Below are 57,671 nucleotides of genomic sequence, written 5' to 3'. Positions count from 1 at the left end.
TCGAGGTGGGCGGGTGCGGGGGCGGGAATGCCGTGCAGACGGGCCGTGTTCACGGCCGTTGCCTGGGCGTCGGTGAAGCGCGGGACGAGCCAGTCGCCGGCGATTTCGGCGGTGACGATGACCACGTGCTGTTGGAAGGCGAAGCCGTGTTCGCCGGCCATCGTCAGTACGCGGGAGGCGTATGAGGCGGGGCGGCCCGGCTCGGGTGCGGATAGCGCGATCGCGAGGATCGCGCCGGGGGCGAGGTGGCAGGCGGCCGCGCGCAGGGCGGGGCTGACGAAGTCGTGGAGCAGTTCGGGCAGGTCGGGATCGGCCGGGGCGGTGGGGCTGGTGTGGATCTCGAGGACGGCCAGGTCGACGTGGCCGCGGCGGGGTCGGGGGCGGGTCGCGGCGTGCGGGTCGTGGCAGGCGGGCAGGGGCTGGTAGGCGAAGATGCGGTTTTCGTTGCCGAAGCCGCGGGAGTCGACGGCCACGACGCTGTGGTGCGGTGCCGCGTACTCGGTGACCACGCGGCGCAGCGCCCAGGGTGGCAGGACCTCGGTCGCGGCGCGGGGGTCGTGGGGTGCTGTGCCGGCGGGGGGAAGCCAGAGGGTGGTCGGGACGCCGATGCCGCGTCCGGAGCGGTCCGGTCGGCGGCGGGCGGCGGGCGGGCGGGAGTCGGTGGGGTGTTGGTGGGCGGTGTTGTGCATGGGGGTGGCGGCATCGTGCGGGCCGCCGGTGGTGCTGACCTATCCCAGAAATGGCGCGGAGGGCCGTTTTTCCTCGCGGCACTTTCGGGATCTTTTTTCTCGCCCGTGCCGTGATTTCTCGATATCCATGAGCCCGTCTATGAGGCCTCTCAGGGCCGATTGAACGCGTTCTGGCTGGTCAGCGCGAAAAGTCGCAGTTTGGTCGCGCGCGCCGGCCGTGGAAACGCCCCCGACATGCGAGGAGCCGGCATTCGCGGCGGCCGAAAGGGGCCCGAGTGCCGAGCGTGGATGCCATTCGTGCAGGTCAAGGCAAAAAGTCGCAGTTTGGTCGCACGCCGGTGGACCCCCGACCGGCTCACCTCGCACGCGAAGGCGCCCTCGGTCCGAGGCGCTGCGGTGTTCGGCACGCAAGGGCTTGGCGGAAGGAACTTCGGAAATCTTCGCCGCCCCGTGCGCTCGGCCCCGCCCGCGGCTAAAGCCCGTGGTCAGCGGGAGAAGTCGCAGTTTGGTCGCGCGCTGAGCGGCCCGGTTGCGGACCGGAGTGCGACTTTTGCGCGACTTGACTGAGCCGGAACTGCGACCGGTCGGCTTTTCGATGGCGCTCCCCGTCCATCACGGAAATCTTCAAGGGAGCACCACCATGTTCGACACCTCGCTCGAGGCCACCCCGTTCGACACCCTGCGCGTGTCCTTCGATGCGCTGATCGCCCAGCCGTGCCCGATGGCGGTGCCGGCCGAGGAACTGTCCGGGTTCATCTCCCCCGCGCGGGCGCTGGCCCTGCCGGAGATCAGGCGGCTGCTGATGGCGCCCGGCACGCGCCCGGCGGTCAAGCGCGCCCTGTGGTGCGCGGTGGTGCGTCGCGCCCAGGCCGGGGACGCCTCGTGGACACTGGCGGCGGCCGGCTTGGCCTACCCGGGGCTGGCCGGGAACGTGCTGCGGATGTGCCGGCGCAGCCAGGTCGACGTCCACGAGATCCAGGCCGAGGTGCTCGTGGAGTTCCTTGCGGCGCTGCGCGAGCTGGACGTGGATGACCCGCGGGTCACCGACGTCGCCGGGCACCTGACCTGGCGCGCGTTCTACGGCACTCGGGCGTTCCGGCGACGCGAGGTGGCCGCGGCCCGCCGCCGCCCGGACCCGGCCGAGTCCGGGGCCGCGATGCCGCTGTTCACCGAGGGCCACCCGGATCTGGTTCTCGCCCGTGCCGTGGCCGCCGGGGTGATCGATCGGGACGAGGCGGACTGGATCAGCCGCACGTGCCTGGATGCCGAGAGCGCGAGCGTCGTGGCGCGCGAGTACGGCATGGGGCTTTCGACCTTCTACCGGCGTCGGCTCGCGGCCGGGCACAAGCTCGCCGCGGCCATCGCCGACGGCGACCTCGACGCGATGTGACCGGCGGCGGACTGCCGCCCTGAGGCAGCGTCAGAAAGTCGTCCGAGAAACAATGGCCCTCCCGGCCATTTCTGTAGTGCCGCGCACCGCGCCCGCCCGAATCGGGGCGGCCCCGGGACCGGCCCCGGCCGGGTCAGCTCGCCGCGTGGCGCTGACCCCTCCACCACCTCCGACACCGCCCCCTTTTCGAAAGGAGCAGGTGTCGTGCGCGCCCGGCCGAGCTTCCTCGCCGCGCATCGCGGCAACACCCCCATCCGCACCACCGAAACGAGCATCCGTCTTGAGCACCACCAACCCTCGGATATCCCGGCACGCCCTGGCCCGGGCGGCGGTCGGCGCAAGCGTCACCGCGCTGCTTGCGACCCTCGGTACCGCGAGCCCGGCGCTGGCGGCCGACGACATCCCCACCGTGATCTCGAACCTGCAGACCTGGCTGGTCGGGATCCTCGCCGGGCTTGCCACCCTGTTCCTGGTCATCGGCGGCGTCCGCTACGTGATCTCGGGCGGCAACCCCGGCGAGGTCGAGAAGGCCAAGTCCGCGTTCAAGTCCGCGGCCATGGGCTACTGCCTCGCCATCCTCGCCCCCGTCGTGATCACCATCCTCAAGTCCATCGTCGGCGGCTGACCATGGCCGCCCTCACGGACACGGCCGTGCGCCCGCCCCGCGGCGGGCGCACGGCCCGGAGCCCGGTCCGGATCGCTACGGCCATCGCGCTAGCCGTGCTCGCGGCCGTGCTGGCCGCGCCAGCGGCCAACGCGGCCGGCGCGCAGCAGCCGGCCTCCGCCGACGGCCGGGTTGTGCTCGCCGACCCCGCCCCCAGCCCGTCGCCACAATCCTCGGACCCGGGGATCGGGCTGGGGCCCGGAGCGCCCACTAACGCACCGACCGCACCGACCCCGGTCACCACCTCCGACCCGACCACCGGGGGTGGGAGCGACCCGTCCTGGTACGACATCCCGGGGCAGATCAACAAGGCGATCAACGACTGGTTCGCCTCCATGGTCACCAGCGCCCTGACCCCGATGCTGAACCTACTCGGCGCGACCCTGCTCGGCACCCCGGACGTCACCGTGATGTCGGGGGTCACCCGGATCTGGACGCAGATGGCGCTGTTGGCCAACGCGCTCTACATCCTGCTCGTGCTGGCCGGCGCGGTCATCGTGACCACGCACGGCACGGTGCAGTCCCGCTTCTCCGCGAAGGAGGTCATCCCGCGCCTGGCCGTCGGGATGATCGCGGGTAACGCCTCGCTGGGGCTTATCGCGTTGATGATCCGCCTGGCGAACGCGGTCGCGGGCGCGATCCTGGGGAGCACGGTCAGTCCGGCGAGCGCCGGGGCGGCGCTCGGGCATCAGCTGTCGACCGAGGCGGTCGGGGGCGGCGGGATCTTCCTGGTGCTGCTGTTGCTCGGCGGGGTGGTGATGCTGGCCGCGATCCTGCTGACCTACATCGTGCGGGTCGCGCTCACCGTGGTCCTCGCCGTCTCAGCTCCCCTCGCCCTCTCGATGCACGCCGTACCGGGCGCGGACGGGTTCGCGCGGATGTGGTGGCGGGCGATGACCGGGTGCCTGCTGATCCAGCTCGGGCAGACGTTGGCGTTCATCGTCGCGCTTCAGGTGATGCTCGACCCGAACGCGAACGTGAGCCTGCTCGGGCTGCCGAACAACAACGCCTGGGTCGACCCGCTCGTGTTCATCGCGGTGTGCTGGATCCTGATCAAGATCCCGTTCTGGGTCTCGCGCACGATGATGGGCGGCGGCGGGTCGCGGATCTGGTCGATGGCCAAGGCCGTGATCGCGTACAAGACCCTCGGCGTGCTCGGCATGCAGAAAGGCCCCGGCGGCCTGCCGATCCGCCGCAGGCCCGGCGGCGGCCCGAACCGTCCGCGAGCCTCCGCACCCCGTGGGCCGGGACCGGGCGGCACGGGCCCGAAGCCCGCGCCGAGCAGCACGGGCTGGGGCACCGCCGCCGCGAGCCCGACCTCGACGCCCGCAGCGCGCCGACGCCGCACGGGTGCGGGCGTGCGCAGCGCTGCCGTCGGGCAGGGCCCGCGCCTAGCCGTCGAGGCCGTCCCCTCGCCGAGTCCGTCACGCGAGTGCGCGCCTGAACGGCCGCCGTCCGGCCCGACCCGCCATCAGATGCCGATTCCGATTCCCGACGGCGGGCGCAAGCAGCTCGAGGCGCGGGCCACCGCGCGCGACGCCCGTCTCGCCCGCAACGCCATGAGCCGCCCGGAGCAACCCGGCACCTGGCTCGAGGAACGCGAGGCTCAACGCCGCGTGGCCCGCAACGCCGCCGCCGTCCGCGAGTCCCCGGCCGCCGGGGCAGGTCCGCGCTTCCGGCAGGAGGGACTGTTCCCGCGCAGCCCCACACGCATGAACCCGCCCCCACCCCCGACCACACCGTCCAGGTCGGCAGCAGCAGGACCGCCGGGTCCGGCGGTGACCGCGGCGGGCACGCCCGCTCCACCCCCGGCCCGTCGGCCCACTCCAGCCGTTGGCGGCGTCACCGGCACGATGCCCGGGCCGGCAACCGCGGCGTCGCCCGCCCCTGGCCGGATCGGTACTCCGCGCGCCGTACCGGCACGGCAGGCGCCGACTCCGACGCCCGCCGTATCGCCCGCCGCCAGGACCACGCCGTCCGCGGCACCGCGCCCTGCCCCGCTCTCCTCGTCCCGCACCGTCCCGAGACCCGCAAGGAACAGCACAACGTGAGCAAGAAGAAGTCGTTCTTCCGTCCCACCGGTCGCCACCGCCGAAGCGGTTGGCGCGCCCCCGCGTTCGCGGTGAAGATCGCGCGGCGCCTCAAGGCCCGGCGCATCGCCGCACGGGAGTCGGCCAGCCGCCCGGCCCGGCAGATCGCGCTCGAGGCACGCCGCCGCGAGGGCGAGCACCTGGGCGGGGGCTGGCGTGTCTGAGGAGTACTACTCCGCGCGCATCCCCGCGGACATCGACCGGCCCGACGCCGTGGTCGCCCGGCTCACCTTCCGCCAGGTCGCGATCATCGCCGGGACCGGCGGCGGATGCTGGCTGATCTTCACCGCCGTCCACCGCGCTGCCCCGCACCTGCCCGCGACCATCCTGCTCGCCCCGCTGGTGCTGGCACTGACAGTGGCCGCCGGGATCGCGCTCGGCACCCGCGACGGGATCAGCGCCGACCGGTTCCTGCTCGCCGCGCTGCGCCACGCCCGCCGCCCCCGGCTGATGGTCCACGCCCCCGAAGGGATCCCGCCCATGCCCTCGATCCTTCCGAAAGCCTGGCGCAACGCCGCCGGACCCCGGCCTTCGCCGCTGGTACTCCCGGCCGCCGGCGTCGACGGCGCCGGCGTGCTCGACGTGCGCGAGCACGGCTACGCCCAGATCGCCGCCTGCACAACCGTGAACTTCGCCCTGCGCACCGGGGGCGAGCAGAACGCCCTGGTACAGGGGTTCGGCCGGTTCCTCAACTCCCTGTCCGGTCCGACCCAGATCCTGGTGCGCACCCGCCGCATGGACCTGTCCGCACTCGTGTCCGAGCTCGAGGGCGTCGCCGGGGCACTGCCGCACCCTCAGCTCGAGGACGCCTGCCGCGACCACGCCGCGTTCCTCGCCGACCTCTCGCGCCACCAGCAACTCCTGGGCCGACAGGTCCTGCTCGTCGCCCGCGAACCGCAGGCGGCAGCGGCCTCCGACGCGGGCCTGCGCCTTGCGCGCCGGCACGCCGAAGCCGGCGCGGTGCTCGCCGGCGCGCAGGTGGCCGTCGTGCCCTTCACCCCCGCCGGCGCGTACGGGCTGCTGGCCGATGCGATCGCGAACGAGAACCACGGAGGCGCGCAATGAAGCCGACCAAGCGCGAGCGGCGCGCGGCACACGAGGCCGCGTCAGACCTCTCCCCGGTCCCGGGCCCCGCGGCGGTGCGGGTGGCCCCGCGGCATCTGGAGGTCGGCGGCTCGTTCTGCGCGTCGCTGACGGTGACCGGCTACCCGGCGGAGGTGCACGCCGGATGGCTCGAGCCGCTGCTGACCTACCCGGGCCGGTTGGACGTCTCGCTGCACATCACCCCGATCGACCCGAGCACCGCGGCGACGAAGCTGCGGCGTCAGCGGGCGCGGATGGAGTCAAACCGCCGCTCGGACTACGAGCACGGCCGGCTCATCGACCCCGAAGCCGAAGCCGCCGCCCAGGACGCGGCCGACCTCGCCTACCGGCTCGCCCGCGGCGAGGGCAAGCTGTTCCGGGTCGGGCTCTACCTGACCGTCTACGCCGAGACCGAGCCCGCGCTCGAGCGGGAGGTCGCCGCGGTGAGGTCTCTGGCCTCCTCCCTTCTGGTGACCACGGCTCCGACGACCTACCGGTCGCTCGAGGGCTGGAGCACGTGTCTGCCGCTCGGGATCGACGCGATCGGTGCCACGCGCACCTTCGACACCGCCGCGCTCGCCGCCGCGTTCCCTTTCACCAGTCCGGATCTCGCACCGGCCGACCCGGCCGAGACCACCCCGAGCTCAGGGATCTTGTACGGGGCGAACGCGGCGTCGGCCGGGCTGGTGCTGTGGGACCGGTGGACGCAGGACAACCACAACTCCGTCGTGCTCGCCCGCTCCGGCTCCGGCAAGTCCTACTTCACCAAATGCGAGGTGCTCAGGAACCTCTACCAGGGCGTGCAGGTGTTCGTGATCGACCCCGAGCACGAATACACGAGGCTCGCGCACGCGGTCGGCGGCAGCGTGCTCAGCCTTGGAGCCGACGGCGTTCGGCTCAACCCCTTCGACTTGCCCCAGCACACCGGGAGCGAGGACACCCCGGGCTCGAACGCCCTGTTTCGCAGGGCCCTGTTCATCCACACCTTCATCCAGGTGCTCCTCGCGCGCACTCTCACCGCGGCCGAGCGCGCGGGGTTGGACAAGGCGATCCTCGCCGCCTACAAGGCGCGCGGGATCACCTCCGACCCGCGCAGCTGGGCGCGTCCCGCACCGGTGCTCGCCGACCTGGTCGACGCCCTGACCGAGGGCAACGAGACGGCGCTGGAGCTGGCCGGGCAGCTCGAGCCGTTCACCCGCGGCTCGTGGGCCGGGCTGTTCGACGGGCCCACCACCACCCATCCGGCCGGACACCTGGTGGTCTTCTCCCTGCGGGAACTGCCGGACGAACTGCGCACCGTCGGCACGCTGCTCGTGCTCGACGCGATCTGGCGGCAGGTCACCTCCGCTCACACGCGGCGCCGGCTCGTGGTGGTCGACGAGGCGTGGCTGTTGATGCGCGATCCGGAGGGAGCGAAGTTCCTGCTGCGCATGGCGAAAGCCGCACGCAAGCGCTGGGCCGGGCTCGCGGTGACCACCCAGGACATCGCCGACCTGCTCGCCTCCGAACTCGGGGCCGCGATCGTGGCGAACGCGGCGACCCAGGTCCTGTTCTGCCAGGCACCCCAGGCCCTGGACGCGGTGGTGCGCGCGTTCCGCCTGTCCGAAGGCGAGGCAGCCCTGATCTCCTCCGCCGGCCCCGGCCTAGGTCTCCTAGCCGCCGGCAACGCCCGCGTCGCCTTCCAGGTCATCGCCTCCGACTTCGAACACCACCTCGCCTCCACCAGCCCCGGCGAGGTCAGCGAACAGGACGAGGGCTACTTCACCGAACCCGACGACAACGGCTACACCCCACCGCGCCCAGATGCTCATTCGTACCTCAAGCCCGACAGGCAGCTCACCGACTTCGCCCACCTCGACGATCCCGAAGGCGACCTCCTCTGAACACCACCCCCAGCCCCACACCCACCGGCCCGCTCTCGCACGCGCTGGTGAACCCCGGCGAGATCCTGCACCGCATCGGACACACCCTCGCTCACGACGGCCCGATCGCAGCACCCGTCCTGGCCGGTGTTCTCGCCCTGGGCGCCGCCGGATATCTGATCGTGCGCAACCGGGTCCGGGCGCGGCGCCACACCGCCTACACCGAGAACGCGCGGATCATCACCGTGCTCGCCCCGCCCCGCGTGGACCTCCACGGCGCCGAAGCCCTGTGGTCGCACCTGCTCGGACTGCTGCGCCCGCCCCGAGCCCGGCTGCTGACCGGACAGCCGCACCTCGCCTTCGAATACGCCTTCACCCGCGCCGGCGCCTCGATCCGGCTGTGGGTGCCCGGAACCGTACCGCCGCAGATGATCGAGAGAGCGATCAGCTCCGCGTGGCCCGGCGCGCACACCACCACCGTCCCGGCCGCCGTGGAAAACGCCCCGCTGCCGGTCACCGCCGCAGCGACCGGCGGGCGGCTCGTGCTCGCCCGCAGCGAAGTTCTGCCGATCCAGACCAAGCACGACGTGGACCCGCTACGCCCGCTGCTCGGCGCGTGCGCGAGCCTCGGCGCCGGCGAGTACGCGGCGGTGCAGATCGTCGCGCGCCCGGTCACCGGCCGCCGCGCCCGAACCGCCCGGCGCAAGCTCAGGGTCCTGCGCAGCGGCGGCGCGGAAACCCGCGCCCAGCGGCTCCTCGACACGCTCGCGCCCGGCCCGCGCCGCACCCCGGCGAAAAGCCAGGGCGGCGGGACCGGCGGGATGGATCCCGCGCAGGCCGCCCAGTACCGGGCAGCGTCGACGAAGGCGGCCGGCGGCCTGTGGGACGTGCGCATCGCCTACGCCGCAGCCAGCAGCGAACCGGGCGAACGCGAGAGCTCACCGCGACTACGCGGCCGGGCCCACCAAATCGCCTCGGCGTTCAGCGTGTACTCCGGCGCGAACTTCCTCGCCCGCAAACGCCTGCCGGACCCCGCCGCCGCGCTCGCCTCCCGTGCCTTCCACGGCCCCGGCCACCTGCTCTCGGCCGCGGAACTCGCCGTCCTGGCCCACCTCCCGCTCGACGCGGGCGCGGCCGGCATCGAGCGCGCCGGCGCCGCCTCAGTGGCACCGCCCCCCGGCATCCTCGCCCCGGACCCGCACGGCGGGATCAAGCCGATCGGGACCACCGACACCGGTATCGCCCGGCCGGTCGGGCTCGCCGTCCAGGACGCGCGCCACCACCTGCACGTGATGGGCGCGACCGGATCCGGCAAGTCCACGCTCATGACGCACATGGTGCTCGACGACGTGGCCGCCGGGCGCGGCGCGATCGTGGTCGACCCCAAGGGCGACATGATCATCGATATCCTCGCGCGGCTGCCCGAGCACATCGCCAAACAGACCGTGCTGTTCGACGCCGACGACGCGACCTGCCCGCCGCGTCTGAACGTGCTGCAGTGCGACCAGGTCGATGACCGGGACATGGTCGTGGACAACGTCACCGGGATCTTCTCCCGGATCTTCCGGGCCTACTGGGGCCCGCGCACCGACGACGTCTTCCGGGCTGCGTGCCTGACCCTGCTGGCGAACGACCCCTCGGGAAACTCGCATCTCGGGGACGTCGCGGACCTGCTGACCAACCCAGTGGTGCGGGCGCGCAAGACCGCGGGGATCACCGACCCGGTGCTCAAGGGGTTCTGGGAGTCCTACGAGCAGCTGACGGAGGCGAACCGGGCCTCGATCATCGGGCCGCTGATGAACAAACTCCGGGCGTTCCTGCTCAGGTCTTTTGTGCGCAACTCGATCGCCTCGGGCCCGTCGAGCTTCGACATGAGCAAGGTGCTCGACGGCGGACTGCTGCTCGCCCGGATCCCCAAGGGCATTCTCGGCGAGCAGACCACGCAGCTGATCGGTTCGCTGATCGTGGCCAAGGCCTGGCAGGGCGCGTCCAAGCGCGCCCGGATCCCGCAGTCGGCGCGCATCGACTGCAGCCTGTACCTCGATGAAGGGCAGAACTTCTTGAACCTGCCGTACCCGGTCGAGGACATCATCGCCGAGGCCCGCGGCTACCGGCTCTCGCTCACCTTCGCGCACCAGAACCTCGCGCAGCTGCCGAAGGACCTGCGCGAGGGCATCTCCGCGAACGCCCGCACGAAGGTGTTCTTCAACGCCTCCCCCGAGGACGCGCGCGAACTCGAACGCCACACCTCACCGCTCCTGCACGCCCACGACCTGAGCCACCTCGGGGTGTATCAGGCCGCAGCGAGACTGGTCGCCTCGGGCGAGGAGAAGCCCGCGTTCACACTGCGCACCACACCGCTGCCCCCCGCGATCCCCGGGCGCCACCAACTGATCCGCGACACGGCGCGCGCCACGTTCGGCCGCGCCCCCGCCGTGCCCGGCGGTTCCGGTGCGCCCGAGGCCGAGGCGCCCACAGCCGAGGCCGACCCGCGGTTCTGGCCCGAAGCCGACTGATCTGTCCAGCGGCCCGATCGGTATCCCCAGGCTGTGAACGGAGAGAGTTGAACACCACCCCCATCCCGCCCACCTCCGCGCCGACCACACCCGTGTATCTGCCCGCGCCCCCCGAGCCGGAGGCGGGCGCGCGGGCCCGGCGCACCCACCTCGCCATCCTCTCGGCCCACCTGACCGTGCGCGACAAGTGGATCATCGCGATGGTCCACGAACACAAAGTCCTCACCAGCCGGCAGATCGCCCGCCTCGCCTTCGGCAACGAACGCGTCGCCCGCCGGCGCCTGGCCACCCTCACGCACGAGCTGCGCGCGCTCGACCGGTTCCGGCCGCTGCTGCAGATCGGCGCCGGCACCTCCCCGGAGCACTACGTGCTCGGCCCGGGCGGGGCGACCTACCTCGTGGCCGCACTCGATGTGAACCCGCGTCAGTTCGGCTACTCCCGTTCGCGCGCCCACCAGATCGCCGTGTCCGCGCAGCTGGCACACACCGTGGGGTGCAACGACGTGTTCGTGCGCATCGCCGCCGCCCACCGCACCAACCCGGCTGGGGGCCGTCTGGCCGCCTGGTGGTCCGAACGGCGCTGCCTGCGCCTGTGGCAAGACCTCGCACGGCCCGACGGCTACGGCCACTACACCCTCGCTGCGCCCGGCACCGAACCAGCCCAGGCACGCAACCTGCGCTTCTTCCTCGAATACGACACCGGCACCGAGGCACTGACCCGGCTGCCGGCGAAACTGCCCGGATACGCGAGACTCGCCGCGGCCAGCAGCCCCACCCCGGTGCTCTTCTACCTGCCCACCGCGCAGCGCGAGGAGAACCTGCACCAGCTGCTACGCGCCGACCCGCCGCGCATCCCGGTCGCCACCACCAGCCCCGAGGCCCTCAACGCCGCCGAGACCGGCCCGACCGGCCCGGTCTGGCGGCCCTACACCGGCCGCGCGCGCATCCCCGGCCGTCCGGTCAAACGCCACCTGCTGATCGACCTCGACCAGCTCCTCCCCGAGCGCGCGCCGCGCACCACGACCGGTCCGGCGGCCGCACCGGGCTGGTGGACCGAGCCGCCCGCACCCATCGCGCCCGCGATCTCGCACTCCCGGAGGTGACCCATCGGCAAGATCGTGGCCGTCGGGCTCGGCGCCCTCGTTCTGATCGTCGTGCTGATCGGCGCGGCCGGCGCCGGCGCCGCCAGCTTCCTCGGCCTCGGCTCCGCCTCCGGGGTGACGCCGGTGTGCGCGAGCGGGACCGCCGGAGTCGGCACCGACATCGGCGACGGCGAGAAACTCACCGCCGAACAGGTCGCCAACGCCCAGATCATCTACACCACGGGTCTGTCGATGGGCATCGCCCCGTACGGCGAGGCGATCGCGATCGCCACCGCCATCCAGGAATCGCGCCTGAAGAACCTCGACTACGGAGACCGCGACAGCCTGGGCCTGTTCCAGCAGCGCCCCAGCCAGGGCTGGGGCACCCCCGCCCAGATCATGAACCCCGTCTACGCGGCCACGAAGTTCTACCAGGCACTCGAGAAGGTCTCAGGCTGGCAGTCCCTCCCGCTCACCGAAGCCGCCCAGGACGTCCAGGAGTCCGGATTCCCCGACGCGTACGCCCAGTGGCAGGAGGCTGCCGAGGAACTCGTCGCCACCTTCGCCGGCACCGTCGGAGCCTGCGACCTCGGCGCCCAGGCCGCCTACGCCGCAGGACTGCCCGCGGACTTCACCCTGCCCCCCGGCACCCCCGCCCAGGTGGTCACCGCCATCAACTACGCCCTCGCGCAACTCGGGAAACCCTACGTCTACGGCGGCACCGGCCCCGAAGGCTACGACTGCTCCGGACTGACCCAGGCCGCCTACGAAGCCGCCGGCATCACCCTGCCGCGCACCACCTACCAGCAGGTCGCCTCAGGTAAAGCAGTCGAAACAGCCGCCGACCTCAAACCCGGCGACCTGATCTTCACGATGGGCTCCGACCCCGAGGGAAACCTACCCGGTCACGTCGGAATCTTCCTCGGCCGGAACCTGGTCCTGGACAGCCCCCATACTGGTGCGAATATCGAGCTGTCCGAATTCGACGGCGGATATTGGAATACGCAGGCCGTGGCGTTTCGGAGAATCGTTCCACAAGAATTGTAGGTTCTCGTTAGATCTTTCGGATTCTCACGGATTTTTCGACACCATGTCGTCTTCGAAAGATCGCTGAGAATCGAGGTTTATTGTCCGTGCGCTGTGCACCTGTCAGTTTCTCGGTGATTCGCGCCGCCGTCTCGGCTGCGGGGGCGGTTTCCCGTCGGTTCTGTCAGGCATCTGCCTCGATCGGACGGATAGCGTGCTGGCTGACGTTAGCCATCGAGGCCGAGCAGGCAGAGGTCCTGGGAGGTCAGCGTGGTAGTCCGCAGTAACTCCATGATCAGGTTGTGATTTAGCACGTTCCCCACGGGTTCGCCGAGTTCCGAGCGGAGCAGCCCGCGCACGCCTCTCTCCTGGCTCATGACTCTGCGTATCTCGCTGACCATGTGTTCGGCCGACTTCTGCGTCCAAGCCCTCTCTACTGACGGGGCTTGGTTGAGGCTGTCGGCAACCTGTCGCCAGGAGACTGGCTGCGGGTAAGGATCCCCGATCAGATACTGCTGGGCGAGCGCGGTCAGCACCATACGTTGGCTGAGGCTGAGTTCGTAGACGTCGTCGGGCCCCTTAGTGAGTGCGTTGGTGGACCAGGCGACTTCGGGCGGGCCGCCGTCGGTCACCCTGACCTCCAGCAGGTGCGACCTTCGTTGTGAGGACCTGATGAGGAGTGGAGTAAAGCCGGGTTCCATGCGCCGCTCATGGCCGGTCAGCAGGATACTGCCGGGCAGTTCGATAGGACGCACGCCAGTGTTTCGCAACCACCACTCCTGGCCGGCGCAGATGAACAGGCCCTGTTTGCGGCTGACGTGAGGATCGTTGGTGCCTACCGCCACGTGCACCACGTCGCGGTCGCGGCCGAACAGCAGCGTGTATCTGCGCGGCGGGACAGCGTATCCTCCCTCCTCAGCCAGCACGAATATCGTGCCAGGCGGGGCCGGAGGGACCTCGCCGAACAGGCTCCGCGTGCCGGGCGGCAACATCTGCGGCGGGAAATCCAAGTGTTTCATTACTTGCCCCTCGCTTCTTACGCACGTCAGAGCCGAATTGCAGAGTACAGCGAAGTCTTCCGGGTTGGTGAGTTAGTCGATAGCGTTAGTTGCACGCCGTAGGTCAGGCGGAGGGACCGTGCGGGGGATCGCAACACCCATGGCTGGGCTTTTCAGCGTACGAGCGCAGTCCAAGTAGCGATGAACGCGGTGGCCAGGGAGAGGGCAGTAGCGAAAGCAGCACCCGCACGAGTGATGGCTTGGGGGTAGTTGGCGTGGTCGCGTCGGGCGAGGTAGGCGGCTGCCGCTGCGGCAACGAGAGCAATCAGAAGGGTGAGGGCTGCCGCCAGCAGGACGGCGACGGTGCGGTCGGTCACGGTGTACTCCTGGCCTCGGGGGATACCGGTTGGTACCGTGAAATCTGGCCGAAGCGGCGTGCACCATGGTTCGACTGGACGAAGATGAACGATGTCGAACACAACAAGTCATCGACGTCTGAGACCAAGGGGCGAGGGTGGACGAGCGTGCGGCTAAAGAACTGCGCGAGCAACTCAACGAGGGTCTCGCTCGCAGCGGGATGACCGCGGAGCAGGCAGCAGTGCGAAGCGAGCTCGGACGTACGACGGTGTCGCAGGCATTGAACAGCACCGAACGAGTCCCAACCGCGCGCACGGTAGCTGCGCTCGCAAGAGTGCTACGGCTTGACGAGCAGAGCCTGTTGCGGCTACGAAAGGCAGCTGCCGAAGGCGAGTCGTCGGCAGCGGACGGATCGGGCAGGCTGATCAGGGACTGCGATCCGCTGGATCTCGAGGTGCATCCGGCTGGCCCGGTTCGCGATGCCGCTAGAGCGCTGCCCGGGTACGTGCGCCGCGCACACGATGAGGCGCTGTCTGCGGTAATCGACGCAGCGGCCGCGGGGCACAGCACGATGGCGGTGCTGGTCGGCTCCTCGTCGACCGGCAAAACCCGCGCCTGCTGGGAGGCGATCCAACCGCTGGCCGCGGGCGGGTGGCAGGTATGGCACCCTTACGATCCCACCCGCGTAGACGCAGCACTCAGCGGACTGAACCGGGTCTCACCATGCACCGTCGTGTGGCTCAACGAGGCTCAGCACTACCTGGATGCCGGTGAGCAAATGGCTGCGGCGATCCACAGGCTGCTCACCGATCCCAAGCATGCTCCGGTACTTGTTCTCGCGACCCTCTGGCCCGACTACGACGTGATGTACACCCACCGGCCACAGCCTGGCCAGCCGGATCCGCACGCTCGCACGAGGGAGCTACTGGCCGGTCGACGTATCGAGGTAGCCGCCGAGTTCGACGACGCAAGTCTACGCAAAGCCGAAAGCCTGGCCGCAGCGGGTGACCGGCTCTGGGCCGAAGTGCTCGCGCACGACCACCACCGACGCCTCGCCCAGCATCTGGCCGGCGCGCCCGAGCTCGTGCGCCGTTACAACGAGCTTTCCGCGGCGGCAAGAGCCTTGACGCACGCAGCCATGGATGCGCGACGCCTCGGTGTGGGGCCGCATCTGGCGCTGGCGTTCCTGACTGATGCGGCTCCGGACTATCTGAGCGATGACGATCTTCACATACTCGAGAATGAGGACTGGTTGGAACGGGCGCTGTCCGATCTGGCCAAGCCGGTACACGGAGACCTGGCTCCACTGCGCCGGGTTCACTCGCGTCGCCGACGCCCTCGCCCAACAGCAGACACTACGGAAACTGGGCTCACGGTGCCGCCCGAACCGCGGTATCGGCTCGCGGATTACCTCGATCAGTTCGGCCGCCGCGAACGTCGAATGAGCTGTCCTCCCTTGTCGTTTTGGGAAGCCGCCCATACGTTCATCACCAACCCGGACGAGCTCGCGAGCCTGGGCCGGGCCGCCCGGGACCGTCACCGCCTGTTCTGGGCCGAGGCCCATTACCAGCGCGCTGCGGAGGTCGGCAACGCCAGCGTGTTGGTGCGGCTCGCGGAGATGCGCGAGCTCGACGGAGATCGCGATGGAGCCGAGGCCTTCTACCAGCGAGCCGCCGACACCGGTGATACCAGTGCAATGGTGTGGCTTGCGCAGATGCGCGAGCACGACGGAGATCGCGATGAAGCCGAGGCTCTCTATCACCGTGCCGCCGATGCCGAGAACATCAGCGCGCTGGTGCGGCTCGCAAGGATTCGTGAGCGGGATGGAGAAGATGAAAAAGCTGAGGCTCTCTATCAGCGCGCCGCGAGTGCTGGCAACACCATCGCGTTGACCCGGCTTGCGAAGATACGCGAACGGGCTGGGGACCACAGCGAAGCCGAACTCCTCGCCCAGCGCGCTGCAATGACCGGAGACGTCACCACTCTCGGTGAGCTCGCACTCATGCGCGAGCAGGTCGGGAGTCGAGATGAAGCCGAACGCCTCGCTCTACGCGCCGCCGATGCGGGAGACACTGTCGCCCTTCGTGAGCTCGCGGCGATGCGTGAGGGGGCAGGGGACCGGGAGGGAGCCGAACGCCTCGCTCTATGCGCCGCCGACACCGGTAACGCCCTCGCTCTTGCCGAGCTCGCTGTGATGCGTGAGGAGGCGGGAGAACACGCCGAGGCTGAGCGCCTCGCTCTAGCCGCCGCCGAATTCGGCTACACCGTTGCCCTCGTCCAGGTCGCCGAGATGCGCGAACAAGCCGGAAACCACAGTGGAGCGGACACCCTTTATCAGTACGCAGCTAATGCGGGCAACACGAGCGTGCTCAGCGAGCTCGCTGCTATCCGTGAGGAGGCAGGGGACCGGGAGGAAGCTGAACGCATCGCTCTACGTGCCGCTGATATTGGCAACACCATCGCCCTCGTCCAGCTCGCTGTGATGCGTGAGGAGGCGGGAGAGCACGCCGAGGCTGAGCGCCTCGCTCAAGCCGCCGCCGAATTCGGCAACACCGTTGCCCTCGTCCAGGTCGCCGAGATGCGCGAACAAGCCGGAAATCCCAATGAAGCCGAGGCCGTCTATCAGTGCGCGGCCAACTTGGGCAACGCCAGCGCGCTCGTCCGACTGGTGGGGATGCGTGAGGAGGCAGGAGACCATGATGAAGCCGAGATCCTCTGCCAGCGCGCAGGCGACACCGGGAACGCCGTCGCACTCGGCGAGCTCGCGATCATGCGTGAACGGACCGGAGACCGGAACGGAGCCGAGCGCCTCGCTCTGCGCGCAGCCCACTCCGGCAACACCATTGCCCTTGTCCGGCTCGCGGAGATGCGAGAGCGGGACGGATATCGGGAGGAAGCCGAACGCCTCGCCCTTTGTGCCGGAGATGCCAGCGTGCTTGTCCTGCTAGCAGGGAGGCGTGACGAGGCCGGAGACCATGCCAATGCCGAGGCGCTGTACCAGCGCGCCGCCGACACAGGCAACACTAGTGCGCTTCTCCTGCTTGCGGAACGGCGCGAGCGGGCCGGAGAACGCGACGAGGCCGAGCGCCTTGCCCTGCGCGCCGCCGACACCAGAGTGCTCGGCCAGCTTGCGCTGATGCGCGAGGAGGCCGGAGACCACGGCGAAGCTGAACGCCTCGCCTTGCGCGCCGCTGATGCCGGCGATACAAGCGCCATGGCACAGCTCGCTCTCGTGCGCCAAGTCGCGTCACTGTGGCCGCTCGGCCTTGAGCCGGATGGCACTCCATCGACACAGGGACCGATGTTCTAAATCGCTGAATACTCACGCATCAGCGCTCAGTAAGCATACTCCCGCGAAGCCCCTCCAGACCGAGGGTACCGGCCGGCCGGAACTCGCGCTCGTGACCAAGCGCGGATGCTGTTGGCTTCCGCCGGTGCGCCTGCCAGCACACTCGGTGGACGCTCCCGTCGAAGCGTGACACGCTGAGGAAAACGACATATCACCGAGAATCCAGGACCGACAATTTCGCGAGAAATGCTCAGTCGCCACAGGCCACGCGATCGCACGACGAAAAGCCCGCTGAGAACCTACAAGAATGATCTGTCGTATTCTTACTGCGGGAGTCGCGTTCGGAATCCTGAGTGCACACTACCATCAGCGTGGCCGAGAAGGCTTGATCTCCACGTGGGCAGCCGGGACGATGGATGCGCAGGTGGAGAGTCCCGCTGCGTGGATGATGCGAACGGCCGAGCACGGGCAGCCGCGGGCCCATGCAGTGAGGGGCCGACAGCGCGGCTCCGGAACGGTTTCGGGACCGATCACGCTCCATGTGTCAGCGGACCAGGGCGCGCACCCTGACCGGTCGGCGCCGGATTCCGCCAGCAGACTCGCTATCCCACCCGCAACATCGCAGCAGGCTGTCATGACCCGCTTGCCGATTGGGAGTCCGATCGGATGCGCGTTCGGTGGCCCGTTCCGGAGCACCATTAAGAACGGACCCCCTGACCTCGACATCTCCGCAGGTCAGCGCAAAAAGGCACACGATTTCGCAACCAGACTTGATCTGCAGAATAGGTCTCTTCCGATCAACATCGGCGCACCGGCCCCATTCTCCGCTTTGTTGACTCATGTCGGCCCGTCCTCACCCGTCGGTGCCGGCCCGTCTTCTCACCTCTTCTAATCTCTCAATCTCCAACCTCACGCCTACGTCGGCCGGCCACTCGTCCACCTTGCCCGACGCCAACCCTACGGACGCGTGACAGGGCGTCAGTCAGCAGCCGACACCCGTGGCGCCTACACCATCACGTCGCGCGGCAATGGGCGTGGCAGGGGAACAAAACTGCACGTCAGTCGCCCTTTTCGGTCACGCCGGGCGCGCGCCCGCGCCCCGCGCAGAAACTCACGGAAAGTTCTCGACCCGTCACCCGTCAACGATCCAGAGGCAACGGGCCCGGGCGACGACGCTTTCAGAGCCGCGCCCACTAAAGAGTCTTGAAAACGGTCCTAGGCCATTAGGGCAACGACGCTTTTAGAGGAATAGCAAAGACTAGACGCTATATCCGCACCGAGATATATTTTGAATGTGCCCGGGGGAAAGCCCCAAGCGGGGAAACGCGAACCGGACACAAACCCGAAAGGGAACGGCGAATATCCCGCTGGATATAAGCCGGGAATCGAGATAGGGTAATACCAACATCCCCGAGGGAAAGCCAGAAGCGGGAAACGCGAACCGGGAATGTTGACCGCAATAAACGGCGAATATCACTGCTAGATATAAGCCGAAGATCGAGATAGAATAAGAATGGCGGCGAAACGGAAAGCCCTAAAGGGGCACCGGCGCCGAACCGAAACCAAACCCCCACCGCCCCTAAGCCCTGCGTGAGCCATGTCAAAACGCGGGAACACCCGAAAGGAAACAACGTGCCCGGCTACCGCGAGCCCGCCGCCGCCAAACCCGTACCGCGTGACGCACCGTGGCGCCGCAAGCTCCTGACCCCCGCCCGCCCCGACGGCAGCCGGATCGAAATCGGCCTCTACGGACCGGTCTACCGCCAGAACTCAGGCATGTACCACTGGATCGGCCTGATTGTAGAAAACCCGGACGGCACCACCCGGCGCGCATGGTCACGCCAGTACAGCCGCCGAAACGTCTGGCGCGCACTCGATGACTACGAAGCCATGGAACACGACCTGCGCGACGGCGAGTTCACCCTGCCCAACCCCTGCCTCGAAACGGCGTGATCCGCCTCACCCGCCACACGAAAGATCCCGAACGGGACACCAGCGGCACGCCGAACCCGAACCTCCACCACCCGCAAGCCCTGCGCAAGCCACGCCCAGAACCGGCGGTGGCGGCAGAAGAAAGGAACACGTACATGGGAGACCTGTCGCGCGGCCCGGCCATGACCGGCGCGGAACTCGGGCCCGAACACCAAGGCGAGTTCGTGGAAATCACCACGGTCGTCACGAAGGAGAACGCGGCCAAAGGCCTCGGCAAACTCGGAGAACAGGTCACGGTGCGCGGGATGGTCTACCACGCCGCCCGTACGGTCCAGTTCCGCACCGGCTACCGAGTCACCAGCGTGATCATGCGCCCGATCGGACACGACACCCCGATGCGGTTCAACCTGGGCGATGCCAACCGGGTCCGCCTGTTCACCGAGGCCTGATCCCTTCCCGCCCCCCGCCCGAGAAAGGGGCCACGCCATGCCCACCGAGATCCTCACCGCCGTAGCCTTCGCCGCCGCCAGCGCCTACTCGCCCGGCAAGCCCGAGACCCGCCGCGCCCGCGCCTATGCCGCCTGGTACCTGCGCACCTTCGCCCGCACCTGTACGGACCCTGCGACCCTGCCCGACCACGCCCGCGCCATGACCCGCTACGCCCACGAAACCGACGGCATCCCCGCCTGACCACCGACCACCCTCAGGAGCAGCGCCATGACCGTACCCATCGCCCACGCACACGAGGAGGCCCTCGCCCTCCAGCCCCTGCCCGCCTGCCTCGCCCCGAGCCCCACCCAAGCCGCCACGTTTCTCCAGGAGTTCGGGCCCTACATCCCCACCGCCCGGCTCCCGCGCACCGGAGAACCCGTGGTCTTCGAAGGCGGCCACGTCACCTGGCTGGCCATCCTCGACGACACCCGCCCGGTCACCAAGGACAACAGCCTGCTCATGAGCGCCGGGCGGCTGACCACCGGCCCGTGCGGAGACGTGGAATGGAGCCGGACCTACGGAGTAGAGCCCGAGGACCCGAACCTCGAGCCCGAGGACGCCGCCACCCTGCCCACCGTGCGCGACCTCCTGATCGCCCACGCGAACGCAGACGGGCCAACGTCATGACACGCCCATCGGACACGATGACCCCACGCCACCAGCGCACCTTCACCCTGCGCGCCGCCGACGGAGCCGAACTCGTACGCACCGGTTCACGCCGCAGGGCCGCGAGATGGCGCGCGATGTGCCGTGAGGTTCCGCGCGACGGATGGCATGTGACCACCGCCCTGGCCTGGTGGTTTTCCTCCGAACGCGCCGACGCCGACGACCTCGAACGCTGGCACGCCCACCTCGATGCCCGCTACGGACTCTAAGAAAGCCCCGCACCGTGACCGCCGCCACCCCACCCGCCACCCGCGAGATCGCAACCCTCACCGACGCCCAATCCGACCGGCTCTACCTCGATTGGCACGACCGGGTCGCCGACGAGGTCGGCGACGCGATCGCCCTGACCACGGGCTACCGGGAACGCCGCGAGCACGCGTACGCCGCCCTGCAACGCGACATCACCGCGATCGACCTGTCCCGCACCGCACCGACCAAGGCCAACTACCCGCCCGAATCCCCCGGCTGGAAAGCCCTGCACGCCCGAGGGTTCCTGCGCGAGGCCGAGCGGTACTACGCCGGACGCAATCCCGCCGACGCTCTGAAACTCCTGCAGTACGCCGCCGAACAAGCCCGAGCGGTCCTGCGCGAGTACGGCTGGCATCCCGCCGCGTGACCCCTTCCCGCCACACCCGTAGCCCGCTGCGCCACCGAGAGACGAAACCGCGAACCGCCATGACCCTGCTCGACGCCCCGCCCGCGCCCCATGCCCCCGACACCGCCCCGCTTCCCCCCGAAGTCGCCCGCGCCCTCGCCATTCTCCGGGCCCACGGCTTGGCCGAAATGCCCGGCGCCGAGGCGGACAACGCGCCCGACGACGCCCCCAACTACCCGGCCGACGAGGAGACCGGCGCGCAGGAGGATCCCGCCGAGCACGACGGCCAAGAACAACCCGAACCCGACGACGACAACGAAGAAGCCGAACCCGAGGACGAAGACGAAGATACCGGCCCGGCACCGGACCCACAGCCCACGCCCGCACTGCCACCCGCACCAGCGAGTACCGCACCCGCCTCGCCCGCCGCCCCCGCGGTACAAGGCAGTAGTGCGCCCACGGGCCAGGCCGGCGCGCCCGGGCGCAGCAGGCCCGGGGAGTTGCAGGACAAGGTCGCCCACTTCCTCGCCGACGAGGAGGGCACCGAATTCACGGTCACGGAGGTCGCCAACCGGCTCGGGCACTCCGGAGGCGCGGTCGGCAACGCCCTGGAGACCCTGGCCGCCGACAGGAAGATCACAAAGACCAACGGCAGCCCGCGCACCTACAAGGCCCGCCACCCCACCCCGTACCGGCCCGCACCCACCGCACCCCGCCCGGCCGCGCCGCCGCGCCCGCCACGAGCACCCGCCCCACCCGCACCGGCTCCGGCCAACACGAGCCCCGTGAACCCGGCTCCTGCGACACCTGCCGCACCGGCACGGACAGAAAAACAGGACACCGCGATCCGCCGCCGCAACGGGCAGCTCTACTACCCGCGCAAGCTCGGCGAGGACCTCACCGATGTCCAGGCGCTGCACAAGCTGCGCGACGCCGGTATCCCGGTCCTGCTCGAAGGCCCGCCCGGCACCGGCAAGACGAGTCTGGTCGAGGCGGCGTTCCCGGACCTGATCCTGGTCGCGGGGGACGGGGATACCCAGGTCGCGGACCTGGTCGGCTCCTACACGATGCGCGCCGACGGCGGATACGAGTTCGTTTACGGTCCGCTGATCACCGCGATGACCGAGGGGCGCCCGCTGTTCCTCGACGACGCCACCCTGATCTCCCCGAAGGTGCTCGCCGCGATGTATCCGGCGATGGACGGGCGGCGCGAGATCGTGGTGAAAGAGCACCGGGGCGAGACCGTCACCGCTGACGAAGGCTTCTACGTGATCGCCGGTCACAACCCGGGTGTGCACGGCGCGATCCTGACCGAGGCCCTCGCCTCCCGGTTTGCCACCCGCATCCAGGTCGGCACCGACTGGGAGCTCGCGGTCAGCCTCGGAGTCGACGGGCGCGCGGTCCAGATCGCCCGCAACCTCGCTACCCGGCAGGCCGCAGGCGACCTCGCCTGGTCGCCGCAACTGCGCGAACTGCTCGCCTTCAAGGCCATCCACGAGGTCCTCGGCGAGGACGCCGCGTTCGGCAACCTGGTCGCCCTCGCCCCCGCTGAGGACCGCGACGAGGTCGCCACCGTGGTCCGCACGATCCTCGGCAAGGCCGCGAGCCCCCTCGCCCTCGGCAAGCAGGCCAAGAACTAACCCACCCCCCTCCCGCCTCCGGCCGGGGTGCCCCGCGCCCCGCCCAGTGAATCAAGTACTGAAAGTATCGGTAGAGACAAATGAGTGTCGGATCCCACGTGCACCGCGCCCCCGACCCCGCCTTAACGGCGATGCGAGGACAGCTGGCCTCCGCAATGGCCCAGGCGGTCGCCGCGAAGGCAGGAGCGGGCGGCGCCGCCCCGGCGAGGCCGGTCAGGAAGACGAACAAGAAGCGCGCGGCCGAGTGGCTGCGGGTCGGCGCGGCACTGTCCTACCAGGTCGGTGCGATCGCCGCCCGCGCCGACCTGATGGTCGAGGTGCGCCCGCGCGGCACCCGCGCAGGGGCGAAGGCGGTGTTCTACCCGGACCAGGCGAAGATCGAGATCGAGGCGAAGGCGTTCGGCCGGATCGACCCGGCGAGTATCGACCCTGACATCCTCGGCGACCGCGAGCGCTACGCGGCGGCGTGGGGAGCTTTGACCCACGAGGCCGCCCATGCCCGGCACTCGAGGTGGAACGCCCCGCGCGAGAAGCAGGGCAGTGCGGCGGCGGAGGCGGCCGACATGCTCGAGGAGTCGCGCGCCGAGGCCCGCCTTCTTGAATCGCGCCCCGGCGATACCCGGTGGCTCGGGGCCTGCGTGGCGGAGCTGGTGCTGCCCAGCTTCCCGACGACGCTGCCGGACACCGCCTGGTCGGCGGGTATGGCGGCGGGGCTGATCGCCGCCCGCGCTGACGCGGGGATCGTGCCGAAACACCTCGCCGTCCCGGTCGAGTACGAGGTGCGCCGCGTGATCGGCCACGAAAAGTTCAACCGGCTGCAGATGATCTGGACCGCCGCCCGCTCTGTGGCGGACGAGGACGCCGCCACGATGCTGCACCTGGGCAAGCTGTGGTGCGAGACCCTGGACGTCGAGGCCGAGCAGCCCGCTCCCGACGGCCAGAACGCGGGTCAGCAGCAGGGCCCCGGCGCGCCCGGGGCAGGCGGGGCGCCGACCAGTACCCGGATCGGGGCGGCGGTGCGCCGCGCTGCGCGGAAGATAGCGAAGCAGGCCGCGATTCCGGCCCCGAGCCCGAAGGCGCAGGCCAGGATCCGCGCGCAGCGGGCCAGCAAGGCCGGGCAGCGCGTGTTCGGCGCCCCCGCCCCGGACCCGAACGACACATCGATCCGCACGCCGATCACCGGGGTTCGCAGGCCGAGCGTGAAGGAGAAGGCCGCCGCAGCCCGCCTCGGGCGCGCCCTGCGCCAGGCCGGAACCCGCGAACGCCAAGAGATCCGCAGTACCTCGATCGCGCCGCCCGGACGCCTCGGGATGCGCGCGGCACTCGCCCGCGAGGCCCAGCGCGCGGCCGGTGCGATGCCGAGCGCCGAACCGTGGGTGCACACCGCCCGCAAGTCGCTGCCCAATCCGCCGGTGCGCGTCGGGATCCTCGCGGACGTCTCCGGATCGATGCAGGCCTTTGCGAAACCGGTCGCCTCCGCCGCCTGGATCATGGCGAACGCGACCTACCAGGCCGGCGTGGACAACGCCTCGGCCACGATCGCCTTCGCGAGCCAGATCACCGTGATCACCCGCCCGGGCAGGCCCCCGACGCAGGTCACCGAGTTCGACGCGCACCCGGGACGGCACCGGATCAGCGAATCGATCGACGCGCTCACCGGCGCCCTTGCCCTTGCCGCCCCCGGCGCGGCCCGCCTGCTCGTGATCGCCTCCGACGCCGCGTTCGAACCCGCAGAGATCGAGGGCGCGCGCGAGCGCATCGCCCACCTGATCGCGAGTGGCTGCGCGGTGCTGTGGCTGGATCCGACCGGCACCGCGAAGGTCCCGAACGGGGTGACCTGCCTGCACCTTTCCGACCCGGCCGAAGCGCCCGAGGCGATCGCCAAGGCCGCCACCCGCGCCCTGGCCGCCGCAGCCCGCTGACATCCCCGCCGCGCCCGGCGGAACGCACCGCCGGGCGCCTGACCCCGGGAGTACCCGATGACCTCGTTCGACCCCGCCGACTTCCCGCCCACCACCTCGCACCGCGCGATCGCCGCCGTGATGACGGGCCCTGCCGCCTTCACCGCCGCCCTCGAACTCCAGGAATGGATCAGAGACCTGATCGCCGCAGGGTTCGCCGACAGGCGGCGTATGGCACGGCCGGTCACCGCCGGACAGCACGCCTTCGAGGTGACCGATCAAGCCGGCCTGCTGACCGCGCGCGCCGAGTACGGCTCGCACTGGCCGACCCGCACCATGATCGCCCCCGCCTGGAAGGCGGACTGGTGGGCGAGCTGCCCCGGGCTGATCCCCGCCGCAGCGATCGTCGCCGCCGAGTCCCTCAAACACCCGGGGCCCGACGTCCCGGCGTGCCTGGAGGCCGCCGGTTGGCGCAGGGCCCCCGACCCGCCCGGCGCGGACCGGCCCGAACTGGTGGCCACCTGGTGGGGCCCGGACGCCTCGCGCGGCGTGATCCGCATGCAGGCGGGCCCCGACCAGGGCTGGCTGATCTACCGCGACGTCATGCGCTCGGGCCCGGCCATCAGCGCGGCGCTGACCACCCCGCCCGGCGTCATCGCCGCCCTCGCCCTGACCTGACCGACCCCGACCCGAACTAGAGAGCCCTGACATGCCTACGGACGACCTCGACGCACTCGTACGCGAACTGACTTCCGCCGGTTGGAGTCTGGAGAGCGACCAGACCCGCATGCCGATACCGCCTGCGTTCGGCGTGAGCGCGCGGACCCTGCACGACCCGGAGCAACAACTCGAGATCTATCTCATGGACTTCGCCGGGGGCGGCCTGACCCTCGAACTCGCCACGCGCACCCCGTACGAGGCAGGACCGGCATGGCGCATCGAAGCGATCGACCTCCCCGCCACGGTCATCCTCGCCGCCGCCCACGCGAGCACCGAACCCGATGACGCCCGCAGCCTCGCCGGCCGACTCACCAACGGCCACTGGGTACTCGAGGCGGAGGAGTACGAGGGCGACCACGTCGCCTACCAGCGCTGGCTCGGCCCCGACACGGTCCGCCGCGCCGTGTACCTCGCGCCCCAGCGTGGACCGCGCAGCGAGAGCGGCTGGTCCATCTACCGCAGAGGCCTGCTCGGCCCGCACATACACACCGGCCTTGATGCGCCGCCCGCCGTCATCGCGGCCATCGCCCTGACTAACTGACCCGCGCACCCGGAGCCCGTCATGCCCCGCATCTTCATCGACGCCGAGGTCTTCGAAGCCCTCGCCGACCGTGCCCGCGCCTGGCGCGACACCCCCAACGACGTCATCCGGGCCCTGCTCGCCCTACCCCCGGTCGCGCAGGCGAGCACGCCGGACGCCGAGGACCTGCCCGGCCAGCTCGGCCCGCTCATCCGCGCCGGACTGATCAAGCCGGGCGACCAGATCACCTGGTACCGGCGCAACAGCCAGGAGACCTACACGTTCACCGTGACCGCCGCCGGATTCCTGGCCGACGCCGACGGAACCGTGCACACCGGCCCGAACCGCGCCGCCACCCACATCGCCGGATACCCCACCAAGGGCTGGCCGGTGTTCAAGACGCCCGACGGCACCACCCTGGCCGACCTCGTGGCGAGCCTGCCGAACAACTCGACACAAGAACCCTGACAAAGACGACACACACCTGCACCCCGCCAGCCAACTACAGCCCGCCATCCGAGAAGAAAGCACACCGCCATGAACAACCCGGCCGCGATCACCGCCGTGATCGCCCGTCCCCGCGCAGGATCCTGGGAGGGACGCTACGTCCTGGCCTACGGCGCCCCGGTCGACCTCGGCCCGCTCCTGCACCGCCTCGCCCGCGACGCCCACGCCGCACGCGGCACCGACGGCATCACCGCCCTGGCCGCCGCCCTGATCGACGAGCACGTGTGTTGGGAGGAGATCGCCCCGACACACGAGCGCCTTGGCGCGTGCCGCTGCCATACCCCCGAGCCGGTCGCCGTCACGGGCCTGGACGCGCAGATGCTCACCCCGGGCCAGCCCCGCACCGCCCGCTACGCCTACCTGCTCACCCCCGCCGGGCTGCGCGTCGAGGTGCGAGTGAACGGCGACTGGCTCAAGCTCGGGCGCGCCTCCTACACCCGCGAGACCGGCCGGATCCGGTTCGACCTGATGGCCGAGCGCGCCCGCGAACTGCGTGAAGCCCACGCCTGGGACACCGACCCGGCCAACTGACCCACCCCACCCGCACGAGAAAGACCCGCCGATGAGCACGACCCTGATATCCGACGAGCACCCGGTCACCGTGACCTGGACGACCGTCACCACCGAGAAGCACTCGCTCACCCTGCCCTACGGGCAGCTGCGCGAGGAGATCGACCGGCGCCGTGCCCGCCGCGGCCGGCCGCGCCACCCCGACCTCGCCGGCGACCTCGACCTGCTCGAGGACGACTACCGCGCCGACCACGAGGAGCACGGCACCGCGGGCGACTTCGAACGCTCGGTCACCGGCCACGATCTGCCGCCGATACCTGGGCTTCCGGTGTTCACCGTGAGCCTGGACGACTCCGATGAGGAACTGGTGTGTGCGCACACCTACGTCCTGCACGCCCCTGATCTGCCCTCGGCCATCACTCTCGCGGCTAATCGCTTTGCGCAGGAGTTCCCCGACGAGTACCTGCGCCCCGGTACCCGCCCGAGCGTACTTAACGGCGACTGGTGGACGTTTCCCGGCGCACCGTCGTGGCCGAGCGACCTGTCCGGGCGCACTTGGGAGGACCTGCGCGGCGACGAGCAGTTGCTCGCCGCGGCCTACGGACAGGCGGCTGACGCGTGAGCACGGGGCTGGCGCGGCAGGAGATGAGCGAGGGCCTGGAGGTCGGGCTGATCGAGCCGGGCACCGGGGCTCGCTGGCGCGGAACCATCCTCAGCCTCGCCCCGCACGGGGCGCGGGTGTGGGTCCCGACCCCGCACACAAGCGATGCCCGCATCCGCCCGCAGGACCGCGGATTCCTGACGACCGTGACCTACCAGGCGGCGCGATCAGGAGCGATGTGGGCCGAGCAACCCGCCCCCGAGCACCCGTGCGGCCGCGACTTGCTGGAGTACTGGGCCTGGGCACGGCGCACCGGGAGGGTGAAACGGCCTTCTGCGACCGCGTACCTGCACGGAGCCCGCAAGGTGCTGGCCGAACTGCCTGACGGCTACGACACCGACCTGAAGACCCTGGATGTCGAGGACGCGATCTCCCGCTACCGCCGGGCCCATCACGGCGAGCTGGCCCCGGCCTCGATCACCCAGTACACCTCCGGCTTCCGCCGCGCGATCACCCGGTACCTCGCCGAGACCACACCGAGCTCGCCGCGCGGGAGTACGCGGTGACCCGCCTGGACGGCGCCTGCCCGATTCCCGGGCTCGGCTGGGCGTTTCGCATCCACACCCTGCACACCTCGGAGACCGATGCGCCGTACCTGACCGGGACCTGGCACCACGGCGGAACGCAGAGCACCGGGCCGGGCTGCGCGCTGTGGCTCGCGCTCGCCGCCCGCGCCGGCGGCGAGGTCGACCTCGCGCTGTTCGCCGACCACGAGCAGATCTCCGACACCTTCGCCCCCGTCGCCCGCTACACCGGGCTCGCCCCCGGCACCTGGCTGCGCACGGCCGCACCGGCGATCGCCGCACACCCGTACGTCGCGCTCGAACACACGGGGACCGAGCGCGCGAACCGCCACCGCGCTGCCCGCGCGATCCTCGCCTACCTCATTACCCGCCCCTGACTCAGGACACGCACATGAACACCAGAACCGAAGCATCCGCCTGCCCGCCACCGCAATCCGGAGCGCCGGACCCGCCCGCAGGCGTCATCGCCCGCCCCGGCCGATACAACGAGGGTTGGAGCGGACGCTACCTGCACCACGCCCCCGGGCCCTCGGACACCGCCCGGCTGATCCGCGAGACCGTCACCGCCCGATCGAGCGCCCGCACCCGCATGAAAGTCGCAGTCAGCGAACTGATCGACGCGCACCCCTGCGGATGGGAGCACCTCGGGACCGCCACCGCCAAGGACCCGCAGATCAGAGCCCGGCGCAGACCCGCGGACGCAGGATCCTGCTACTGCCACACCCCCGACGGCTATGTGCGGCCCGAGTTCCTCAACCAGTTGCTCGGCATGCTCCGCCGCCTCGAGCAGACTCGTCCCTACGACATCGAGGCGCTCGAGAAGGCGGTGAAGCGCAGCTCCGATCCGACCGCCTGCGCCCCTCAACTGATCAACCCCCACAAGGGACTTCCCGACCGCGTCGTCTACGTCTTCCTCCTGCACGCCGAGGGGATCACGGTCGGCGTGCGCGACGGCGCCCGCGACGCGCGATTCCTCAAGGCCGGCGAGGTCGGCTGGAGCGAGGAAGCGAACTGGGAGCAGATCGACGCCGCCGCCGCGGCCATCCGCGCCCGCGTTCCCGAAGACCTCGCCCGCGACGACGCCGGACGCAGCCTCACTACCACGGCACGGCACCTGAAGAAGATGGTGAGCGGGCAGTACGCGCTCGAGACACTGCATTGGCACGCCCGCACCGGACGAGAGACCGCCGCCGCGCTCGGCGCGCTCGCCCGCGCCGCCGGAGTCGGCCCGGACGAACTGCCCGACCATCTTGCCAGCGCGGGCCTGGAGGCACAGGCCGACCTGTTCGAAGTCGCCGCACAGCTGATCCCAGGCGAGTCGTACCGCGCCGTGTGACACCGGCAACCCCGCACGGCGGCGGCCCGGCCGAACGCCCCCGGTCGATCGCTCCGTGATTCACGTTCAGCGGCGCGCTCAAGAACCCATCGAAGGACCCCCGCCCCTCCCGGCGCGAACACCGTGCGCTGCCCTTCCACCCAGGAGAAACCGTTGACCAGCAGCGAAATCCACACGCCGCCCGCCACAGCGGGCGAAAGCGAACCGCAGCAGGAACCGAGCGGCGCCGTGATCGCCATACCGGCCGGAGGTGGCGCGTTTAGAGGCCGCTACCTGGACCACGCTCCGGGGCCTGTGGCCACGGCGCGGCTCCTGTTGGAGCTGTTCGGTGTGCGCTACCGCTCACGCGAGGGGCTGCGCCGGGCGGCGGCGGAACTCATCTACGCCCACCCCGGCGGATGGCGGCACCTGGGCGCGGCGACGTCAAAGGACCGTGAGATACGCCCGCGCCGCGCCCCGGCCCCGGTCGGCGCCTGCTACTGCCACCAGGACGACGGCACCCCGAGCCCCGCGTACATCGAGGCCGCGCTCGCCGCCCATGCCCGCGCGGAGACCGCGCACCTGCACGGCAACGCCTCCGCAGCAAGCGTGCTCCCGCCGGGCACCAGCGCCGGACCCGGCCACCCCGCGCTGATCACCCGCGGCTCGGTGCCCGAGGGCATCGACCTGATCTACCTGATGTACCGCGACGGCCTCCTGATCGAGGTCCGCGACGGCGCGCACCCGGATTCCGGCCGGTTCACCCCCGCGATCGTCGAGTTGCCCTGGGGCAATGAGATCGACCCGGTCAGCGTCGAGAGCGCCGTCGCTGCGGTGCGCGCACGCACCCCGGCCGACATCGCCCGCGCGAAGGTCGCCGAGATCCTCACCGAGACCGCCGACCGGCTGCGCGCGATCCCCGCGCACCACGACCTCGTGCTGCACCTGCTCGCCGGCAACAGCAGGTTCCTGAGCATCCCGCGCGAGCACGGCCCCGAAACCGCGCTCGCCCGCGCCGCCGGCCTGCACACCTCCGAACTCCCCGGCCACCTGCACCGCCTCGAACGCGGCGAACAGATCCAACTGCTGCGCCAAGCCGCGAGCCTGCTCAACCCCGCCACGCACCCCGCGCTCTGAACCGCCCGCCCCAGAGAACCCACCCGACCCGCACACGAGAAAGAACCCGCCCGATGTCCACTCCATCACCCGAAACCCGCCCGCCCCTGCGCCTGATCGACCTGTCCGCGTTCCTCGCCAACCCGGCCAACTTCCCGCACATCGCACCCGCCAGCCTCGAACGGCTGCGCCTGGCGTGCCGCTCCCTGTTCACCCCGGACCGGATCGACCCCACCACCCGCCTCGACGCTCTCGAAATCGGCGCGCTGTCGAAAGCGCTGGCCGACGCCGACCCCGGCCTCGAACCGGCCACTCTCCGCACCTACGAGCGCTCGGCCGCCGCAGCCATCTACGGCCTGCGCGCAAGCCTGGCCCCGCCGGTCCACACGTACGGCACCGTCGCGGACCTGCCCGTCTTCCTCAAGCACGCGAGTGAGCGCGGCCAGGGGCACGCCCGCACCACCGCCAACGACATCTACGCCGTCAGAAGGGTACTGCGCGACCTGCCGGACCTCGCCGACCAGGACGTCTCCACGCTCGACCTCGAGAAGGTCGCGCGCCGCTTCACCGACCTCAACCCCGAGGTGAAGCAAACCACCGTCAAGGCATACCTCGCCCGCCTGCAGCACGCGATCACCGCCTACACCACCCCGCCCATCGACGAACCCGCCGACGCGCCCACGGACGAAACCGAACCCGCCGCCCCGACCCGCCCGACCACACCCGCACACGCCCCGCGCCCGCACCCGGCCGCGACATCGACCGCTGAGACCGAACACCTGGCGGTGCCGCTTCCCGGAGGGCGGGCCGTGAGCCTGCGCACCCCGAACGATCTGACCGGAGAGGAAGCCGCCGCCACCGGCGCCCTGCTGCGCCTCTCCCACCCCGCCATGTTCACCCCCGTACCCGACACCGGCCGCCGCCCAGCAGCCGGATCCGGGCGGTGGACGCTGCTGTTCTGGCCCGAACACGCCCCGGACGCGCCCGAGGCCGCGCACCTGACCGGCCCCACCTTCCGCCGCGCCCTGGCCGACCACATCCGCGAGCGGTGCGAGGACGTGGCCGAGAGCCCCGACGACGACGCGATCGACGCGTGGTTCTCCACCGAGGTGTTCGTCGCCCTCGCCCTGCCCGGCCACCACGACGCCCGCGACGCCGCCACCCTCCTGTGAACCGGCGCCCGCCTGCCCGACTGCCCGACGCCAGACCCGCCCCTTGACGACGAAGGAATCCGAACCATGTTGCACGAATCCCGGCTGACCGCCGAAGCAGAGTTCTTTCACAACCTCGGCCAAAGGTATTGGCGCGCCGAGGGGCGCACCGAGACCACGCTGATCTACCTGCCCGAGCACGGCGAGCCGAGCGTCCAGGTCCTGATCGAGGACGCGCCCCCGGCACCGGAGCGCCTCGCCTCCCGTGCTCGCGCGGTGCGGGCCGCCGCGCTGATCGTGACCGGGGAGGCCTGGGTCGGCAGCGTGGTCACCGAGAACGCCGCGCGCCTGCCGGCCGAGGACCGGGCACACCCGGCCGAGATGCCCGGCGCCTACGAGGCGATCATCACCACCGCCGTGCGCGCCGACGGACTTGCCGTCTTCCGCATCACCCACATCATCGACGGCGCGTTCGGCCGCCTGCTGGCTCCGCAGACCTACACCGACCCCGGCCAGAACCCCGACGGGATGACCGCGTGGATGCGCGCGATCCTCACCGCAGCCACCCGCCCCGCCGCCTGAACCCGACGAAGGAGAGATCGACATGATGCCCCGCGACTACGCCGCCGAACTCGAGGACCTGACCGACCACCTCACCGCCCGCGGCTGGGAGGTGATCGAGACCGGCCTGGACGGATCCGACTTCGCACTGCACCTGACCGGGATCGGTCTGCGGCTGATGCTCAGCCCCGGACGGCGGGTGCTGCTGAGCGCGAACTGGCGCGCCGAGCACGCCTGCACCGAGATCCAGGGCCTCGACCCGCACACCCCGCCCATCCCGCTCTGGCGCGCCCAGGCCGACAACCTCCCGGTCTCGATCCTCGCCGCCGCGGCCGAGGCGGCCACCGAACCCGGCGAGAGCCCCGGGCCCCTCAAGCTGCTGCGCGAGGCCGGATGGACCCGGCGGCAACGAGCGACCGGCACGCGCACACTGCCCCCGGTCATCCTGTACGACCCCCGAGCCGCGCGCACCGCCGCCGCGACCTACCTGCCCGGACCCGAAGGCGCCGCGCACGGTCCCTGGCTGATCGTGCGCGCGGATGTGACCACCACCGGCCGCACCCGCGCCATCGCCCACACCAGCCCTACCACCCCCGGCGCGGTGATCGCCGCCCTCGCCACCACCCCCTGACCCGCTCACACCCGAGCCCACTGCGCCCGATGAAAGGAAGCCAGCCGTGTCCGACCTCACCGAGCCGCTGGCCGCGCTCGCGCGCACGGCGGGATGGCATCCTGCGCCACCCCGCGCCGAGACCGCATCACTGCTGCCGGGCGACGCGGTGTTCATCGGGGCGTGGAGCGCGCCGCACGCCGCCGCCCACCTCGCCGCCGCCGAGATCGAACCCGCACTGCACGGATACGACCTGCGCGAGCGCTACGCCGCCATCGCCGTGACCGGCGCACCCGACGGCGCAGCGCCGTGGGCGGTCACCGGCCAGTGCCCGCTGCCGATCCTGCCGCACCTGCTGGCCGCCGCCGTGCTCCCGCCCGGCGCGGCCGCGATGGACCCGGTCGCCGTGCTGCCGCGCATCGACTACTGGTGCGAGACCTCCAGCGGACACCCGCGCGGCGCGTACTACACCGAGTCCTATTACCAGTGGGAGGCCCCGGCGCCGCCCTACCGGCTGGCCGCGCTGCACTGGTGCGTTCCCGGCGCCGCCCGCCCTGACCTTCAAGCGGGTTGGGACCTGCACCTGCACGGCGGGCCCTACGCCCTGCACGCCGCACTCGCCACCCCCCGCCACGTCATCACCGCGCTCATCAGGGCCCTGACCGCCGCGAGCCCGGAACTCTAGAGCACGCCCCCGCCTCACCGAACACCTCCGCCCCAGCACCGATTGGTGATACCTCCATGCCGAAAACACACCGCCGCACGCTCGAACTGGTCGAGCGGGCCCGCCACGCCGCAGCGATCCGCCGCGCCGATACCGGCGAGCCCGCGACCTGGCGCGATCCGTACTGGGCTACGTGCGCCGAAGCCTGCGCGCACCGCCTGGCCGACATCCTCGGCATCACCCGCGAACACATCGTCATCAGCCCCGATCCAACACGCGTCGACGACGGCTGGGTCTGGCCCCGGCTCACCGTGACCGATCAGGGCACCGCATACGAGTTCATCGCCGCGAACAAGGACCCGCACCGCCTGCTGTGCCTCGGCCCGTGCCCGGAATGCGGCAACCGCGTCCCGCTCACGCCGCTGCGCCACCTCGCCGACCTCGGCGAGCTGCTCGAGCACCGCGCCGGCCTCCGTCGGCCGAAACCCCCACTCGCCCAAGAACTCGTCGCAGACCCAGCCCATCACAGCCGCTGCCCGTTCCACCGCGACTAGAGAAGCCCCCCACCACCACCGGCGAACCGTACCCGGCACCACCCGCACCTTACGAAGGAGACCACCGTGATACCCCGCGACCACGCTCACGAACTCGCCACGCTCACCGGCCTGCTGACCGCCGAGGGATGGGAGGAGATGGACCTCGAGCTCGGCGGGAGCGAGGTCCTCAGGATGCTCACGGGCGTCAGTCTCCGCCTGCTGGCAAGCCCCGGCCGGCAGATCCTTCTGACCGCGATCTGGCGCGAAGAGAAGGCGAGCACGAGCATCGTGCGGCTCGATGGGAGCGACCCGCGCGCCGCGCTCTGGCACGTTGAAGCCACCGACATGCCCGTTGTCATCCTGTACGCGACCTGCCGCGCGGCGGTTGCCGGGCCCTCGGGCACCGGGCCGATCGCGTGCCTGCGCGCGGCGGGCTGGCTGCAAGGGCCGGTCCTGGGCACCGAATACGGCACACGTGCCCTGATCTTCGACGACCCCGACACGGTGCGCTGGGCCTCAGCCCAATACCGGCGCCATGACGGCCGCCTGCAGCGCGGCCCGTGGATCATCTCCCGCGCCGACGTGGCCACCAGCGGCGGCGAGCGCGCCCACGCCCACACGGACGCGAGCGCCCCGGGCGCCGTGATCGCCGCGCTCGCCCTGACCGACGACGCAGACCCCGCATGAATCCGCCCGCACACCCCGCCCCCGAGACCCCGGAGGACCGCGTGACCCCGACCATGTTCCCGCCCCCGCACGTCGTTCTGAGCAACGCGCTCTATGCGCACGGCTGGCAGAGCGCGGGGCCCCAGCCCTCGGCGCTGATCACAGGCCTGACCAGCATCACCTTCAACGCGCCGGTCGGTGAGCTGGCCGTACGGATCGAAGCCGTCGGCACCGCGGCGATGTTGACCCTCACGGGAAACGCGCCACATGGGCCGGGCACGGGCGGCAACTCCCGGGCGTGCTGGCGCGCGGTCGGCCCGGTTCTGCCCGCGGACGTACTCGAGACGATCGCGCGCGCCGGCAAGGACGCCCACCGAAACCCCGAGGACGACACCGAGATCGACGAGCTGATCGCGGACCTCGAATCGCGAGGCTGGATCCACACCGAGGAACACAGCCACGACGAACTCCTCGGCAGCCAACTGGCCGATCCGGACGGCGCCGTCCGGATCACCTGGGGTCCGGATGAGGACGAGTTCCAGATCACCGACCGCCGCACCCACACCACGATCACCGCCGACTACACCACCCCGACCAGCGTCCTGCGCGCGATGGCCGGAATCGACACCCCAGCCCACGAAACCCCCGCACAGGCCGCCGCCGCGATGCACAGCGCTGAGGTTCTTCGGCGCGCGCGCGAGTTCGGCGAAGCGGCGCAGCGGTTCAACGAGGCACTGCCCACCACGACCGCTCCCGGCGGCACGGTATCCATCACAGAGGTGAGCGCAGGCAAGGCCCCGCTGGCCGACCGAGAACGCGACGAACTCCTGGATCTGCTGGCGGATGCCGCCAACTACATCTCCCACGCCGCCACCTACATCAGGGCCACCGCCGCAGCCCACGGCGGTGACCCGGAAGACGTCGCCGAGGCGCTCACCCCCGTCAAGAGCCTGCTCTGCCATGCCGCCTCCGCCCTGCGCGGCGCCATACCCGTTCCCGACGAGCCGAGCGCCGACGGACCGCGCGCGACGCACTGAGCCTCGACGAGCACGAACTCACCCGGACCGGACGAGCGGAAAGAGCTCACAGCACCGCATCACCACCCGAGGAAAGGCCCCAACCCATGACCTCGACACCGACACCCGCCCCTGATGAGGACCTCCGAAAACGGCCAGAGCCGCTCTGGGTACGCCCCAGTTTGGCAAGGCTCGAATTCGGGCCCGTGGGGCCGGGGCCGACCGCCCGATCAGGATCAGGCCGCTCGTCGCCGTCAAGGGCGCCTTCGGCGTCGCTCCGCGACGGGCTACGCCCGCCCTGGACCGCTCCTCTCGCCCCAAAGTCGCCGCAGCTGTCGGCCAGCCCCGGCGCTGTGTCGCCGAGCCCGCTGATCAGCAGTTCGGGGTGAGGAGATCCACTGAGCAGGTCCGGCCAAGCGGTGAGCAGGAACTGGCCGTTTTCAAGGAGTCTCATCACCCCCGTCTACCAGCCGGCCATCGACCTCGTCCTCGCCCGCCTGCTCGGGCGCGAAGGACCCGCCCACCTGCGGCGCGCGGCCGAGACTCCCGGATGCGAGCCGCTGACCAAGCTGCTGCACGAGACCGCCCTGCGCACCGGGGAACGCCACCTGGAACTCGCCCGCAGGATCCGGCACACGATCAGCGACCTGCAGGCCGCAGCCGAGGAACTGGCCGATGCCCGGCCGCCTCGACGACCTGCTCGCCCTCGCCGCACGCCACCACGACGCCCTCGACCGCCTCGAGACCACCGCCCGCGCCTACACCGCCGCCCAAAACCCGCGCACATGAACAGTCCCTGCACACGCCCTCGTACAGAAAGCTGGGAGCATCCCATGCCGGATACCACCGCGACCCCGACAGCAGGCGGCATCACCGCCCGCGCCCTGCACGCCGCCGACCGGCGCCGCCGCGACACCGCCCATCCCCCGACCTGGCGCGACCAGCGCTGGGCCGAGCGCGCCGAAGCCTGCGCCCGGGAACTGGCCGCCCTGCTCGGCATCACCCCCAGCCAGGTGCAGATCAGCCCCGACTACACCCGCGCCTACGGCGACTGGCCCTGGCCGCTTCTGACCGTCACCGAGCCCGACGGCACGACACACCGATTCCTCGGCGCCCACAACAACCCCGACCAGATCTTCACCCTCGGCCCGTGCCCCGCCTGCGGGAAGCAGGCCCCACTCGGCTGGCTGCGCTCCCTGGCCGACTACGGCGCCCAACTCGACGCCACCGCCCTGAGCGACGACGCCTTCGACCCGGTCCCCGAATTCCGCGCCGACCCCGGCCACACCCCCACCTGCCCGCACGCCCCCACCGACTGACCCCGCACCGGCCACCGGAGACCACGATGACATCACCCCCGCCCGCACCCGCGGACGGCCACGCGCCGCCCGCCCCGCCACCGGGCCACCCGACCACCTGGGTCGCGATGCGCGTCGCCTACCACGGGCCGGCCGCCGCCCACCACGGCTTCTTCCGCGTATACGCCTGGAACTACTGCTTCACCGTTCCCTGCGTCGCCGGCTGCGACCGGTTCACCTACATCCTCGCGCCCGAAGACCCCGCCGCCGCTCTCCAGCCCGGCCAAGGCATCCGCGCCCACCGCGGCGAGATCACACCCCTGCCTTTCCGCGCCCCGCAACCCGCCACGACGGCCCGACCCCCGCGAAATAACACCCCATGACCTCCACCCCGACCACCCAGCCGATCAGCGGCACACGCGCCGGCCTCGACCTGCTCGCCGAGATGCGCGCCCTCGAGAGCGCCTGGCAGGCCGTACGCGCCGAATACACCGACGAAGACGGCGAGATCCACCCCGAGCACTACCAGGACTACGACGAAGCACGAGGCGATCACGGCATCGACGTCGCCGACCGCCTCGAGAACTGGATAGACCGCCTGGCTGTAGCCCTCGGCATCAGCACGTCCAATAATCACGACATTTAGCTATATCGATTAAGTACGGCGAGGACGGGGCGCCCCAGGTCAGTTCTGCCGCGTCTGCGAGCGGGCTCGCCGGATGCGCCCGGTCCACGGAAGGCGCTCGATCGAGCGGGCGCCACACGGCTTGACGGCCACGAATGTCTGTGTCTGGATATCGATCCGGCGGCGCGGTCGCGCCGCCGGATCCCACCGACCATCCTGCCCCGGAGGCATCGATGACCCCTGCGTTCACCCCGCCCGCACCCGTGCTCGCCCCGCCGTACGCGGCGGGCGGCGGAATGCCCACGCCGGCCCTCGAGGCGGCGCGGGCCGCCGGGTGGGACAGGTCCGAGGACGAGGCGGGAAACCTCACCTACCGGTCCCCCGACGGGCGCTGCCACGTGGAGTTCGGACCGGAGACCGACCGGTACTCCCGCGACGCCGACCGGCTGTGGGTCGCCGAGTACCGGCCCGAACCGGGCGGCGAGCGGGGGTGGGCAGCGCACTTCGGCGAGGACGTGCCCGCCGAGGCGATCGCCGCGTTCCTCCGCGCGCTGACCGATCCCGCGGGCATCCGCGGCGCGCACCCCGGCTACCTCGCCGGTGCCGCCTACGACGGGGCGCAGGCGGTGTTCACCGCGGCCGAGGCGCGCGGCTGGACGCGCGCGGTGCGCAGTGCGACCTACACCGGCACCCACGGGCAGGTCCACCTCGTCTACAGCGCCGCCCCGCCCGAGATCCCGGGCCAGTTCCTGGCCACCGGCCCGCACTACCGCGCCAGCTTCCCCGACGGAGTCCACCGGCGGGAATGGGAGGCGATCTTCACCGCCCACGTGCCCGGCGAGGCGATCACCGCGTTCCTCGACGCCCTGACCGACCCTGCGGGACTCGACCCCGACCGCGCCGCATAACCCTGCCCGTCCCCGGCAAGACCGGTCAACGCCGAGCACGTCAGCCACCTTCACCCCGCACCCTTACGGAAAGCAGAGAACAAGATTCGATGTCACGATCACGGGAGCCTGAGCTCACACGGCTGTGGTGGCCGACGTTCTGGGCATGCGCCGCCGCGATCACCGCCATGTGTGCATCGAGCATCGCGCTCCTGCACGTCTACGCGCTGCTCGCCAGCGGGATACGGCTCACCGCGACGCTCGGCGTGGAAACCGCCCTGGCCGCCGGGCTCGATGCCCTCGGCGCGGGATACCTCGGGCGCGCACGGATCGCCTTGAACCGCGACGCACTGGTCGTCACCAACGTGCTGCGCACCCACGTGATCCCCTACGCCGAGATCGAGGCGGTCACCGGGAGCCTGTGGGGCCTGGCCATCGCGCGAACAGGGCACAGGCCGCTACTCGCCGTGGCACTGCCGCTATCCGCCCGCGCCGTGCGCGCGGGCATCCACACGAGGGAAGGGCACATCGCCCACGCCATCAGGCAGGCCGCGCACCGAAACGAACTCGACCATGACCCGCGCCCAGCCACCGCGCACCGCCCCGTCTATCCCGCTCCGTGCTCTTGCCGTCCCGGCCCGCCTTACGCAGCCTCAGAAAGCCCTCCGATGACCACACCGCACGGGCCCACCGTCCTGATCACACCCGGCACGCCCGGCATCATCCGCCCGCGCCCCGACGGCCAGATCGACGCCCGCACCCTGCAGACCCGGCCCCACCCAGCCGACCGCGACCGCATCCTGATCACCACCGTCGGCGCCGCGTGGTGCAGCGAGTTCGACGCCCTGCCCATCACGGAGGAGACCGCATGCGCGCCCGGCTCGCTCATCCTCACCTACGGCCGCGGCGCCGCCCCCGGCGCCACCAGCCCGGCAGCAGCAGTACTCCACCTCGTCGAACCCGACGGCGAACTCCACGTGGCCGGCATCTGGCTAAACCTCACCGACGGCTGGATCGAATTCCTGCGCCCCACCGTCGCCCTGGCCGCCCGACTGCTCGCCCGCAGCAACACAGAAACGCCGTGACCCGCACACACCGACACCGAAACGAGCCGCCCATGAACCCGCACCCACACCCGCCCACCCGCCCTCACACCGAGCCCGCCGACCGCGTCAGCCGCGGCGGTCCCCGATGAACGGCATGGAAGGACCACCCCGCCCCGCCACGCAACCCCGCACCTACCACGGAATGACAGTCCCTTACATCACTGCCTGGTCCGCCGAGGACGTCCTGGCCGACCCGGACACGCTGCCACTCCTGCGCACGGGCCCGGGCCGCGCACCGGCGCTGGTCTACCCCGACGAGCAGAGCCAAGACCGCGACCGCTACGGCATCCTCTGGCGGCGCGCGACCTGGGCGCCGGGCGAGGGCCAGCCCCGGTTCGCGCGAGTCCACCCGATACGTCACCGTAGGGTGATGTTAAGGGGTTCTTGCCAGATCTGTACGGCGCCCGCCTCGCTGTGGATGACCGCGGCCCCTGCCTGGCACGCCCACCTCGAACGCCTCGGCCCCGCGGCGCCGTACCTGACCGTGGATCCGCCGGTCTGCCACTCCTGCGCGATCACGGCAGCACACCAATGTCCAGGCCTCCGCGCTGACGGGTACGTCTTCCTCGCCCCGCGACGCTGGGCGAACGTCGCGGTGCGCGGACAGGTCGCAGACCCGGCATCGGATTCCTTCAGCGAGTCGCGCCTGATCCCGCTGCCCGGAGCCGTGACCACCGGCGGCACGCCGGTGGACCTGCGCCTGGTGGCAGCCGAATCGCTCGTCTCCGGGCTGTTCGAGATCACCGCCCACCACGACCCGGACGAGGTTGCCGGACTCGGCCGACGCCTCGATACCCCCGCCCGGTCCCGAACCGCCCGATGACATAGCCGTCGAGCCACCACTGGAAACAAGCAGCCCCCGGCCCGTGCGCTGATGGCTACGGCTCGGTGGCCAGCCCAGGGTCCGAGCACGGTGCGGAGTGGAGGGAGGAAACGGCGATCAGGCCTCGGGCCGCCCAGCCGCGTGTGAACCGTCGAAAGAGCCTGCGCACACAGGTTGATCGGCCTATCGTGAGCCTTACGCCGTACCCCTCCCCCGGCGTAAGGCTCTCCGCCTCTGGGTGGATTGAGCCGGTTGCGGCTCCGCGTCCACACCGCCGACGCGGAGCCGCCTCACCCACGCCGCCCCGCGCGACTCGGATTCCACCCGCCGACCCGTGGGCTCCCGCGTCACCCGGCTGCTGCACGGGCGGCTGCGACGTCTTTCACCCAGACGGGCCGCCGTGATCGCCGCGCTTCCGGGTGCGACATAGCCTCGGGGACGTGACGAGGAAGCCGACGGCCGCGCAGAGCCGGAGTGCTGCTCGACGGGCCGCCGAGGCGATGGCCAAGCGCGCCGAGGAGTTCGCCGCGCGCGAGAAAGCCCTCGAAGCGCTCGTCACCACGTTCCACACAACGGCCGAGCAGGCCGAGAAGGTCCGCACCGCGGCGGCGAACAGGGCGGAGAAACTTCGCGCCGACGCCGAGGCGAAAGCCGCGACGGTACTCGCCAAAGCCGAGGCCGACGCCGCGGTCTTCGATGAGAAGGCCGCAGCAGCCGTGCGCGAGATCCTCGCCGCCGGAGAGAGCCCGGAGTCCGTCGCGGAACTGACCGGCTGGCCACTCGCACGAGTACGCCAGGCACAGCGCACGCTGGCGTCACGTGCCCCCCACGCGGGGGAACAGGACTGAGTCCGGCGAACGACCATCGAGAGGAAAACCGATGGCACCGGGCGCTGGAGACGTCCTAACCTGGCGGTCATCCGCACCGTGGGAACCAAGTAACCCGGGCTCGTGTGAGCCGTGAGAGAGACGCCGGAAGCTGAGAAGGCGTCGCCGCACCCCGGGTGAATCCACTCCCGCGCACGGACGAGCGACGCCGTGGCCAACCGTCCGGCCCGTGGTCCGTCGGCCTGCCCGGCCGTCAACAGGGCAGCGAGGCCGCCCGCAGGGGCGGCGAAGGCGCGGTGGCACCGCGAGCACCCCGCTCGCCCGCGCCCCGAAGGGGATCACGCCGGCCCCTGACCGGGGCCGGACGGACACGGGAGCAGCCATCGTGCTCGACCCACATGTGATCAGGACCCAGACAGCGTACGTATGCGAGCGCCTGGCCGCGCGCGGCATCCACCCCGACTTCGCGACCTACCTCGCTCACGACGCCGACCTCCGCGCGGCGCGCACCAGGGCTGATGAACTGCGCGGCGGACGCAGGCGCCGCGCCCGCGCCTTCGCGGCCCTCGAACCCGGCGATCCCGCCGCCGCGAGGATCCGCGAGGACGGCGCCGCCGCGGCCGACGACCTGGCGGCGCTCACCGCGCACATCGCCCGCCTCGAAACCGACTGCCGCACCTTCCTCGAGGCCCTGCCCAACCTTCCCGATCCCGACGTGCCGGCTGGAGGTAAGGAAGCCAACCGGGTCCTTCGCACCCTCGGCGACGCACCGGCACTGCCCGAGGGCCGGCTCGACCACGTGGCGCTCGCGGAACGGCTGCGCCTGATCGACTACGAGCGCGGCGTGCGCATCGCCGGCAGCGGATTCTGGAGCTACCGCGGAGCCGGCGCGAGGCTGGAGTGGGCGCTGCTCAACTACTTCCTCGAGCAGCACCTGACCGCCGGGTTCGAGTTCGTCCTGCCGCCACACCTGGCCACCGTCGAGAGCGTCTACACCGCCGGGCAGTACCCGAAGTTCGCCGAAGACCTCTACCGGATCGATACCAGCGGCGCAGGCCCGCAACTGTTCCTCCTGCCGACCGCGGAGACCGCGCTGGCGAACGTGCATCGCGGCGAAGTCCTCGACCCCGACCAGCTGCCCGCCCGGTACGTCGCCTACACCCCGTGCTACCGGCGCGAAGCCGGCGGATACCGCACCGCTGAGCGCGGCACCCTGCGCGGGCACCAGTTCAACAAGGTCGAGCTGTTCTGCTACACCCGGCCCGAGGACTCCGACGCCGAACACGAGGCGCTGATCGCACGCGCCGAGAAACTGGTCGCCGACCTCGGCCTGCACTACCGGGTGACCCAACTGGCTGCGGGCGACACCTCCGCGGCGATGGCCCGCACGGTCGACATCGAGGTCCGCCTGCCCTCCCTCGACACGTACGTCGAGGTCTCCTCGGTCTCCAACGCCCGCGACTACCAGGCCAGACGCGGTCAGGTCCGCTACCGCGAACACCATGGCAAACCACAGCTCGTCCACACCCTCAACGCCTCCGGACTCGCCACCAGCCGCCTACTGCCCGCGATCCTCGAACAATGCCAACAGTCCGACGGCACGGTGGCCGTGCCCGCAGTGCTGCACCGGTGGACCGGCACCGACACGCTCCGCGTGCCGTGATCACCTGATCCATTGGGCAGTGCAGCTACGTCACTGGTTACTGCCCACGTGCCGCCCCGAGGGCGGCACGTGGCGGCACGACGACGTCCGGGGCGGACGGAATTCCGCGGGTCTCCGTCCGCCCCGGCGGTGACGCCTGCGGCCGTTGGTATCAGCAGGGACTCGAGCCACCGGTTGGTGCCGTAGTCGCGTGCCTGCATCCAGCAGGCGGGGCCTAGCGCGGATCCGCCGGGCGGGCGCGTGATCGCGGTGATGCGGTGGACGAACGCACTGCCGCCAGGCCATACGGCGGTGGTCACTACGGCCTCGCGCCGGTCCGGCAGGTCGGGCGCGCGGGGCAGGTCATCGGGTGCGAGGCGTTCGAATCCGGAGTGGTTGACGGAGACGTAGCCGAGCCAGGATTCGACGGTGTACGCGGCGGCAACCGCCCCGATCTGCTCGGCGCGGCGGTGCAGCTGCACGTTGCCCGCCGCGTCGGGGACGCCGCCCAACAGCACGATCAGTTCGGCGGCGCCGTCGGCGCGATCAGCATCAGCTGCGGGAAGGTGATGCCGATCTTGAGGTGGGACAGCTCGCCCGATCGGTGAACCAGCGTGCAGGCCTGCTCGAGCATGAGCGGGTGAAATTCATCATGATGCGGTTTTCCGTGATCGATTCCGCGCGTCACGGCGCAGCGCCCGTCTGGGGGACGCGGCGCCGTGACGCGGGTGCGTGGACACCGGATTGGATTAGTGCGCTGCCGTGGCGAGGCGGCGAAACCTGCGCGGCTTCTCGCACGTCATCTCCGCGTCACCGGTCTTGACCAGGACATCGAACACGTTCGCCACCGCGCCACTGGACTTCTCCAGTGCCTTGCCGACCTGCGATGCGGTGAACTCGCCGTCCGGGTGCGCCGCGAGGTACTCGGCCACCAGCGCCCGCAGTTCGCCCTTACCCAAGCGGACCGTCACGCCAGTCTCGGACGGCGGCGCTACCGCAGGATCGGGCACAGCAGCGGGCTCGGTCGCGTTCTGCCCGTCCGACTCGACGCCGCGGCCGGCGGCCACCTGTGGCGCCGCACCTTGCCCGGCCTCCTCCTCGGGCTCCGGCTCTACCTTGGTCTCCTCCATGGCCGGTTCCGGGTCATCGGCAGGCTCGGACTCCGCAGCCGTGGGCAGAGCTGCGTGCTCGGGTGTCGGCTCGGATCCGGGCTCGTCGTGTGCCTTCGGAACGGACGCGTTCCCGGGCTCGGCTCCGTTCTCGGGTATGACAGGCTCGTCGCTCCGGGCGACCTCTCCCCGCGCATCTGACGTAGTGCCAGATTCTCCTTGCGGGTCCGGTTCGACTTCCTCCGCGCTGGTTTCGCATGCAGCATCCAGGGCGGAGCCGGGCTCGGCATGATCGTGCTCGTATACGCCTGACGCGGTGGCAAACCACAGGTCGGGGGCGCTGTGGTCGGCGCTCCGATCGGCGCGCTCCCGCCGAGCGAGGCCTGTGCCCTCGAGGGCGGCCAGAACGCGGGCGGCGGTAGAGCGGCCGAGCCCGGCGCGCTCGGACAGCTCGGTCACGCTCGCTCCGTCGTCAGCGGACAGCGTGGCGAGTATCGCGCTCATCGACGGGGTCAAGCTGCTTGTGGGTTCAGATGCGGACATGGCTCTTCCCTGGTCAGAAAGTGATTTCGGGTGGTCATGCCCCGGCCGGGGCGCGTCCGGAGCGGTACCGGGCGCTTGGAGTTCCGTCCCGTTCGGCACGTGCTAGCGGTGCGTCGTCACGGGGCGGTGTACAGATACAGCCATCGATACCCTGATGAAGTCAAGCGGCGCGACCGCCCGATAGGATAAACACAGGTCAGCGGGCCTATTGTGCCGAGGATTGATTGATGGCCGTTCCGGGGATCGACAGTTGGCCAGTTCGCCGGGGGCCGGCATTGCCCGCCACTAGGCTGCACAGCGTGACGAACTAGCTGATCACGGTTACAGGCGACGTGTGTTGATCCGCTTGAGGACTTCTTCAAGTTGGTCGGCTGAGGCTCGTGGGGATCGCCAAATAAGGTTCAGGTTGTCGCCGCGCCATCGAGGCACCACGTGTGCGTGGAAGTGGAAGACGTCCTGGCCGGCGGACTGACCGGTGTTGTGCTTGACGTTGACGCCATCGGGCTCGAGAGCCGAGTTGAGCAGAGCGGCGACTCGATGCACCGTGGCGGCGACCTGACCGTGTGCCGCTTCGGATATCTGATAGAGATCGCGCGTGTGCGTACGTGGGACAACCAGTGTGTGGCCTGGAGAGGCGGGCCTGATGTCCAGGAACGCCACGGTGTGCTCGTCCTCGAGGACGCGATACGACGACTGTCGGCCAGCGACGATCTCGCAGAAGATGCACTCGTTCACAACGATCACGATCGCATCCAGTCTGCCCCGAGGACTACCGGTTTCCGGGATCGTCACACGGCGCCGCTTCGCTCATGATCGCGCGGAACTTAAGGTCGACCACCACCCTGAAGAACTGGCCAACTGTCGATCCTCGGAGCGGCCAGCTAGGGCTCTTCGGCACACCTATGCATGTGGCCAATCCGTGGCGAAGACGTGTGGGACGTTGAACCGATGATCGACATCGTCGGCGCCGAGAACTCGCCTAGCCGGAACGGCGCCGCACGGCCCAACGCCGGAGCCGTCCGTCATTCCGCTGTCGGACCCGGCGGTTAGGGTCGGGTGCGTGATGGACGGCGGCGGTGCTCGTGTGAGTGTGGCTCAGGTGCTCGAGGTGCTCGGCGGCTCCGTGCTGCTTGTGCCCGAATCCACCCTCGACGCCCTCACCTGCGAGGTGCGCGCGGCCTTCACCGCCGCAGCTGAGCAGAGCACCGGGGCTGCCGTGTTCGTCGTACCCGACGAAGTCCTGGCCGACTTCTAGCGCCCTCGCCGCTTTCGAGAATCTCGCGGCCGGATGACCCTTTCGGCCGCGGCCGCGAATCCTCGACCGTCCGTGGGTACCCATTGCCATCGCTGGAGCCCTGCGGGTGCGGCACCGATGACCGCACGCCTACGCTGGGTCATTCATGTCGGACAGGCGCAGGTTCGACGTCGATTCCCTGTGCCGAGGGCGAAACTGGACTCGCGCCGAAGCAATCGGGGCCGGCCCTATCGGCCATTCATGACAAGCGAAGAGTCCGGCCCGGCACCGGGGGATGGTGTCGGGCCGGAACACGCTCGACCCGCTCGGATGGGGGGGGTATCCAGCGCGGGCGGCGCCTGCCGCATACGCGGCATCAGGCCCACACTAACGCTTGTACAGCCCGGCCGCCATGGCTGGATGTCAGTACACGCACACTGGCCAGGAGTTGAGGGTCTCGTCCCCGGCGGCTTGGAAGTTTCCGCGGCGGCTGGTATGCCCGGCTCACAACAGCTCCCCTATGACCGGGAACGCGGTCAACTCCGGCGCCGGCTCGACTCGACGGCACAATTCCCTCAGTCCCATTCCGGGCCGGCGATGGGCGTGGCGAAGGCGACGGCCTCCCAGATCGCCCCTGGCGTGATCAACGCTAGTCCGTGCAGCAACGCGGCGTCAGGCTGCGCCGGGCGGTTGACCGACTCCTTGCGCGAGGAGGCGTGCGGCCTCGCGCCGGCTCGGGGCGTAGAGGGGTTCTCGTTCGTCCGCCCAGGCGAGGAGTTCGGCGCATTTGAACAGGCGCATGAGCTTGCCGGTCGGGCTCTCGAGATCGGCGCGGCGTAGTTCGTAGATCGTGGCGGCGATCGCGGGGAGGGCGAGGGATCCGGCCCACAGGTTGGCGGCGTCCAGGCCGCGGGGGGCGCGCCCCCAGTCCTCCCAGTCGAGGATCCACAGGGTCGGTCCGGTCATGTTCGCCCAGTTGAGGTCGGCGTGGGCGGTGGTCCATTCGTCGAGCGAGACCTGTGCGCACTCTGGGAATACCTTGGTGATCGCGGCGCCGACGCGGGCTGCGTTGATCGGCTCGAGGTCCGGGGTCGCGTTGCGCGCCGTCGGGTGGCGGGCCAGTTCGCCAAGGGCCGCGTTGCAGGCGGCCCACCAGGACGGGGGAAGACCGGGGGCGTTGGATGCGCGGCCAATGGGTGCCTGATCGATGTACGCGGTCTCGTCGGCTCTCCACATCACATCGCGTTCGGTGTCGAGCCAGGAAAGCCCGGCGTGCCACGTCGGGATGGGCACCTCGCGGATCGCCGCTGCGGATTCGAGTCCCCAGGCTTGGCCGTCGAGGCGTTCGCGGCCTCGGCATTCGATGCGCACCCAGGTGTTGCGCTCGGTCCGGAATCCGATCGAGCGCCGTTTCCGTACATACGTCTCTGGTCCTTCGTCGCATACGGCCGCTTGCAGCGCGGCCTTGACGCGCGCGAGCACATCGGGGACGTCGGTCTTGCGCAGGTCGAGGCGCTGGGCAGCGGGTCGGACGGTCATCGGGGACTGTGCTCCTTGGCTCGGACTGAGGCTGATGCGGGCCGGAGAGGAGTTCGCCACAATCGCGTGCCAGGGCCGGTGCTTAACCCGGCCCGGACACACGAGCGGGGTGCAGGCTTAACGCACGAGGGCGAGCACTTCGTCGCGCAGGTCGGCCATCGCGGTTTCGTTGTCGGCCTCGACGTTCAAGCGCAGCAGCGGCTCGGTGTTCGAAGGGCGCAGGTTGAACCAACCGGTGGCAAGTACGACGGTCAGGCCGTCCATGCGGTCGAGTTCGACGTCCTCGCGGCCGGCGAAGTGCTCCTCGACCTTCGCCAGGGTTGCCGCGACGCCGGCGACCTCCGTGTTGATCTCCCCGGACGCGGTGTACCGGCTGTACTGCGCCACCAGCTTGGACATCGGCAGGTCGCTCTCGCCGAGGGCCGCGAGCACGTGCAGGGCGGCGAGCATGCCGGTGTCGGCGCGCCAGAAGTCGCGGAAGTAGTAGTGGCCGGAGTGCTCGCCGCCGAAGACGGCGTCGGTCTCGGCCATCAGGGACTTCATGAACACGTGGCCCACGCGGGTGCGGGCGGATTGCCCGCCGTTCTCGGCGACGATCTCGGGGACGGCGCGGGAGGTGATGACGTTGTAGACGATCGTCGAGCCGGGTGCCTTGGCGAGTTCGCGGGTGGCGATGAGCGCGACGATCGCGGACGGCGGTACCGGTTCGCCGTTCTCGTCGACGACGAAGCAGCGGTCGGCGTCGCCGTCGAAGGCGAGGCCGATGTCCGCGCCGCTCTCGCGCACCTTCGCTTGCAGGTCGATCAGGTTCTTCGGATCCAGTGGGTTGGCCTCGTGGTTCGGGAACGAGCCGTCGAGTTCGAAGTACATCGGGGTCAGGTCGATGGGCAGGCCGGCGAAGACGATCGGGGCCATGTGTCCACCCATGCCGTTCCCGGCGTCGGCCACGACCTTCAGCCGCCGAATACCGGTGAGGTTCACCAGCGAGTTCAGGTACGCGGCGTAATCATCTGCCATCGGCCGGGCGATGATGCTGCCGCGGGCGCCGTCGTGAACGGGGATGCCCTCTTCGATCAACTGCCGGATCTGGCCGAGACCGGTGTCCTGCCCGACGGGCTTGGCCCCGGGCCAGCACAGCTTGAGGCCGTTGTACTTCGCCGGGTTGTGGCTCGCGGTGATCATCGCGCCGGGCAGGTCCAGCTTCCCGGAGGCGAAATAGGCGAGGTCGGTGGAGCCCAGCCCGGCGTCGATCACGTCGTAGCCCTGGCTGGTGACGCCCTCGGCGAACGCGGCGAGGAACTGCGGGCTGCTGGTGCGCATGTCGCGCACCACGACGATGTCATTCTGGGCCAGGCGCGCGAAGGCCGCGCCAACGGCACCCACGATCGCGTCGTCGAGTTCGTCCGGGACCACGCCGCGCACGTCGTACGCCTTGATGACCTTCGAAAGGTCCTGCATCGCTTCGTATTCCTTCCGGTCTTTCAGATAGTCAGGTCGCCAGGGTGGGTCACGGCGGCCGAGGGTTCCACCCTAGAGAAGAACTCGACCCGGACTGGGGTGTTCGAAAGCGGCGTTTAGGGCGCGATTCCGATCAGGCAGCCCCATATGCGGATGCTGACAACGTTGCGCCGCTGGATAGCTCATCACTCCCGAGAGAGTGAGCTCTTTCGCGTCGTCCCGCGCTCGCGCCTTGGCCGCGAAGACCGGAGCGCACAGAGGCCACTGCCTCGGCGGCCAAGCCATCCGCGAGGCGTCATAGGAATCCGCCTTCGTGGCGCGTGGCTCCGCCACCATGCACGAAATCGGTCACCGCGCTCCCCGGCAACGGTGGCGGAGCGGTCAGCGTGCTGCGAAGGCGCAGGCCGTCGGGCGAACGGAACCCGATCTCCGGCCGTGGTCCCACTCCACCGAGTCACGCTGCTCTGGCCGAAGAGGGAGTAGGTGATTGGCCAGGGGGCACACCGCCCGACACCGTGGCGGCCCGGGTGTACGCCGGTTGACGGCGGCGTCAGCTCAGATCAGTCCGCCTGATCGCTCATCGCCGCCGTCCGCCCGCGCCGGCTTTTCGCCCCGCTGTCGGACGGTGCCTGGCGCTGTGGGACGCGAACTGTTCCAGCGTGGTGCTTGTTGTCGAACGAGTAGCCACGCAAGGGTGTGGGAGCGGTATGGCTGGGCGTGGTTCGTCGCCCTCGTGCACGGGCGATCAGTGCCAAGGTCTCGGGTGCGGGTGCCAGTTCGTCGGCGTTCAGGCGGGACGTGAGCAGGTCGCAGGTGGCTAGCGCGTCGGCGTGATGGCCGAGCGAGAGTTGCGTGGTGATGATCTGTCGGTAGACCTCTTCGTTGTCGTCGATGTCGAGTGCGCGCTCCCACCAGCCGAGCGCTGCCTCGCGGTCCTCGGCGTGGTCGGCGAGTTGCGCGAGGAGCGTGGCGGTGGCCAGCGCGTCCCGGCGCGCCTTGGTGCGCGGGGCGATCATCCACTCTTCGTCTTCGCCGGCGAGTAGATCGCCGTCGTAGAGGTCGAGGGCTGCGCGTGCGGCGGCGGTGCGCTCGCCGACGTCGCGGGTTCGCGCGGCCAGGGTGCGCAGCGCGGTGAACGCGGCGAGGTCGACGGCGACGGTCTGGTCGTTGAAGATGTAGCGGTGGTTGGCCTGGGTGATGTAGCGCCCGGGGTTGCCGGCCGGGTCACCGCAGCGCTGTCGCAGAGTCTTGCGCAGGTCGTAGACCGCGTTCTTCACGGTGACGCGCAGTGCCTGGTCGTCGTGGTCGGGCCAGAGCACGGCGAGGTCGTCGAGGTGCTGGCCGTAACGTCCTGCCACTGCCAATTTCGTTGCCGCCCGCCATGCGTCGCTGCGCAGCCGGGCATCGACGGTGCCGGTGGGGGTTGTGATGGCCCGCACGCCCAATACTTTGATTCGCACGGGGTGTGCGGCGTAGTCATCGATGATCTGCTTGATCGGGTCTGGGCTCTCAGCGGCCACGAGCAGCAGCGGCCCGGTCTCGGCGCACCGCGATCCGGCATCGCTTGTCCTGGCCGGCTCCTCGCTCGCCGGCTGCGCGTCGGGGGCGAGGATCCGTACGGGGTGGATCACGGCCATACCATGCGCCTCCGCGTGTGTGTTCTCGGTAGGCGTGCCCACCTCGCTGTCGGTCTCGGGCACCGGCGCGGATTCCGGGTTGTCCGCAGCAGTCTCGTCGGAGTCAGCTGCCGGCTCGGTGATCTCGTCGGGTGAGGGTTCGGCGGGCCCGGGATCGGGTTCTGGGATGGCGAGTTCGCCGAGCGGGTCGGGGGCGATGGGCAGGCCCTGTTCGGCCGATGCGTCGCCGGTCGCCTCGGCGAGCAGCTCGAGCGCGGCGGACAGCGCGGCAGCGGACAGCTGGAAGGTCCTCGCCCGCGTCGTTGTGTCCGGGCCGGTCAGGTGGCCGTGGGTGTCCACGTGCCAGGCCTGTGCGGACGGGTGTTCGCCGAGGAGTACCGCGTGCACGCGTAGCCCGGCTCCGGCCTGGACAGTGGCACTCACGCGCCTGGCGGTCTCGGGGCGGGCTACGGCGATCAGGACGACGGGCGGGAAGTCGTCCTCGTCAGGAAGCTGCTCGAGGGTATCAGCCTCATGTTCCTCAAGCATCCGGGTGCGGTAGGCGGTGTACTGCTCGAGTTGGGCGAGGGCGCTGTGGCCGTCGTCGAACAATTCGAGGTCTGATATGGCCGTCAGCTTGGCGGGAAGGTCGTTTCCGGCGACGTCGAGCAGCAGGGCGGCGTCGGTGCCGGAGATGAGTAGACGCGCTCCGTCGTGGCGGAGTTCAGCGGCGGACAGGACAGCGGCGGCTATGGCGCGTGCGGCGCCGAGCGCGCCGGGGCCGTTGAGGGCGAGGGCGGGTGCAAAGTCCTGTAGAGCAAGGATGCGTCCGTCGACCGCCGCCACGGCGAGGGTCGCCGGCCCGGTCTCGACCTGCCGCGGGTCGCGATCCTCGTCCGCCTCGGCGGGTGCGCATGAGGTCGGTGCGTTCTCGGGTGCAGCGGAATCAAGGATCGTGGGGTCCGGCTGCTGATCCGTTGCGAACCCTGGGCCGGTCGGGGCTCCGAACTCGTCCAGCTCCGTCGCATCGTCCTGCGCCGCCGGGATTGATCGTGATGCGGGTCGCAGCGGGACGGGCACGGTGAGCGGTTCGGGCTGGTGTTGGCCGGGGGTGGGCCAGTAGCAGGTGCCGTGCCAGCGGCGGCGTCGGCGGGCTCGGGCGAGGGCGAGGGTGAGGGCGGCCAGCACACTGGCCGCGAGCGCTCCGCCTTCGGCCAGTTCGGTCCAGTGTGGGCCCGCCGACGTGGACGGCGCGGGTCGGTGCTGTTCGGGCACGGATACAGCGTGAGTACGCTCCAGAGCCGGGGTGCTGGCAGTGCTGGACGGGTCAGGGGTGGCGCGCGTGTCCGCGCCGGACGAAGTGGGTGTGTCGCGTGCTGGACTAGCTGACGGGGTTGGGGCGGATGCGGGAGTGTTGGGCGCCGCGGTATGGCCGGTGTCGGGGGCGGAATGAGACGGGCGGGGTGTCGATGAGGTGGTCGGCGCGGTGGCGGTATCGGTGGTCTCGAGTATCCAGCCGGGTTTGATCAGGTCGGGGTTGGTGAGTTCCTCTCCGTCGCTCTGGGCGTGGCCGGCGTTGAGGACGTAGAGCTTCTTCCAGTCCTTGCCGTTGCCGTAGTCGGCTTCGGCGATGGCGTAGAGATTGTCTCCGGCCACGACGGTGTGGGCGGCTTCGGCTGGGTGGGTGAGTGACGTGCCGGTCGTATCGGCGGTGGTCTTCGTCGAGGCGACGATATCGGTGCGCTCGGCGGGGGTGAGGGGCGCGGTGGCTGCTGATGCGCGGGCTGGGACCTGGTCGGTGGTGGCGGCGTGGGCGGGGGCGGCGGTGCGGGCCATCAGGGCGGTGATGCCGATGGCGGTGAGCAGGATCACGGCCAGGGCCTGGGTGGGGCGCAGTCCGGGGATGGGCCTTATCTCGACGCCGCGCAGTAGTGCGATCGTTTCGGCGGCGAACGAGACGGTGATCAGGAGCCAGAGCAGCCAGATGACGATCGCGATGGCGTCGAGGTAGATCTGGTCGCCCAGGACGGGTCCGGTAACGTCCTTGCCCAGCTGTGTGAGCGAGGTCAGGTGGTGCGGGAGTGGCCAGCCGATGTATCGGATCAGGCCGTAGGGCAGGCCGGCGAGCAGGAAGACCGCGAGGGCGGCGGCGAGCAGGGCGCGTGCCGTCAGTGCCGCGGTGTGGGCGGCGCGGGCCAGCAGACGTGCGGGGGCGGGTGCGCTCATAAGAAGGGCCTTAGGTGCTCGGGGTTCCGGCAGGGAGTCGGCTGGGTGTCAGGTGCCCTGTTCGGCGGTGGCGTTGGCGGTGGCGTGTTCGGTGAAGGTGCCGATGCCGATCGCGGAGAGAATCTCGGTGGGCTGGATGTGGGTGACGGTGACGGTCACGACGTTGCCGTTGACGTTGGCGGTGCCGGTGTCGCCGGTGGCGGCGAGGTAGTTCTCGGCGGCTTGGATCGCGGCGGTGTCGTTGAGGACGGCGTTGCCGGTGGCGCGGAAGACGCCGAGGTCGATCTGCTGGGCGCCGACGCGTGCGGCTTCCTGGGCTTCGTCGAGGGCGGTCACGCGCCCGGACAGGGCCCGTCCTCCGTCGAATACGAGGCCGGCCAGCACGAACAGGGCGAGGACCATGATGACGGTGAACGCGGTGACGAATCCGTCCTGCTCCGTGCCGGTCGCGCTGGCGCGCTGGCGCAGCCGCCGGACTGAACGATTTATCAGGGGTTTCATGATCTCACCCTGTCCCGGTCGTGCCGTAGAGGTCGACAATGCTGGAGGAGGTCGCGGAGATCGTGCGTGCTCCCGGCAGAGCAATGCCCGAGAGATCCTGGTAGTTCACCGCGCACGAGACGGTCACGCGCACCATCGAGCCGGGGGTAAGGGCTCCGACGTCGGCGGAGACGTTCACGGATCGGCAGGTCGTACCGGTCGAGGCCAGGGCCTGGGACGCCGCCTGTTCGGCAGCTTGTTCGGCGGCCGCAGGGGTGGTGGCCAGGGTGGCGGCGCGGGCTGCGGCGTGGGCTGCGTCTTGGACCTGGATGCTCGCGGTCGAGGCGCGTCCGAGCGCCACGATGATCAGCAGCAGCACGACGAAGATCGGTATGACCAGGACGAGTTCCACGGTCACGCTCCCGCGCTCAGACTCGCGTCGCAGGCGCCTGACGCGTGCGCGCACCGTGCGGGCCGTATTGGCGTGGCGCCGTGGCGTGGGCGTGGTGTCGGGGCGGGTCATGGCTGGGTGAGGGTTTCGATCGGGGCGCTGACGTGTGCGGTCACCTGGGGGTGCCAGCCGGGGATGAGCGATTGGGGGTGGCCGGTGACCACGACGGTGGTGGTGGTAGCGGAGTAGGTGACCGTGATGGCCGCGTCGGGCAGCTGCTTGCCGGCGATCTGCTGCAGAGTCGCTGTGCCCTGAGTTTGGCCCAGGCTCGCGTTCCCGCCCTGGGCGCGGGCGGTGTTGACCGCGGTGGACGCGGCGGTCTGCGCGGCCTGCTGGGCGGACCAGATCAGTCCGAACTGCACGACGAACAGCAGCAGCAGGATCAGGGCCGGGGTGGCGATCACGAGCTCGATGGTGGCTGAGCCGCGTTCGCGTCCAAGCGCGCGTAGCCGCACGGCCAGCGCGGTACGCACTGTGTCGCGGGTGGGCAGCGGGCGTGCCAAGGCGCGCTCCTTTCGGTCGTTCTTAGGGGGCTTCGATGGGTGCGTCGTGCGCGGGTGCGGGGCCCGGTGGTTCGGGGACGGCTGCAGGCAGGGGTTTCCGGCCGGTGTAGGTTTCCACTGGACTTGTCCTCTCGTGCACGGGCGAAGTTGTCCATTCGCTGAGGGATGGCGGGCCTCCGAGAGCTCTGTTCGTGTCCAACTCGTCGTGCTTGGTCGCATGGAATCTCCGTTCGCGAGCCGCCTAATTCCAGGTCAGAGCGCCCTGGTGGACAACAAGCCGAGCAGAGAGCGTGGATTGGCCACGCGGTGGACATGTAGGCCGTCGAGTGGATATGTTCAGTGGATCTCTACAGCCGGGCCCCGCGCTACGACGCGTGTGAGCAAGGTTTTAGCTGCCCATGTTGATGTTGTTGGCCGTGTTCGTGGCCTTGTTGACGATGATCGTGACGATGGTGATGGCGGCTGCGGCCATCAGGCCGACGATGACGACGTATTCGACGATGCCTCCGGCCTCCTTGTCCTCGCGCAGGGCCGCGAAGCGGTCCTTTAGCAGCGACAGCATGAAGGCCAGCGGCTTGATTTCAGGGATCATGGGATGGTGCCTCTCTCGTGGTGCGGCCCGTCGGCGGGTGCGTCGGGGGTCCCTCCCGGGCGTCGGCCCGGGGGAAGCAGGTGGCGCGATGTCAGAGTGCGGACATGGCGTGGCTCATGGCGGGGTAGGCGATGAAGAGCATGAACCCGGCGAACATGCAGATCACTGGGAGGCTCATGCGTTCGGTGGCCTGCTGGCTCGCGGCGTCGGCGTCGGCGAGGGCCTGCGCACGCAGGCCCTGGGCTTTGGAGGCGAGCGACGCGCGGACCTTCGCGCCTTCGGACCCGGCCAGCGCCATCGTCGCCGCGATCTCCTGAAGGATGGGCACGTCCAGTTCCTCGCCGAGCTGACCCAGCGTGGTCCAGGGAGCGGTCCGCGAGAGGCGCGCGGCGGACAGCGCACGGCGGATGGCGGAGAAGGACCAGCCCTCGCCGGTGCGGGCGGCTTCGGCCAGTGCCGCCTCCACTCCAGCACCGCCGGACAGCGAGATCGTCACCATGTCGAGATACGCCGTCAGGGCGTGGCGGAACTCTTCCCTGCGCGCCTGTGCCTCGGACTTGACGGCCAGGTCGGGCAGGTAGAACCCGGCTGCGGCGAGCCCGAGTGCGCCCCAGACCGGCAGCACCCACGGCAGGTGGGTGCCGAGCAGCGCGAGCACGCTCCACACGAGCGGGGCGAGCAACAGCCCGAACAGGGCGAGCACCGCCTTCTCGGCGAGGTGGCGCTGCGGAGCGCGCTCGAGGACGACGAGGTCCTTGGCGACCTTCACGCCGGGCAGGTTCGCCGCGGCCAGCGGGCCGGCCAACGGCGCCCCGAGCCGGGTGGCCCAGCCGCCGGTGTCGGCGGTGAGGATCGCCGGGGCCGCCGGCGGCCGGTTGAGTGCGTCGAGCGCGTCGGCCAGTGTCGGGGACGGGGGAAACGCCCAGCGCAGGATCAGGGCGAATCCCAGGCCGAACCCGGCCCCGCACAGCATCAGATACACGGTCATGACAGACCCCTGCGTTCGGTCTCGGGCTGGGTCTCGACGCGGGTGAAGAACCGCGCAGGAGGCTTGCCGCGGGAGATCTTCGCCAGCCACATCGTCGCGGTGCCGAAACACCCTGCGACCATCAGCAGCACCAACTGCCCGGTGGGCGTACTGTAGGGGCTGAGGTAGGACCGGTTGAGCAGGATAAGCCCGATCGCGAAGGCCGCGACCGTGCCGATGATGATGCGCACACTCGTGCGGGTGCGGGCGCGGTCGGCCGTCTCGCGCATGTGCAGTCCGGCCTGGGCGCGAGTAGCCGCCGCCATCTCGCCGAGCATCTCGGCGAGGTTGCCGGCCTGCTGCCGGGACGCCTGGATCAGCGAGACGACGATGACGTCCGCGTTCGGGTCGGCCAGCTCGCGCTGGAAACGGGCGAGAGCCACATCCAGTCGCGCGCCGCGCCCGATCTCATCGGCCAGGGCGGCGACCTCGTGCCGGATCGGTGCCGGGGCCGCGACCGCGGTCGCCAGGATCGTCTGTTCCAGGCCGGCTGCGGCCGCGAGGGTGTCGCGCATCATCTCAGCCCACGTCGCAATCGCCTCGATCCGCGCGATCTGCGTCTTCGCACCGGTATCGCGCCCAATCAGGGCCGGCAGGAACCAGGCTCCCGCCGCAGCCAGGAGTGCTGCGACCGGCCAGCCGGTGAACAGCCCCGCAAGCACTCCGGCACCCAGCGCGATGCCAGCGCGCCTCCACCACAGCGGATCGTGCAGCCTCACAGCGAGCACCTCAGCGCGGCTCGGACCCTCGCCCTGGCCGGCGGCGTCAATCACGTCGCCGACGGCACGCAGCATCAGCAGCAGACCGGCTGCCACCGCGAGCCCGGCGACGATCAGGACGATCATGGATGGCGTCACGCGGACCACCCCCGCTGGAATGAGGCCGGGTCGGCCCCAGCGTCGATGAGCCGCTCGACCGTTTCGGCGCGCCAGCCATAGGCGTACGCGGCGCGCCCGTCCGGACCCGGCCGGTAGACCTCGTTGCTGGTGACCTGCGCGCCGTCGGTGCCGGTAACTTCGCGAACCCCGGTGATGAACCGGGCTCCGTCCTTGTCCTTGGCCAGGTGCACGATCACGTTCACGGCCCCGGCCACCAGCAGGTTGGTCGCCTCCAGGCCGAGTTTCTCCGGCGCCTGGGCCGCGTAGGCCTGGAAGCGCTGAAAGACGCCCGCGGTGGAATTGGCGTGGACAGTGGTCATCGACCCGTCGTTGCCCTGGGACATCGCGTTGAGCATCGGCAAGACCTCATCGCCGCGCACCTCGCCGACGATCACCCGGTCCGGGGACATACGCAGCCCCATCCGCACGCACGCGGCCTGGCTGATTTCCCCGACCCCTTCCAAGTTGGCCTCCCGCGATTGCAAGGGCACGACATTCGGATGTGCCTGCGGGTTCTTGTGCAGGCCGATCTCGAAGGTGTCCTCGACGGTGACCAGCCGCTCGTGCGCGGGGATCTCACCGCAGAGTGCGTCCATCAGCGTCGTCTTGCCGGAGTTCGTGCCGCCCGCGATCACGATGTTCAACCTGGCGCGCACAGCGGCGCCAAGCTGGTCGGACAGCTCCGCAGAAAGCGTCCCGAGCCTGACCAGTTCCTTCAGCGGCACGCTGGTATAGCGGTGGCGGCGGATCGAGACCGAGGGGCGCTCGGAGATGCCCATCACGGCGAAGAGCCGCGAGCCGTCCTTGAGGGCGAGGTTCAGGTGCGGGGAGCCGCGGTCGAACCGGCGCTCCTCGGTGCCGGCGCGGGCGGCGAGCATCCGGATCATCTCGATCAGTTCCTCATCGGAGGAAGCGACCGGCCCGACCCGCTTGCCCTTCTCGCGCACGGTGTCGACGAACACGATGTCGCAGCCGTTCGCGTAGATGTTCTCGACGTCTGGATCCTCCAGCAGTTCCTGGAATCCGCCGAGCCCGAACAAGGCATCGAAGACGGCCTTGGCCACGCGCTGTTCGGCGGCGGAGTTGAGCACCCGCCCTCCGCTGCTGATCGCCGCCGCGGTGCGCTCGGCCAGCGCTGCGTTGATCAGCTCTCGCCCGCGCTGCTCACGCTCGCGCGCCGAATACGCTTCGTCCCCGGCCCACGCGGCCAGCCGCTCGCCGACCGTCGTGCGCAGCCCGGCGACCACCTGCGCCTCCAGCGGGCTTACGCCCACCGGATCAGTGATCTGGTTCATGCTGCGTTCCTGACAGGATATTGAGCCCCGTGCGCGCTCTCGGCAGGCTGGGCATGGGGTTCGGAAACGAAGGTGGCCAGGGCATGGTGTGCGGCGAGTTCGTCGCCGAGTGCGCGTGCGGCCTTGGGAAGCGCCAGCGAGGCGAGGTGGCGGCGCTTGCCGG

The 57,671-nt window shown here is 70.5% G+C and carries 60 protein-coding genes (2 of these 60 cut by a window edge); 43 read left to right on the top strand and 17 right to left on the bottom strand.

Going from position 1 to position 57,671, the window contains the following annotated elements:
* Nucleotides 1-689, bottom strand: partial view of a hypothetical protein gene (locus ACTRO_RS37330; RefSeq protein ID WP_034270873.1) — the 5' portion only. Its footprint begins 43 nt before the window's first position; only the first 689 of its 732 coding nucleotides appear in the window; its start codon is at nt 687-689; its stop codon lies off the left edge, out of view.
* 640 nt (nt 690-1,329) lie between these two features.
* Here ACTRO_RS37330 and ACTRO_RS37325 point away from each other — a divergent pair.
* The 9 genes from ACTRO_RS37325 (at nt 1,330) to ACTRO_RS51195 (ending at nt 12,423) form a co-directional block, all read left to right on the top strand.
* The gene (locus ACTRO_RS37325) at nt 1,330-2,079 is read left to right on the top strand and encodes a hypothetical protein (protein WP_034270870.1); all 750 of its coding nucleotides are present in this window, start codon (nt 1,330-1,332) and stop codon (nt 2,077-2,079) included.
* A gap of 280 nt (nt 2,080-2,359) precedes the next feature.
* Complete coding sequence (locus ACTRO_RS37320; protein ID WP_034270867.1) at nt 2,360-2,704, top strand: pilin; 345 nt, start codon at nt 2,360-2,362, stop codon at nt 2,702-2,704.
* Nucleotides 2,705-2,706: 2 nt separating this feature from the next.
* The gene (locus tag ACTRO_RS44480; RefSeq protein WP_051451986.1) at nt 2,707-4,794 is read left to right on the top strand and encodes a TrbL/VirB6 family protein; all 2,088 of its coding nucleotides are present in this window, start codon (nt 2,707-2,709) and stop codon (nt 4,792-4,794) included.
* On the top strand, nt 4,791-4,997 hold the full coding sequence (locus ACTRO_RS37310) for a hypothetical protein (protein WP_034270864.1): 207 nt from the start codon (nt 4,791-4,793) through the stop codon (nt 4,995-4,997). The genes ACTRO_RS44480 and ACTRO_RS37310 overlap by 4 nt, the downstream gene beginning before the upstream one ends.
* Nucleotides 4,990-5,898: a PrgI family protein gene (locus ACTRO_RS37305; RefSeq protein WP_034270861.1), complete on the top strand. Its 909-nt coding sequence runs from the start codon at nt 4,990-4,992 to the stop codon at nt 5,896-5,898. The genes ACTRO_RS37310 and ACTRO_RS37305 overlap by 8 nt, the downstream gene beginning before the upstream one ends.
* Nucleotides 5,895-7,799 (top strand): VirB4 family type IV secretion system protein, encoded by a 1,905-nt coding sequence (locus ACTRO_RS37300; protein WP_063628141.1) that lies wholly within the window; start codon nt 5,895-5,897, stop codon nt 7,797-7,799. The genes ACTRO_RS37305 and ACTRO_RS37300 overlap by 4 nt, the downstream gene beginning before the upstream one ends.
* 47 nt (nt 7,800-7,846) lie before the next feature.
* A complete protein-coding gene (locus ACTRO_RS37295; protein ID WP_063628140.1) occupies nt 7,847-10,294 on the top strand; it encodes a type IV secretion system DNA-binding domain-containing protein in 2,448 nt (815 codons plus the stop codon).
* Between the two features lie 47 nt (nt 10,295-10,341).
* Nucleotides 10,342-11,397: a replication-relaxation family protein gene (locus tag ACTRO_RS37290; protein ID WP_084316832.1), complete on the top strand. Its 1,056-nt coding sequence runs from the start codon at nt 10,342-10,344 to the stop codon at nt 11,395-11,397.
* Nucleotides 11,398-11,412: 15 nt separating this feature from the next.
* Complete coding sequence (locus ACTRO_RS51195) at nt 11,413-12,423, top strand: NlpC/P60 family protein (RefSeq protein ID WP_051451985.1); 1,011 nt, start codon at nt 11,413-11,415, stop codon at nt 12,421-12,423.
* Between the two features lie 206 nt (nt 12,424-12,629).
* Here the strand turns inward: ACTRO_RS51195 and ACTRO_RS37280 are convergent, their stop codons facing one another.
* Nucleotides 12,630-13,421: a hypothetical protein gene (locus tag ACTRO_RS37280; protein ID WP_051451984.1), complete on the bottom strand. Its 792-nt coding sequence runs from the start codon at nt 13,419-13,421 to the stop codon at nt 12,630-12,632.
* A gap of 152 nt (nt 13,422-13,573) precedes the next feature.
* A complete protein-coding gene (locus ACTRO_RS46460) occupies nt 13,574-13,777 on the bottom strand; it encodes a hypothetical protein (RefSeq protein WP_084316831.1) in 204 nt (67 codons plus the stop codon).
* A gap of 137 nt (nt 13,778-13,914) precedes the next feature.
* On the opposite strand from ACTRO_RS46460, the gene ACTRO_RS46455 reads away from it, so the two are divergent.
* The 33 genes from ACTRO_RS46455 to serS all read left to right on the top strand — a co-directional run bounded on the left by ACTRO_RS46455 (nt 13,915) and on the right by serS (nt 42,578).
* A complete protein-coding gene (locus tag ACTRO_RS46455) occupies nt 13,915-17,067 on the top strand; it encodes a tetratricopeptide repeat protein (protein ID WP_157436671.1) in 3,153 nt (1,050 codons plus the stop codon).
* Nucleotides 17,068-18,678: 1,611 nt separating this feature from the next.
* Nucleotides 18,679-18,999, top strand: a complete 321-nt coding sequence (locus ACTRO_RS37270; protein WP_034270856.1) for a hypothetical protein — start codon at nt 18,679-18,681, stop codon at nt 18,997-18,999.
* A gap of 134 nt (nt 19,000-19,133) precedes the next feature.
* Nucleotides 19,134-19,427: a hypothetical protein gene (locus ACTRO_RS37265; RefSeq protein ID WP_034270853.1), complete on the top strand. Its 294-nt coding sequence runs from the start codon at nt 19,134-19,136 to the stop codon at nt 19,425-19,427.
* 37 nt (nt 19,428-19,464) lie between these two features.
* A complete protein-coding gene (locus tag ACTRO_RS50580; protein ID WP_034270851.1) occupies nt 19,465-19,668 on the top strand; it encodes a hypothetical protein in 204 nt (67 codons plus the stop codon).
* Nucleotides 19,669-19,695: 27 nt separating this feature from the next.
* Nucleotides 19,696-20,097: a hypothetical protein gene (locus ACTRO_RS37255; protein ID WP_034270848.1), complete on the top strand. Its 402-nt coding sequence runs from the start codon at nt 19,696-19,698 to the stop codon at nt 20,095-20,097.
* Nucleotides 20,098-20,114: 17 nt separating this feature from the next.
* Nucleotides 20,115-20,345, top strand: a complete 231-nt coding sequence (locus ACTRO_RS37250; RefSeq protein ID WP_034270846.1) for a hypothetical protein — start codon at nt 20,115-20,117, stop codon at nt 20,343-20,345.
* 14 nt (nt 20,346-20,359) lie between these two features.
* The gene (locus ACTRO_RS37245; protein ID WP_034270845.1) at nt 20,360-20,752 is read left to right on the top strand and encodes a hypothetical protein; all 393 of its coding nucleotides are present in this window, start codon (nt 20,360-20,362) and stop codon (nt 20,750-20,752) included.
* Between the two features lie 365 nt (nt 20,753-21,117).
* Nucleotides 21,118-22,371, top strand: a complete 1,254-nt coding sequence (locus ACTRO_RS37240; protein ID WP_034278494.1) for an AAA family ATPase — start codon at nt 21,118-21,120, stop codon at nt 22,369-22,371.
* An 80-nt stretch (nt 22,372-22,451) separates the two neighbouring features.
* Nucleotides 22,452-24,293, top strand: a complete 1,842-nt coding sequence (locus ACTRO_RS37235; protein ID WP_084316830.1) for a VWA domain-containing protein — start codon at nt 22,452-22,454, stop codon at nt 24,291-24,293.
* A 57-nt stretch (nt 24,294-24,350) separates the two neighbouring features.
* On the top strand, nt 24,351-24,950 hold the full coding sequence (locus ACTRO_RS37230) for a hypothetical protein (protein WP_034270843.1): 600 nt from the start codon (nt 24,351-24,353) through the stop codon (nt 24,948-24,950).
* A 31-nt stretch (nt 24,951-24,981) separates the two neighbouring features.
* Complete coding sequence (locus tag ACTRO_RS37225) at nt 24,982-25,533, top strand: hypothetical protein (protein WP_034270840.1); 552 nt, start codon at nt 24,982-24,984, stop codon at nt 25,531-25,533.
* Between the two features lie 21 nt (nt 25,534-25,554).
* Nucleotides 25,555-25,980: a restriction system modified-DNA reader domain-containing protein gene (locus ACTRO_RS37220; protein ID WP_034270837.1), complete on the top strand. Its 426-nt coding sequence runs from the start codon at nt 25,555-25,557 to the stop codon at nt 25,978-25,980.
* A gap of 69 nt (nt 25,981-26,049) precedes the next feature.
* Complete coding sequence (locus ACTRO_RS37215) at nt 26,050-26,550, top strand: hypothetical protein (protein WP_034270834.1); 501 nt, start codon at nt 26,050-26,052, stop codon at nt 26,548-26,550.
* A gap of 31 nt (nt 26,551-26,581) precedes the next feature.
* Nucleotides 26,582-27,151: a hypothetical protein gene (locus ACTRO_RS37210; protein WP_034270831.1), complete on the top strand. Its 570-nt coding sequence runs from the start codon at nt 26,582-26,584 to the stop codon at nt 27,149-27,151.
* On the top strand, nt 27,148-27,696 hold the full coding sequence (locus tag ACTRO_RS37205) for a hypothetical protein (protein ID WP_034270828.1): 549 nt from the start codon (nt 27,148-27,150) through the stop codon (nt 27,694-27,696). The genes ACTRO_RS37210 and ACTRO_RS37205 overlap by 4 nt, the downstream gene beginning before the upstream one ends.
* Nucleotides 27,693-28,091, top strand: a complete 399-nt coding sequence (locus ACTRO_RS47780; RefSeq protein ID WP_034270825.1) for a hypothetical protein — start codon at nt 27,693-27,695, stop codon at nt 28,089-28,091. Before ACTRO_RS37205 ends, ACTRO_RS47780 begins: the two co-directional genes overlap by 4 nt.
* Before the next feature lie 14 nt (nt 28,092-28,105).
* Nucleotides 28,106-29,050 (top strand): hypothetical protein, encoded by a 945-nt coding sequence (locus ACTRO_RS37195; protein ID WP_034270823.1) that lies wholly within the window; start codon nt 28,106-28,108, stop codon nt 29,048-29,050.
* A gap of 153 nt (nt 29,051-29,203) precedes the next feature.
* Nucleotides 29,204-30,166, top strand: a complete 963-nt coding sequence (locus tag ACTRO_RS37190; protein ID WP_157436670.1) for a hypothetical protein — start codon at nt 29,204-29,206, stop codon at nt 30,164-30,166.
* A 53-nt stretch (nt 30,167-30,219) separates the two neighbouring features.
* The gene (locus tag ACTRO_RS37185) at nt 30,220-31,317 is read left to right on the top strand and encodes a hypothetical protein (protein ID WP_034270817.1); all 1,098 of its coding nucleotides are present in this window, start codon (nt 30,220-30,222) and stop codon (nt 31,315-31,317) included.
* 66 nt (nt 31,318-31,383) lie between these two features.
* Complete coding sequence (locus ACTRO_RS37180; RefSeq protein ID WP_034270814.1) at nt 31,384-31,878, top strand: hypothetical protein; 495 nt, start codon at nt 31,384-31,386, stop codon at nt 31,876-31,878.
* A 22-nt stretch (nt 31,879-31,900) separates the two neighbouring features.
* A complete protein-coding gene (locus ACTRO_RS37175) occupies nt 31,901-32,488 on the top strand; it encodes a hypothetical protein (RefSeq protein WP_034270811.1) in 588 nt (195 codons plus the stop codon).
* Nucleotides 32,489-32,534: 46 nt separating this feature from the next.
* Entirely contained in the window at nt 32,535-33,152 is a 618-nt protein-coding gene (locus ACTRO_RS37170) for a hypothetical protein (protein ID WP_034270808.1), read from the top strand.
* A 56-nt stretch (nt 33,153-33,208) separates the two neighbouring features.
* Nucleotides 33,209-33,685, top strand: a complete 477-nt coding sequence (locus ACTRO_RS44475; protein WP_051451982.1) for a hypothetical protein — start codon at nt 33,209-33,211, stop codon at nt 33,683-33,685.
* Between the two features lie 66 nt (nt 33,686-33,751).
* Nucleotides 33,752-34,354 carry a hypothetical protein gene (locus ACTRO_RS37160; RefSeq protein ID WP_034270805.1) on the top strand — a complete coding sequence of 201 codons (603 nt, stop codon included), beginning with the start codon at nt 33,752-33,754 and terminating at the stop codon, nt 34,352-34,354.
* A gap of 41 nt (nt 34,355-34,395) precedes the next feature.
* Nucleotides 34,396-35,370 (top strand): hypothetical protein, encoded by a 975-nt coding sequence (locus ACTRO_RS37155; RefSeq protein ID WP_034270802.1) that lies wholly within the window; start codon nt 34,396-34,398, stop codon nt 35,368-35,370.
* 812 nt (nt 35,371-36,182) lie between these two features.
* Entirely contained in the window at nt 36,183-36,668 is a 486-nt protein-coding gene (locus ACTRO_RS44470; RefSeq protein WP_051451981.1) for a hypothetical protein, read from the top strand.
* A gap of 26 nt (nt 36,669-36,694) precedes the next feature.
* Nucleotides 36,695-37,030, top strand: coding sequence for a hypothetical protein (locus ACTRO_RS47775; RefSeq protein ID WP_157436669.1), 336 nt, complete (start codon nt 36,695-36,697; stop codon nt 37,028-37,030).
* Nucleotides 37,027-37,293, top strand: coding sequence for a hypothetical protein (locus tag ACTRO_RS37135; protein ID WP_034270794.1), 267 nt, complete (start codon nt 37,027-37,029; stop codon nt 37,291-37,293). Before ACTRO_RS47775 ends, ACTRO_RS37135 begins: the two co-directional genes overlap by 4 nt.
* 212 nt (nt 37,294-37,505) lie before the next feature.
* Nucleotides 37,506-38,180 carry an SPDY domain-containing protein gene (locus ACTRO_RS37130; RefSeq protein WP_169740005.1) on the top strand — a complete coding sequence of 225 codons (675 nt, stop codon included), beginning with the start codon at nt 37,506-37,508 and terminating at the stop codon, nt 38,178-38,180.
* 89 nt (nt 38,181-38,269) lie between these two features.
* On the top strand, nt 38,270-39,244 hold the full coding sequence (locus tag ACTRO_RS37125; protein WP_034270787.1) for a hypothetical protein: 975 nt from the start codon (nt 38,270-38,272) through the stop codon (nt 39,242-39,244).
* Between the two features lie 163 nt (nt 39,245-39,407).
* Nucleotides 39,408-40,088 (top strand): hypothetical protein, encoded by a 681-nt coding sequence (locus tag ACTRO_RS44465; protein ID WP_051451980.1) that lies wholly within the window; start codon nt 39,408-39,410, stop codon nt 40,086-40,088.
* A 440-nt stretch (nt 40,089-40,528) separates the two neighbouring features.
* Nucleotides 40,529-40,936, top strand: a complete 408-nt coding sequence (locus ACTRO_RS37115; protein WP_157436668.1) for a hypothetical protein — start codon at nt 40,529-40,531, stop codon at nt 40,934-40,936.
* Between the two features lie 364 nt (nt 40,937-41,300).
* The gene (gene serS, locus ACTRO_RS37110; protein ID WP_034270782.1) at nt 41,301-42,578 is read left to right on the top strand and encodes a serine--tRNA ligase; all 1,278 of its coding nucleotides are present in this window, start codon (nt 41,301-41,303) and stop codon (nt 42,576-42,578) included.
* 499 nt (nt 42,579-43,077) lie between these two features.
* Here the strand turns inward: serS and ACTRO_RS47770 are convergent, their stop codons facing one another.
* The 3 genes from ACTRO_RS47770 to ACTRO_RS37100 form a co-directional block, all read right to left on the bottom strand.
* Nucleotides 43,078-43,245, bottom strand: a complete 168-nt coding sequence (locus ACTRO_RS47770) for a hypothetical protein (RefSeq protein ID WP_157436667.1) — start codon at nt 43,243-43,245, stop codon at nt 43,078-43,080.
* Nucleotides 43,246-43,306: 61 nt separating this feature from the next.
* Entirely contained in the window at nt 43,307-44,209 is a 903-nt protein-coding gene (locus tag ACTRO_RS37105; RefSeq protein ID WP_084316827.1) for a MarR family transcriptional regulator, read from the bottom strand.
* 321 nt (nt 44,210-44,530) lie between these two features.
* Complete coding sequence (locus tag ACTRO_RS37100) at nt 44,531-44,953, bottom strand: HIT family protein (RefSeq protein ID WP_169740004.1); 423 nt, start codon at nt 44,951-44,953, stop codon at nt 44,531-44,533.
* 340 nt (nt 44,954-45,293) lie between these two features.
* Here ACTRO_RS37100 and ACTRO_RS47765 point away from each other — a divergent pair, with 340 nt between their 5' ends.
* On the top strand, nt 45,294-45,464 hold the full coding sequence (locus ACTRO_RS47765) for a hypothetical protein (protein ID WP_157436665.1): 171 nt from the start codon (nt 45,294-45,296) through the stop codon (nt 45,462-45,464).
* Nucleotides 45,465-46,115: 651 nt separating this feature from the next.
* On the opposite strand, the gene ACTRO_RS37095 is transcribed toward ACTRO_RS47765, so the two are convergent.
* From ACTRO_RS37095 to ACTRO_RS37045, 11 genes are all read right to left on the bottom strand, one after another.
* Nucleotides 46,116-46,982: a hypothetical protein gene (locus tag ACTRO_RS37095; RefSeq protein ID WP_034270772.1), complete on the bottom strand. Its 867-nt coding sequence runs from the start codon at nt 46,980-46,982 to the stop codon at nt 46,116-46,118.
* A 117-nt stretch (nt 46,983-47,099) separates the two neighbouring features.
* On the bottom strand, nt 47,100-48,440 hold the full coding sequence (locus tag ACTRO_RS37090) for a phosphomannomutase/phosphoglucomutase (RefSeq protein WP_034270769.1): 1,341 nt from the start codon (nt 48,438-48,440) through the stop codon (nt 47,100-47,102).
* A gap of 560 nt (nt 48,441-49,000) precedes the next feature.
* Complete coding sequence (locus ACTRO_RS37085; protein ID WP_034270767.1) at nt 49,001-52,282, bottom strand: BTAD domain-containing putative transcriptional regulator; 3,282 nt, start codon at nt 52,280-52,282, stop codon at nt 49,001-49,003.
* A 48-nt stretch (nt 52,283-52,330) separates the two neighbouring features.
* Nucleotides 52,331-52,783: a pilus assembly protein TadG-related protein gene (locus ACTRO_RS37080; protein WP_034270766.1), complete on the bottom strand. Its 453-nt coding sequence runs from the start codon at nt 52,781-52,783 to the stop codon at nt 52,331-52,333.
* Nucleotides 52,784-52,787: 4 nt separating this feature from the next.
* Nucleotides 52,788-53,174, bottom strand: a complete 387-nt coding sequence (locus tag ACTRO_RS37075; RefSeq protein ID WP_169740003.1) for a TadE/TadG family type IV pilus assembly protein — start codon at nt 53,172-53,174, stop codon at nt 52,788-52,790.
* A 107-nt stretch (nt 53,175-53,281) separates the two neighbouring features.
* On the bottom strand, nt 53,282-53,716 hold the full coding sequence (locus ACTRO_RS46450; RefSeq protein ID WP_051451978.1) for a TadE/TadG family type IV pilus assembly protein: 435 nt from the start codon (nt 53,714-53,716) through the stop codon (nt 53,282-53,284).
* A gap of 388 nt (nt 53,717-54,104) precedes the next feature.
* Complete coding sequence (locus tag ACTRO_RS37065; protein WP_034270763.1) at nt 54,105-54,308, bottom strand: hypothetical protein; 204 nt, start codon at nt 54,306-54,308, stop codon at nt 54,105-54,107.
* A 91-nt stretch (nt 54,309-54,399) separates the two neighbouring features.
* Complete coding sequence (locus tag ACTRO_RS37060; protein WP_034270761.1) at nt 54,400-55,296, bottom strand: type II secretion system F family protein; 897 nt, start codon at nt 55,294-55,296, stop codon at nt 54,400-54,402.
* Entirely contained in the window at nt 55,293-56,192 is a 900-nt protein-coding gene (locus tag ACTRO_RS37055) for a type II secretion system F family protein (protein ID WP_157436664.1), read from the bottom strand. Before ACTRO_RS37055 ends, ACTRO_RS37060 begins: the two co-directional genes overlap by 4 nt.
* On the bottom strand, nt 56,189-57,508 hold the full coding sequence (locus tag ACTRO_RS37050; protein ID WP_034270756.1) for a TadA family conjugal transfer-associated ATPase: 1,320 nt from the start codon (nt 57,506-57,508) through the stop codon (nt 56,189-56,191). The genes ACTRO_RS37055 and ACTRO_RS37050 overlap by 4 nt, the downstream gene beginning before the upstream one ends.
* Nucleotides 57,505-57,671 carry the final stretch of a CpaE/TadZ family protein gene (locus ACTRO_RS37045; protein WP_051451977.1) on the bottom strand. The gene runs 643 nt beyond the window's last position, so 167 of the gene's 810 nt are visible here — the last part of the coding sequence; its start codon lies off the right edge, out of view; the stop codon is at nt 57,505-57,507. The genes ACTRO_RS37050 and ACTRO_RS37045 overlap by 4 nt, the downstream gene beginning before the upstream one ends.

Source organism: Actinospica robiniae DSM 44927 (genome assembly GCF_000504285.1).
In the GTDB taxonomy this organism is placed as follows: domain Bacteria; phylum Actinomycetota; class Actinomycetes; order Streptomycetales; family Catenulisporaceae; genus Actinospica; species Actinospica robiniae.
The sequence above is the reverse complement of the archived record's forward strand: the minus strand, read 5'-3'. Positions and strand labels throughout refer to the sequence as shown.

Coding starts and splice junctions, on each gene's coding strand:
- ACTRO_RS37325 (WP_034270870.1), top strand. CDS start 1,330: ATGTTCGACACCTCGCTCGAGGCCACCCCGTTCGACACCCTGCGCGTG.
- ACTRO_RS44480 (WP_051451986.1), top strand. CDS start 2,707: ATGGCCGCCCTCACGGACACGGCCGTGCGCCCGCCCCGCGGCGGGCGC.
- ACTRO_RS37300 (WP_063628141.1), top strand. CDS start 5,895: ATGAAGCCGACCAAGCGCGAGCGGCGCGCGGCACACGAGGCCGCGTCA.
- ACTRO_RS37280 (WP_051451984.1), bottom strand. CDS start 13,421: ATGAAACACTTGGATTTCCCGCCGCAGATGTTGCCGCCCGGCACGCGG.
- ACTRO_RS37265 (WP_034270853.1), top strand. CDS start 19,134: ATGGGAGACCTGTCGCGCGGCCCGGCCATGACCGGCGCGGAACTCGGG.
- ACTRO_RS50580 (WP_034270851.1), top strand. CDS start 19,465: ATGCCCACCGAGATCCTCACCGCCGTAGCCTTCGCCGCCGCCAGCGCC.
- ACTRO_RS37255 (WP_034270848.1), top strand. CDS start 19,696: ATGACCGTACCCATCGCCCACGCACACGAGGAGGCCCTCGCCCTCCAG.
- ACTRO_RS37250 (WP_034270846.1), top strand. CDS start 20,115: ATGACCCCACGCCACCAGCGCACCTTCACCCTGCGCGCCGCCGACGGA.
- ACTRO_RS37235 (WP_084316830.1), top strand. CDS start 22,452: ATGAGTGTCGGATCCCACGTGCACCGCGCCCCCGACCCCGCCTTAACG.
- ACTRO_RS37230 (WP_034270843.1), top strand. CDS start 24,351: ATGACCTCGTTCGACCCCGCCGACTTCCCGCCCACCACCTCGCACCGC.
- ACTRO_RS37225 (WP_034270840.1), top strand. CDS start 24,982: ATGCCTACGGACGACCTCGACGCACTCGTACGCGAACTGACTTCCGCC.
- ACTRO_RS37220 (WP_034270837.1), top strand. CDS start 25,555: ATGCCCCGCATCTTCATCGACGCCGAGGTCTTCGAAGCCCTCGCCGAC.
- ACTRO_RS37215 (WP_034270834.1), top strand. CDS start 26,050: ATGAACAACCCGGCCGCGATCACCGCCGTGATCGCCCGTCCCCGCGCA.
- ACTRO_RS37210 (WP_034270831.1), top strand. CDS start 26,582: ATGAGCACGACCCTGATATCCGACGAGCACCCGGTCACCGTGACCTGG.
- ACTRO_RS37195 (WP_034270823.1), top strand. CDS start 28,106: ATGAACACCAGAACCGAAGCATCCGCCTGCCCGCCACCGCAATCCGGA.
- ACTRO_RS37185 (WP_034270817.1), top strand. CDS start 30,220: ATGTCCACTCCATCACCCGAAACCCGCCCGCCCCTGCGCCTGATCGAC.
- ACTRO_RS37180 (WP_034270814.1), top strand. CDS start 31,384: ATGTTGCACGAATCCCGGCTGACCGCCGAAGCAGAGTTCTTTCACAAC.
- ACTRO_RS37175 (WP_034270811.1), top strand. CDS start 31,901: ATGATGCCCCGCGACTACGCCGCCGAACTCGAGGACCTGACCGACCAC.
- ACTRO_RS44475 (WP_051451982.1), top strand. CDS start 33,209: ATGCCGAAAACACACCGCCGCACGCTCGAACTGGTCGAGCGGGCCCGC.
- ACTRO_RS44470 (WP_051451981.1), top strand. CDS start 36,183: ATGCCGGATACCACCGCGACCCCGACAGCAGGCGGCATCACCGCCCGC.
- ACTRO_RS47775 (WP_157436669.1), top strand. CDS start 36,695: ATGACATCACCCCCGCCCGCACCCGCGGACGGCCACGCGCCGCCCGCC.
- ACTRO_RS37135 (WP_034270794.1), top strand. CDS start 37,027: ATGACCTCCACCCCGACCACCCAGCCGATCAGCGGCACACGCGCCGGC.
- ACTRO_RS37130 (WP_169740005.1), top strand. CDS start 37,506: ATGACCCCTGCGTTCACCCCGCCCGCACCCGTGCTCGCCCCGCCGTAC.
- ACTRO_RS37125 (WP_034270787.1), top strand. CDS start 38,270: ATGTCACGATCACGGGAGCCTGAGCTCACACGGCTGTGGTGGCCGACG.
- ACTRO_RS44465 (WP_051451980.1), top strand. CDS start 39,408: ATGACAGTCCCTTACATCACTGCCTGGTCCGCCGAGGACGTCCTGGCC.
- ACTRO_RS37105 (WP_084316827.1), bottom strand. CDS start 44,209: ATGTCCGCATCTGAACCCACAAGCAGCTTGACCCCGTCGATGAGCGCG.
- ACTRO_RS37095 (WP_034270772.1), bottom strand. CDS start 46,982: ATGACCGTCCGACCCGCTGCCCAGCGCCTCGACCTGCGCAAGACCGAC.
- ACTRO_RS37090 (WP_034270769.1), bottom strand. CDS start 48,440: ATGCAGGACCTTTCGAAGGTCATCAAGGCGTACGACGTGCGCGGCGTG.
- ACTRO_RS37085 (WP_034270767.1), bottom strand. CDS start 52,282: ATGAGCGCACCCGCCCCCGCACGTCTGCTGGCCCGCGCCGCCCACACC.
- ACTRO_RS37080 (WP_034270766.1), bottom strand. CDS start 52,783: ATGAAACCCCTGATAAATCGTTCAGTCCGGCGGCTGCGCCAGCGCGCC.
- ACTRO_RS37065 (WP_034270763.1), bottom strand. CDS start 54,308: ATGATCCCTGAAATCAAGCCGCTGGCCTTCATGCTGTCGCTGCTAAAG.
- ACTRO_RS37060 (WP_034270761.1), bottom strand. CDS start 55,296: ATGACCGTGTATCTGATGCTGTGCGGGGCCGGGTTCGGCCTGGGATTC.
- ACTRO_RS37050 (WP_034270756.1), bottom strand. CDS start 57,508: ATGAACCAGATCACTGATCCGGTGGGCGTAAGCCCGCTGGAGGCGCAG.